Origin of the sequence: Hyphomicrobium sp. (assembly GCF_009026145.1) — a bacterium.
GTDB lineage: Bacteria > Pseudomonadota > Alphaproteobacteria > Rhizobiales > Hyphomicrobiaceae > Hyphomicrobium_A.
The window spans coordinates 1-56,340 of the sequence record NZ_WBUE01000018.1 but is presented as its reverse complement, the minus strand read 5'-3'; the positions used below and the strand labels follow the sequence as shown (position 1 = coordinate 56,340).

The 56,340-nt window shown below is 66.2% G+C and carries 51 protein-coding genes and 1 tRNA gene; 33 read left to right on the top strand and 19 right to left on the bottom strand.

Features of this window, described 5'->3' with window-relative positions; translation table 11 throughout:
• Positions 1 to 114 precede the first annotated feature (114 nt).
• The 11 genes from F9K20_RS13995 (at position 115) to F9K20_RS13945 (ending at position 12,356) form a co-directional block, all read left to right on the top strand.
• Positions 115 to 1,542 (top strand): carbohydrate porin, encoded by a 1,428-nt coding sequence (locus F9K20_RS13995; protein WP_291002874.1) that lies wholly within the window; start codon positions 115 to 117, stop codon positions 1,540 to 1,542.
• Between the two features lie 50 nt (positions 1,543 to 1,592).
• Positions 1,593 to 2,525, top strand: a complete 933-nt coding sequence (miaA, locus tag F9K20_RS13990; protein ID WP_291002871.1) for a tRNA (adenosine(37)-N6)-dimethylallyltransferase MiaA — start codon at positions 1,593 to 1,595, stop codon at positions 2,523 to 2,525.
• An 82-nt stretch (positions 2,526 to 2,607) separates the two neighbouring features.
• Entirely contained in the window at positions 2,608 to 4,374 is a 1,767-nt protein-coding gene (locus tag F9K20_RS13985) for an acetolactate synthase 3 large subunit (protein ID WP_291002868.1), read from the top strand.
• Complete coding sequence (locus F9K20_RS13980) at positions 4,374 to 4,985, top strand: hypothetical protein (RefSeq protein WP_291002865.1); 612 nt, start codon at positions 4,374 to 4,376, stop codon at positions 4,983 to 4,985. The genes F9K20_RS13985 and F9K20_RS13980 overlap by 1 nt, the downstream gene beginning before the upstream one ends.
• Positions 4,982 to 5,539, top strand: a complete 558-nt coding sequence (gene ilvN, locus F9K20_RS13975) for an acetolactate synthase small subunit (RefSeq protein WP_291002863.1) — start codon at positions 4,982 to 4,984, stop codon at positions 5,537 to 5,539. Before F9K20_RS13980 ends, ilvN begins: the two co-directional genes overlap by 4 nt.
• Before the next feature lie 116 nt (positions 5,540 to 5,655).
• A complete protein-coding gene (gene ilvC / locus F9K20_RS13970) occupies positions 5,656 to 6,675 on the top strand; it encodes a ketol-acid reductoisomerase (RefSeq protein ID WP_291002860.1) in 1,020 nt (339 codons plus the stop codon).
• Positions 6,676 to 6,755: 80 nt separating this feature from the next.
• A complete protein-coding gene (locus F9K20_RS13965) occupies positions 6,756 to 6,980 on the top strand; it encodes a hypothetical protein (protein ID WP_291002858.1) in 225 nt (74 codons plus the stop codon).
• A 491-nt stretch (positions 6,981 to 7,471) separates the two neighbouring features.
• Positions 7,472 to 8,194: an NUDIX hydrolase gene (locus F9K20_RS13960; protein ID WP_291002855.1), complete on the top strand. Its 723-nt coding sequence runs from the start codon at positions 7,472 to 7,474 to the stop codon at positions 8,192 to 8,194.
• Positions 8,195 to 8,246: 52 nt separating this feature from the next.
• On the top strand, positions 8,247 to 9,182 hold the full coding sequence (locus F9K20_RS13955) for a PhzF family phenazine biosynthesis protein (protein ID WP_291002852.1): 936 nt from the start codon (positions 8,247 to 8,249) through the stop codon (positions 9,180 to 9,182).
• Between the two features lie 407 nt (positions 9,183 to 9,589).
• The gene (locus F9K20_RS13950; protein ID WP_291002849.1) at positions 9,590 to 11,170 is read left to right on the top strand and encodes a 2-isopropylmalate synthase; all 1,581 of its coding nucleotides are present in this window, start codon (positions 9,590 to 9,592) and stop codon (positions 11,168 to 11,170) included.
• Positions 11,171 to 11,318: 148 nt separating this feature from the next.
• Complete coding sequence (locus F9K20_RS13945) at positions 11,319 to 12,356, top strand: rod shape-determining protein (protein ID WP_291002846.1); 1,038 nt, start codon at positions 11,319 to 11,321, stop codon at positions 12,354 to 12,356.
• Between the two features lie 9 nt (positions 12,357 to 12,365).
• Here F9K20_RS13945 and F9K20_RS13940 read toward each other — a convergent pair whose 3' ends face one another.
• Positions 12,366 to 12,671, bottom strand: a complete 306-nt coding sequence (locus tag F9K20_RS13940; protein WP_291002843.1) for a PilZ domain-containing protein — start codon at positions 12,669 to 12,671, stop codon at positions 12,366 to 12,368.
• Between the two features lie 351 nt (positions 12,672 to 13,022).
• Between F9K20_RS13940 and F9K20_RS13935 the strand changes: the two genes are divergently transcribed.
• The 7 genes from F9K20_RS13935 (at position 13,023) to nadE (ending at position 21,165) form a co-directional block, all read left to right on the top strand.
• A tRNA-Lys gene (locus F9K20_RS13935) sits at positions 13,023 to 13,098 on the top strand.
• A 356-nt stretch (positions 13,099 to 13,454) separates the two neighbouring features.
• Positions 13,455 to 14,456 (top strand): SH3 domain-containing protein, encoded by a 1,002-nt coding sequence (locus tag F9K20_RS13930; RefSeq protein WP_291002840.1) that lies wholly within the window; start codon positions 13,455 to 13,457, stop codon positions 14,454 to 14,456.
• Positions 14,457 to 15,093: 637 nt separating this feature from the next.
• On the top strand, positions 15,094 to 16,191 hold the full coding sequence (locus F9K20_RS13925; protein WP_291002837.1) for a hypothetical protein: 1,098 nt from the start codon (positions 15,094 to 15,096) through the stop codon (positions 16,189 to 16,191).
• 30 nt (positions 16,192 to 16,221) lie between these two features.
• Positions 16,222 to 18,240, top strand: coding sequence for an asparagine synthase (glutamine-hydrolyzing) (asnB, locus tag F9K20_RS13920; protein ID WP_291002834.1), 2,019 nt, complete (start codon positions 16,222 to 16,224; stop codon positions 18,238 to 18,240).
• A 19-nt stretch (positions 18,241 to 18,259) separates the two neighbouring features.
• Positions 18,260 to 18,538 (top strand): acyl carrier protein, encoded by a 279-nt coding sequence (locus F9K20_RS13915; RefSeq protein ID WP_291002832.1) that lies wholly within the window; start codon positions 18,260 to 18,262, stop codon positions 18,536 to 18,538.
• 46 nt (positions 18,539 to 18,584) lie between these two features.
• Positions 18,585 to 20,153 carry a class I adenylate-forming enzyme family protein gene (locus tag F9K20_RS13910; protein WP_291002828.1) on the top strand — a complete coding sequence of 523 codons (1,569 nt, stop codon included), beginning with the start codon at positions 18,585 to 18,587 and terminating at the stop codon, positions 20,151 to 20,153.
• On the top strand, positions 20,137 to 21,165 hold the full coding sequence (nadE, locus tag F9K20_RS13905; RefSeq protein ID WP_291002825.1) for an NAD(+) synthase: 1,029 nt from the start codon (positions 20,137 to 20,139) through the stop codon (positions 21,163 to 21,165). The genes F9K20_RS13910 and nadE overlap by 17 nt, the downstream gene beginning before the upstream one ends.
• Before the next feature lie 56 nt (positions 21,166 to 21,221).
• Here the strand turns inward: nadE and F9K20_RS13900 are convergent, their stop codons facing one another.
• The 5 genes from F9K20_RS13900 to F9K20_RS13880 all read right to left on the bottom strand — a co-directional run bounded on the left by F9K20_RS13900 (position 21,222) and on the right by F9K20_RS13880 (position 27,249).
• A complete protein-coding gene (locus F9K20_RS13900; RefSeq protein ID WP_291002822.1) occupies positions 21,222 to 21,647 on the bottom strand; it encodes a CBS domain-containing protein in 426 nt (141 codons plus the stop codon).
• A 116-nt stretch (positions 21,648 to 21,763) separates the two neighbouring features.
• A complete protein-coding gene (glk, locus tag F9K20_RS13895; protein WP_291002819.1) occupies positions 21,764 to 22,720 on the bottom strand; it encodes a glucokinase in 957 nt (318 codons plus the stop codon).
• Between the two features lie 63 nt (positions 22,721 to 22,783).
• On the bottom strand, positions 22,784 to 23,617 hold the full coding sequence (locus F9K20_RS13890) for a hypothetical protein (protein ID WP_291002816.1): 834 nt from the start codon (positions 23,615 to 23,617) through the stop codon (positions 22,784 to 22,786).
• A gap of 298 nt (positions 23,618 to 23,915) precedes the next feature.
• Positions 23,916 to 26,063 (bottom strand): molybdopterin oxidoreductase family protein, encoded by a 2,148-nt coding sequence (locus F9K20_RS13885; RefSeq protein WP_291002813.1) that lies wholly within the window; start codon positions 26,061 to 26,063, stop codon positions 23,916 to 23,918.
• 106 nt (positions 26,064 to 26,169) lie between these two features.
• The gene (locus F9K20_RS13880) at positions 26,170 to 27,249 is read right to left on the bottom strand and encodes a lysine-2,3-aminomutase-like protein (protein WP_291002810.1); all 1,080 of its coding nucleotides are present in this window, start codon (positions 27,247 to 27,249) and stop codon (positions 26,170 to 26,172) included.
• 198 nt (positions 27,250 to 27,447) lie between these two features.
• Here F9K20_RS13880 and F9K20_RS13875 point away from each other — a divergent pair, with 198 nt between their 5' ends.
• Entirely contained in the window at positions 27,448 to 28,212 is a 765-nt protein-coding gene (locus tag F9K20_RS13875; protein ID WP_291002807.1) for an outer membrane beta-barrel protein, read from the top strand.
• Positions 28,213 to 28,289: 77 nt separating this feature from the next.
• Here F9K20_RS13875 and F9K20_RS13870 read toward each other — a convergent pair whose 3' ends face one another.
• Positions 28,290 to 29,039 (bottom strand): SDR family NAD(P)-dependent oxidoreductase, encoded by a 750-nt coding sequence (locus F9K20_RS13870; RefSeq protein WP_291002804.1) that lies wholly within the window; start codon positions 29,037 to 29,039, stop codon positions 28,290 to 28,292.
• 120 nt (positions 29,040 to 29,159) lie between these two features.
• Positions 29,160 to 29,453 (bottom strand): helix-turn-helix domain-containing protein, encoded by a 294-nt coding sequence (locus F9K20_RS13865; protein WP_291002801.1) that lies wholly within the window; start codon positions 29,451 to 29,453, stop codon positions 29,160 to 29,162.
• Between the two features lie 208 nt (positions 29,454 to 29,661).
• Between F9K20_RS13865 and F9K20_RS13860 the strand changes: the two genes are divergently transcribed.
• A complete protein-coding gene (locus F9K20_RS13860) occupies positions 29,662 to 29,880 on the top strand; it encodes a hypothetical protein (RefSeq protein ID WP_291002798.1) in 219 nt (72 codons plus the stop codon).
• Positions 29,881 to 29,941: 61 nt separating this feature from the next.
• On the opposite strand, the gene epmA is transcribed toward F9K20_RS13860, so the two are convergent.
• Positions 29,942 to 30,985, bottom strand: a complete 1,044-nt coding sequence (gene epmA, locus F9K20_RS13855) for an EF-P lysine aminoacylase EpmA (RefSeq protein WP_291002795.1) — start codon at positions 30,983 to 30,985, stop codon at positions 29,942 to 29,944.
• A gap of 364 nt (positions 30,986 to 31,349) precedes the next feature.
• Between epmA and efp the strand changes: the two genes are divergently transcribed.
• Positions 31,350 to 31,919 carry an elongation factor P gene (efp, locus tag F9K20_RS13850; protein WP_291002792.1) on the top strand — a complete coding sequence of 190 codons (570 nt, stop codon included), beginning with the start codon at positions 31,350 to 31,352 and terminating at the stop codon, positions 31,917 to 31,919.
• Positions 31,920 to 31,925: 6 nt separating this feature from the next.
• Here efp and F9K20_RS13845 read toward each other — a convergent pair whose 3' ends face one another.
• Together F9K20_RS13845 and F9K20_RS13840 are read right to left on the bottom strand one after the other, a co-directional pair.
• Positions 31,926 to 32,408 carry a lysozyme inhibitor LprI family protein gene (locus tag F9K20_RS13845; RefSeq protein ID WP_291002790.1) on the bottom strand — a complete coding sequence of 161 codons (483 nt, stop codon included), beginning with the start codon at positions 32,406 to 32,408 and terminating at the stop codon, positions 31,926 to 31,928.
• A gap of 154 nt (positions 32,409 to 32,562) precedes the next feature.
• Positions 32,563 to 32,772: a GDCCVxC domain-containing (seleno)protein gene (locus F9K20_RS13840; RefSeq protein WP_291002787.1), complete on the bottom strand. Its 210-nt coding sequence runs from the start codon at positions 32,770 to 32,772 to the stop codon at positions 32,563 to 32,565.
• Positions 32,773 to 33,022: 250 nt separating this feature from the next.
• On the opposite strand from F9K20_RS13840, the gene F9K20_RS13835 reads away from it, so the two are divergent.
• Positions 33,023 to 33,424 (top strand): helix-turn-helix domain-containing protein, encoded by a 402-nt coding sequence (locus F9K20_RS13835; RefSeq protein WP_291002784.1) that lies wholly within the window; start codon positions 33,023 to 33,025, stop codon positions 33,422 to 33,424.
• A gap of 58 nt (positions 33,425 to 33,482) precedes the next feature.
• On the opposite strand, the gene F9K20_RS13830 is transcribed toward F9K20_RS13835, so the two are convergent.
• Complete coding sequence (locus F9K20_RS13830) at positions 33,483 to 33,974, bottom strand: hypothetical protein (protein WP_291002782.1); 492 nt, start codon at positions 33,972 to 33,974, stop codon at positions 33,483 to 33,485.
• 101 nt (positions 33,975 to 34,075) lie between these two features.
• Between F9K20_RS13830 and F9K20_RS13825 the strand changes: the two genes are divergently transcribed.
• The 4 genes from F9K20_RS13825 to F9K20_RS13810 all read left to right on the top strand — a co-directional run bounded on the left by F9K20_RS13825 (position 34,076) and on the right by F9K20_RS13810 (position 37,873).
• Entirely contained in the window at positions 34,076 to 34,378 is a 303-nt protein-coding gene (locus tag F9K20_RS13825) for a putative quinol monooxygenase (RefSeq protein ID WP_291002780.1), read from the top strand.
• A gap of 107 nt (positions 34,379 to 34,485) precedes the next feature.
• Positions 34,486 to 35,886 (top strand): malonyl-CoA decarboxylase family protein, encoded by a 1,401-nt coding sequence (locus F9K20_RS13820; RefSeq protein ID WP_291002778.1) that lies wholly within the window; start codon positions 34,486 to 34,488, stop codon positions 35,884 to 35,886.
• A gap of 137 nt (positions 35,887 to 36,023) precedes the next feature.
• A complete protein-coding gene (locus tag F9K20_RS13815; protein WP_291002774.1) occupies positions 36,024 to 37,004 on the top strand; it encodes a neutral zinc metallopeptidase in 981 nt (326 codons plus the stop codon).
• Between the two features lie 68 nt (positions 37,005 to 37,072).
• The gene (locus tag F9K20_RS13810; protein WP_291002772.1) at positions 37,073 to 37,873 is read left to right on the top strand and encodes a neutral zinc metallopeptidase; all 801 of its coding nucleotides are present in this window, start codon (positions 37,073 to 37,075) and stop codon (positions 37,871 to 37,873) included.
• Positions 37,874 to 38,107: 234 nt separating this feature from the next.
• Here F9K20_RS13810 and F9K20_RS13805 read toward each other — a convergent pair whose 3' ends face one another.
• Entirely contained in the window at positions 38,108 to 38,893 is a 786-nt protein-coding gene (locus F9K20_RS13805; RefSeq protein WP_291002769.1) for a hypothetical protein, read from the bottom strand.
• A 417-nt stretch (positions 38,894 to 39,310) separates the two neighbouring features.
• On the opposite strand from F9K20_RS13805, the gene glmU reads away from it, so the two are divergent.
• The 4 genes from glmU to F9K20_RS13785 all read left to right on the top strand — a co-directional run bounded on the left by glmU (position 39,311) and on the right by F9K20_RS13785 (position 44,840).
• Positions 39,311 to 40,669 (top strand): bifunctional UDP-N-acetylglucosamine diphosphorylase/glucosamine-1-phosphate N-acetyltransferase GlmU, encoded by a 1,359-nt coding sequence (gene glmU, locus F9K20_RS13800; protein WP_291002766.1) that lies wholly within the window; start codon positions 39,311 to 39,313, stop codon positions 40,667 to 40,669.
• 122 nt (positions 40,670 to 40,791) lie between these two features.
• Positions 40,792 to 42,612: a glutamine--fructose-6-phosphate transaminase (isomerizing) gene (gene glmS / locus F9K20_RS13795; protein ID WP_291002763.1), complete on the top strand. Its 1,821-nt coding sequence runs from the start codon at positions 40,792 to 40,794 to the stop codon at positions 42,610 to 42,612.
• Positions 42,613 to 42,714: 102 nt separating this feature from the next.
• On the top strand, positions 42,715 to 43,884 hold the full coding sequence (locus tag F9K20_RS13790) for an SPOR domain-containing protein (protein ID WP_291002760.1): 1,170 nt from the start codon (positions 42,715 to 42,717) through the stop codon (positions 43,882 to 43,884).
• A 161-nt stretch (positions 43,885 to 44,045) separates the two neighbouring features.
• Entirely contained in the window at positions 44,046 to 44,840 is a 795-nt protein-coding gene (locus tag F9K20_RS13785; protein WP_291002757.1) for a DUF502 domain-containing protein, read from the top strand.
• An 18-nt stretch (positions 44,841 to 44,858) separates the two neighbouring features.
• On the opposite strand, the gene F9K20_RS13780 is transcribed toward F9K20_RS13785, so the two are convergent.
• Genes F9K20_RS13780 through F9K20_RS13770 form a run of 3 tightly spaced genes read right to left on the bottom strand, consistent with a single transcriptional unit; the run spans position 44,859 to position 46,812 of the window.
• Complete coding sequence (locus tag F9K20_RS13780; RefSeq protein WP_291002755.1) at positions 44,859 to 45,380, bottom strand: DUF1801 domain-containing protein; 522 nt, start codon at positions 45,378 to 45,380, stop codon at positions 44,859 to 44,861.
• 43 nt (positions 45,381 to 45,423) lie between these two features.
• On the bottom strand, positions 45,424 to 46,266 hold the full coding sequence (locus tag F9K20_RS13775) for a hypothetical protein (protein ID WP_291002753.1): 843 nt from the start codon (positions 46,264 to 46,266) through the stop codon (positions 45,424 to 45,426).
• Positions 46,267 to 46,308: 42 nt separating this feature from the next.
• Positions 46,309 to 46,812, bottom strand: coding sequence for a DUF1801 domain-containing protein (locus F9K20_RS13770; protein ID WP_291002750.1), 504 nt, complete (start codon positions 46,810 to 46,812; stop codon positions 46,309 to 46,311).
• 152 nt (positions 46,813 to 46,964) lie between these two features.
• Here F9K20_RS13770 and F9K20_RS13765 point away from each other — a divergent pair, with 152 nt between their 5' ends.
• Positions 46,965 to 47,987, top strand: a complete 1,023-nt coding sequence (locus tag F9K20_RS13765; protein ID WP_291002748.1) for a ParA family protein — start codon at positions 46,965 to 46,967, stop codon at positions 47,985 to 47,987.
• A gap of 28 nt (positions 47,988 to 48,015) precedes the next feature.
• Here the strand turns inward: F9K20_RS13765 and recG are convergent, their stop codons facing one another.
• The gene (gene recG, locus F9K20_RS13760; protein WP_291002745.1) at positions 48,016 to 50,133 is read right to left on the bottom strand and encodes an ATP-dependent DNA helicase RecG; all 2,118 of its coding nucleotides are present in this window, start codon (positions 50,131 to 50,133) and stop codon (positions 48,016 to 48,018) included.
• 197 nt (positions 50,134 to 50,330) lie between these two features.
• On the opposite strand from recG, the gene F9K20_RS13755 reads away from it, so the two are divergent.
• Positions 50,331 to 50,630, top strand: a complete 300-nt coding sequence (locus F9K20_RS13755; protein WP_367115869.1) for a succinate dehydrogenase assembly factor 2 — start codon at positions 50,331 to 50,333, stop codon at positions 50,628 to 50,630.
• The gene (mfd, locus tag F9K20_RS13750; protein ID WP_291002742.1) at positions 50,627 to 54,124 is read left to right on the top strand and encodes a transcription-repair coupling factor; all 3,498 of its coding nucleotides are present in this window, start codon (positions 50,627 to 50,629) and stop codon (positions 54,122 to 54,124) included. The genes F9K20_RS13755 and mfd overlap by 4 nt, the downstream gene beginning before the upstream one ends.
• Before the next feature lie 160 nt (positions 54,125 to 54,284).
• On the opposite strand, the gene F9K20_RS13745 is transcribed toward mfd, so the two are convergent.
• A complete protein-coding gene (locus F9K20_RS13745; protein WP_291002739.1) occupies positions 54,285 to 54,635 on the bottom strand; it encodes a hypothetical protein in 351 nt (116 codons plus the stop codon).
• Between the two features lie 142 nt (positions 54,636 to 54,777).
• Positions 54,778 to 56,286 carry a class I adenylate-forming enzyme family protein gene (locus tag F9K20_RS13740; RefSeq protein WP_291002977.1) on the bottom strand — a complete coding sequence of 503 codons (1,509 nt, stop codon included), beginning with the start codon at positions 56,284 to 56,286 and terminating at the stop codon, positions 54,778 to 54,780.
• Between the last annotated feature and the right edge of the window lie 54 nt (positions 56,287 to 56,340).

Genomic DNA, 56,340 nt, shown 5'->3' with positions numbered 1-56,340 from the left:
TATGGGTTTGGGGGAAACGAATCGTGCGAATTTTCGCAGCTGTGTGCACGCCCCGGCATGCCCCGCCTGGACGGCGTCCAGGCATGTCTCGGCAATGGCGAACTGGGAGCGAGCATGGCTCGGCAGCCGCGTCGCGTGGCGGACAACTTCGGTGCGGCTGGCGGGCGGCGGCGCCGGAGCGCTTCGGCGTGCGCGCTGTTCGTGCTGGCGTGGGCTGGCGCCCAGCCGGCCATGGCGCAGACCATCGAGCAGGAAGGCGATCGTATCCCCGGGCTTCCAGAGCCCTCGATCGCCGTCAGTTTCCCGCGTGAGTTCGGTGATCCTGGCGGCATCCGCTCGGCGCTGGCCGGGCGCGGCATCACCTACGCCATCAACTACATCGGCGAGGTGCTCGGTAATCCCACGGGCGGCTTTGCGCAGGAGGCCTTCTATGACGGACGTCTCGAGGTGGCGCTCAGCGTCGACCTCGAGAAGATGATCGGCTGGGATGGCCTTACATTCTTCACCAACGGCTATCAGATCCACGGCCGCAGTATCACCGCCACCGACCTCGGCGCTCTCATGCCTGTCAGCTTCATAGAGGCATTCGCCTCGACGCGCTTGTTCGAGCTGTGGCTGGAGCAGAAGCTGCTCGGCGACCATCTTTCGCTCCGCTTCGGGCAGCTGTCCGCCGACAGCGAATTCTTGATCAGTGAAGGCGCGGGCGCCTTCCTCAACGCTTCCTGGGGCTGGCCGGCGATCGCGGGCATCAACATCCCCGACGGTGGTCCCGCCTATCCGCTCGCCGCGCCGGCCGTGCGGCTCTCCTTCAACCCAACCGACAACCTCGGATTTCTCGTCGGCGTGTTTAGTGGCGATCCGGCTGGCGATTGCGCCGCGGACCTGCCGCAGGAGTGCAACCCCAACGGGCTCGACTTTCCGCTCAACGATCCACTGCTCTTTATCGAGGCGGCGATCAAATACAACCAGGGCGAAGGCGCGCTGCCTGGAACCCTGAAGCTCGGGGGGTGGAAGCTCTACGGCAGCTTCGAGCAGACGGCGACGGGATCGGCCGGCCTGCCGATCGGTCTGCAGCCTGTCCCCGGCGTCTTGGCCGAGCACGATCATGCCCTCTACCTCGTTCTCGATCAGATGATCTATCGACTGCCGGGAGATGACGATCCCAAGGGCGTCGCCGTGTTCGGCCGCATCATCGGTGCCCCGTCGGAGGGCAACATGATCGAGCTCTATTGGGAGGCGGGCCTGACACTCGACGGCGTGTGGTCGGCGCGCCCGCACGACCTGCTGGGCATCGGCTTTGCCTATACCGGCGTCTCGGCGCAGATCATCGACTACAACAAGGAGCAGGGATTTCCGGTGATCCCGAGCTTCGAAGGCATGCTCGAGGTGAGCTACGCGGCGCAAATCATGCCGGGACTGACCCTGCAGCCGGATTTCCAATACTTCTGGAACCCGGGCGGCCACGTGGGCGACCCTGAGGACCCCACCACCGCGGTGCCGAATGCAGCGGTGTTCGGCCTGCGCTCGACGGTCAATTACTGATCCAGGCATGGGCATGGCTGTCGCGTTCGCGCTGCGCTAGGTGTCAGCGCATGAGCGATATGCGTCCCATACTCATCGCCGGTCCTACCGCCAGCGGAAAATCCGGCCTGGCGCTGCGCCTCGCCGAGCATGTCGGCGGCGTCGTCGTCAACGCCGATTCGATGCAGGTCTACCGCGAGCTGCGGGTGCTGACCGCGCGCCCGGGGCCCGAGGAGGAAGCGCGCGCACCGCACGCGCTTTACGGCTTCGTCAGTGGCCGCGAGAGCTACTCGGCCGGACGCTATGCCATGGACGTCGCCGGGGCGCTCGCGGAGGCGCAACGCGCGGGCCGGCGCCCAATCATCGTCGGCGGCACCGGCCTCTACTTCAAGACGCTGGTCGAGGGGCTCTCCCCGATACCCGGCATACCGCAGGAGGTGCGCGCGCATTGGCGCGCGGAAGCAGCCGAGAAGGGGGCCGCCCATGTGCACGCCGCTCTCGCCGCACGCGATACCGACATGGCGCAGCGCCTGGCGCCCGGCGACACGCAGCGCATCGTCCGCGCGCTGGAGGTGCTGGATGCCACGGGGCTGTCGCTCGCCGAGTGGCAGCGGATGCCGCGCCAGCCCGTACTCGATCTTGCTGCGACGGTGCCGCTCGTCGTCGATGTGGAGCGCGCGGAGCTTTGGCGCCGCATCGACGCGCGCTTTGTGCAGATGATGCAGCAGGGCGCCCTCGATGAGGTGCTGCAACTCGAGGCGCTGGGGCTCGATCCGACATTGCCGATCATGACCGCTTTGGGGGTGCGTCCGCTGCTGCGCCACCTCGCCGGCGAGCTATCGCGCGAGCAGGCGGTCGCTGCCGGGCAGGCGGAGACGCGCCAGTACGCCAAGCGGCAAGCGACGTGGGCGCGCAGCAATATGATTGCGTGGAAACGGATAAGCACGCACGAAATGGAAATGTCTGCTGGAGATTTCGTATCTTTTGTTCAATCGCTGCATTGACCCCGGGTCTGGGCGGCCTTAGCTTCCGCGCCAAGTCCGTGCCTGCCAACCGCGGCGCGGGGCTGATCTTTCGGAGTTGGCAATGGCACGTACCATGACGGGCGCCGAAATGGTGCTCGCGGCGCTGGCCGATCAAGGCGTCGAGCATATCTTCGGCTACCCCGGCGGCGCCGTGCTGCCGATTTACGATGAGCTGTTCCAGCAGGACAAGATCAAGCACATCCTGGTCCGCCAGGAAGGCGGCGCGCTGCACGCGGCCGAAGGCTACGCGCGCTCGACGGGCAAGGTGGGCGTAGCCCTCGTGACCTCCGGCCCCGGCGCGACCAACTCGGTGACCGGTCTCACCGACGCGCTGATGGACTCCATTCCCATCGTTTGCATTACCGGGCAGGTGCCGACGCACCTCATCGGCAACGACGCGTTCCAGGAGTGCGATACCGTCGGCATCACGCGCCCGTGCACCAAGCACAATTGGTTGGTGAAGAACGTCAACGATCTGGCGCGCATTCTTCATGAGGCGTTCTACATCGCCAAGGCGGGCCGTCCCGGTCCGGTGGTCATAGACATTCCGAAGGACATCCAGTTCGCCAGCGGCAACTACGTCGGCCCCTCGAACATCGCCCACAAGACCTACAAGCCGCGCGTGAAGCCCGACCAGGTCGTCGTGCGCGAGGCCGTCGACCTGATGGCGCGCGCCAAGCGCCCGGTGTTCTACACTGGCGGCGGCGTCATCAATTCAGGGCCGAAGGCGAGCCAGATCCTGCGCGAGCTTGTGCGTCTCACCGGCTTTCCCATCACCTCGACGCTGATGGGGCTCGGCGCCTATCCGGCCTCCGACAAGCAGTGGCTCGGCATGCTCGGCATGCATGGCACCTACGAGGCCAACCTCGCCATGCACGATTGCGATGTGATGATCGCCGTCGGCGCGCGCTTCGATGACCGCATCACCGGCCGCATCGACGCCTTCTCGCCGGGATCGCAGAAGATCCAGATCGATATCGATCCGTCCTCGATCAACAAGAACGTCAAGGTCGACATCCCGATCGTCGGCGACGTCGCCTATACGCTCGAGGACATGCTGCGCATCTGGAAGTCGAAGGCGCCGCAGCTTGACAAGGCGGCGCACAAATCCTGGTGGAAGCAGATCGATGGGTGGCGGGCCAAGAAGTCGCTCAGCTACAAGAAATCCCGCGACGTGATCATGCCGCAATATGCGGTGGAGCGGCTGTACGAGCTGACCAAGGACCGCGACGCCTACATCACGACCGAGGTCGGGCAGCACCAGATGTGGGCGGCGCAGTTCTACCACTTCGACGAGCCGAACCGCTGGATGACCTCCGGCGGCCTCGGCACCATGGGCTACGGCCTGCCGGCGGCGATCGGCGCCCAGCTCGCGCACCCCAAGTCGCTGGTCATCGACATTGCCGGCGACGCCTCGATCCTGATGAACATCCAGGAAGCCTCGACCGCCGTGCAGTACGACCTGCCGGTCAAGGTGTTCATCCTCAACAATCAATACATGGGCATGGTCCGCCAGTGGCAGCAGTTGCTGCACGGCAACCGCCTGTCGCACAGCTATACCGAAAGCCTGCCCGACTTCGTGAAGCTCGCCGAGGCCTACGGGTGGACCGGCATGCGCTGCGAGGACCCGGCTGAGCTCGACGATGCGATCCGGCAGATGATCGACACCAAGGGGCCGGTCATTTTCGACTGCCGCGTCGCCACGCTCGCCAACTGCTTCCCGATGATCCCGTCCGGCAAGGCGCACAACGAGATGCTGCTCGGCGAGGATGTCTCCGACGAGGAGGTCGAGCAGGCCATCGGCGAGGAAGGCAAGGTGCTGGTCTGATGTCGAGCGGCGCGCGCGAAACCTGCGGTGAGATGCCGTGCCAGCGGCGTGGCGCGCGCACTCGCGTGCTGCTCGCGCTGGCCGCGGCAAGCCTGGTCGGGATGAGCACCACCTCGCTCGTCGCCGCGCGCGACCCCGACTGGGATCAGGTTGCCAACATCAAGGAAGCGGCGACGCGGCTCGCGCAGCTGCAGAAAACGCAAGGCGCGACCAGGGCCTTCATCTTCATCGACGCCTGCTATCGGACGCATAGCCTGTCGACGGACTACACCAAGGCGTTCGAGGCCTGCATCGCGCAGGACTACCTGGAAACGCAGATCCTGTCGCTGATCTATTCGCGCATGTCGCCCGATGCCCTGAAGCGCATGGGGGCGCCGACCCCCGACATGCTGGCGGCGACCATGACCCGGCGTGTGAGCGCCGCCTTCGCCCAGTACAAAATTCCGAAGGAGCGCATCGCCGAGTTCAAGCGCAACATCGACGAGCACGGGTTTCCGCTGTTCTTCCAGACCCTGTTCCCGGACGCCAAGCTGCCGGTTCCGCGCCTCACCCCGCAGGGCAAAGAGGCGGAAAAGGCGAGCCCGGCAGAAACGAGCCCAGAAAAAAAATGACGAACATCGCCAAGCCCCTATCCAAGAGCCACTACGTGGGCCCCGGCGCGGCGCAGGCGGTCGTCGCGCGCACGCTGTCGGTCCTCGTCGACAACGAGCCGGGCGTCTTGGCACGCGTCATCGGCCTCTTCTCGGGGCGCGGCTACAACATCGACTCGCTCACCGTGACCGAGACCGAGCACGAAAAGCACCTGTCGCGCATCACCATCGTCACGCGCGGAACCCCCGACGTCATCGAGCAGATCAAGCATCAGCTCGAGCGTCTCGTGCCCGTGCACCGCGTGCGCGACCTGACGGTCGAGGGCGTGGCACTGGAGCGCGAGCTCGCCCTGATCAAGGTCGCCGGCAAGGGCGAAAAGCGCATCGAGGCGATGCGCATTGCCGAGATTTTTCGGGCCAAAGTCGTCGACACCTCGACCGAGCACTTCGTGTTCGAGGTGACCGGCAAGCCGTCAAAGCTCGAGGAATTCATAGGGATCATGACCGAGCTGGGCCTCGTCGAAGTGTCGCGCACCGGCATCGCCGCCATTGGCCGCGGCTCGGCGAGCGGTTAAAGGAGCTGCCAGAAAAACCGCCGCCGGCCCGGGATCAGCGGCCGGCCCGCCACCGCAGCCGCACCCGCGGCCCCGCTGCCTGCATATCGCTACGAGCTAGAACCACAGAGGAAGCCATGCGCGTTTATTACGATCGTGATGCCGACATTAATCTCATCAAGGCCAAGAAGGTCGCGATCGTCGGCTACGGCAGCCAAGGTCACGCGCACGCGCTGAACTTGCGCGACTCGGGCGTCAAGGAGGTGGCCATCGCCTTGCGCAAGGGCTCGGCCAGCGCGCAGAAGGCCGAGAAGGAGGGGCTCAAGGTGATGGAGGTGGCCGAGGCCGCCAAGTGGGCCGACGTCATTATGATGCTGACGCCAGACGAGCTGCAGGCAGACATCTACCGCGATCACCTCGCCGCCAACATGAAGAAGGGCGCCGCGCTGATGTTCGCGCACGGCCTCAACGTGCATTTCAACCTGATCGAGCCGCGCGCCGACCTCGACGTCGGCATGGTGGCGCCGAAGGGGCCCGGTCATACCGTGCGCGGCGAGTACCTCAAAGGCGGCGGCGTGCCGTGCCTCATCGCCGTGCACCAGGATAAGAGCGGCAACGCGCACGACCTGTTCCTGTCCTACGCCTCCGCCGTCGGCGGCGGGCGCTCCGGGATCATCGAGACGACGTTCAAGGAAGAGTGCGAGACCGATCTCTTCGGCGAGCAGGCGGTGCTCTGCGGCGGTCTCGTGGAGCTGATCCGCGCCGGCTTCGAGACGCTGGTCGAGGCGGGCTATGCGCCGGAGATGGCGTACTTCGAGTGTCTGCACGAGGTGAAGCTGATCGTCGACCTCATCTACGAAGGCGGCATCGCCAACATGAACTACTCGGTGTCGAACACGGCCGAGTTCGGCGAGTACGTCTCCGGCCCGCGCGTGATCACCGCGCAGACCAAGGAGGAGATGCGGAAAATCCTCAAGGACATACAAACCGGCGCCTTCACGTCGGAGTGGATTCGCGAATGCAAGGCCGGCCAGCCCAAATTCAAGGCGACGCGGCGCATGAACGACTCTCACCCGATCGAGGAAGTGGGCGCGCGCCTGCGCGATATGATGCCGTGGATCAAATCCAAGGCGCTGGTCGACAAGTCGCGCAACTGAGGCCCGGCTGCAACTGCAACTCTCGCCGTTTTGGCGCATACTGATGGCCCCACAAGACGGGACGATCAGGGAGTTCAGCCATGTTGCGTGTTCTCACATCCATCGCCGCTGCCGCTTTGCTCGCCGCGGCGCCGCTGGCGCTGTCGGCCGGCACGGCCGACGCCGCCAATGCGACCAAGATCTGCAAGCACAAGACGGCCAGCGGCAAGATCAAGACTTGGCGCTGCGGCAAGGATCAGCCGTGCTGCGCGGCCGAAATGATCAACTACTATACCTGTGGATCGAAGATGCTCGGCTGCCTGTAAGGCAGAAGCGGCACGCGCGACGCCAGAAAGCCCGCGCAGCCACTCTGGGGAGGTAGCGTTGGGCTACAGCCGCGCGAGCCTTCCAGGCTAGCTCTGGTGCGAGGCGACGCCTTGCCAACAGAGCGCGCAAAGAAACGGACGGCGGAGAAGCGGGGACCTCCACCGTCCGCTCCAGCGGCATCACGAGCGGTGACGCCGCCGGATTTCGAACTCGGGCGCCCGCACGTGCGGTTCGTGCGGCTTTACGGGCGCGCTATCCACACGTGACGTCATGGCTCACACAGGTGAGCGGACGCGGCCAGGCCGTCGCGTGATCGGCTATGCAAGGCGTATGCAAAGTCCCCCTCGGCACCCCCTTGCCTTCGCACTTGAAGTTCACCCCTTCATCGTGGAACCAGCATGGTTTGTTCACGGCGAAACTAAGATTTCAGACCAGAGATGGAACGTGAGGGGTTGAATTTCTCGGGCTTCTACCAGGAGCGTTGGACGCGATGACGCTGCAACCGTCGGCGATGGAGACTGACTGCGTGCGCGTCGGGCGCTGCGCTTTGCAGGTTGCCGATTGGCAGTGGCCGCTGGCCGAGAGGCGCGAGGAAATCGCCCGCGATTGGCGGCGGCGCTCGACCGAAAACCCGCAGCTGTTCGATGGCGCCGTCTACCTGATGCGCGAATACGCCCTCGACGGCGCAGGGCTGATCGGGACCTTGTTCAGGACCGACTTCAAGACCTTCCTCTATTGGCGGGCGCTGCCGGGCTCGCTCACGGAGCCCGTACGCGAAGCCTTCGGCGCCTCCCTCATTCGGTCGGCCGATGGCTACGTGCTGCTCGGGCGCCAGGGACCGGGACAACTCAACTCCGGGCGCATCTACCCGCCGGGCGGTCTGATCGATACGGCCGATGTGCGTGGCGGTACGATCGATATGGATGCCAGCATCGCGCGCGAGCTCGCCGAGGAAACGGGATTGGCGGCCGACGACTTGCAGCGCGTGCCCGGCTACCTCGTGGCGCGCGTCGGGCTGAAGGTGGCTGTCGCCATCGAATGGCGCAGCGCGCTGCCGGCGAGCGAGCTGCGCGGGCGTATCCTGGCCAACCTCAGGCGCCAGCCCGAGCCCGAGCTCGACGACATTGTTCCCATCCGCAGCCGCGCCGACATTGACGAATCGAGCATGCCGCCCCACGCGCGCGCCCTGGTGTGCACGGTACTGCCCGCTTGACCGGCCTTGATAATTGGGCAGAGTGCGCCCGCTTCAAGGGATCATGCCCCGCATGCCGCTGCCGCTGCACACGCTCGATGTCTTCACCGATCGCCGCTTCTGCGGCAACCCGCTCGCCGTCGTCGGCGAGGCGGACGCCCTCAGCACCGACCAGATGCAGGCGATTGCCCGCGAGCTGAACCTATCGGAGGCGGTCTTCGTCCTGAAGCCGCAGAACCCTGCGCATTCGGCGCGCGTGCGCATCTTCACGCCCGAGCGCGAGTTGCCGTTCGCCGGGCATCCGACTTTGGGGACGGCAATCCTGCTGGCGCAGCTGCGCACCTCGCCCGTCAACGGGGAGCGCGACGCCATCATCGTTCTCGAGCAGGCGATCGGCACCGTGCGCGTCGGCGTGCGCCTGCGGCCCGGGCAACCCCCGTTCGCCGAGTTCGACGCGCCGAAACTCCCCGAGAAAGCGGTGACGCCGCCGTCCCGCGACCGCATCGCCGACGCGCTCGGGCTGCTGCCGCGCGAGATCGGCTTTGAAAATCACACGCCGCAATGCCTGTCGGGGGGCACGACCTTCGCCTTCGTACCGGTGGCGGGTCTCGAGGCCATAGCCAAGGCGCGCATCGAGCCGGCCCAGTGGGCGAGCGTCTTCCCCGGCCATACCTTCGGCGGCGTCTATCTCTACACGCGCGAGTGTGTGCACAGCGGCGCCGCCTTCCACGCCCGCATGTTCGCCCCCCAGCTCGGCGTTCCCGAGGACCCGGCGACCGGGTCGGCGGCGGTGTGCTTTGCCAGCGTCGTGCACGATTTCGACGGGCTGCCCGACGGCGCGCACCGGCGGATGATCGAGCAGGGGCACGAGATGGGGCGCCCGAGCGCCATCGTGCTGACTCTCGTCGTCGCCGGGGGGCGGCTCGAAACGGTGCGCATCGGCGGCAGCGCCGTCCGGGTCATCGACGGCACGCTGGCGACCGAGGCCCGCCCGACCTGCTGGACTTGAGGCCGTCGGGGCCCGGCCCTGACCGGCGATGTCGCCAGCGGCAATCGCGGCGGGGTGGTGATTGGCCTCAAGCGATGACGGCACCACATGCCTTTGGCCCGCCGATAGCCGTTCGCTAACGACGTCCCCGCCCTGCCAACAGGTACACTAGCCTTAGTTGCGGTGATGTATTAAGAGATGGGTTATGCGCCAGATCTTGGTCATTGACGGCAATCGCATTTCCCGCGCGGAACCCATCCGCCGTGCGCCGTCGGCGTATCTTCTTCAGCTACTGAACCTCCTTAGCAGCCCCTGAGCCTTGATGGTTCCGGTCAACCCGGGACGAGTGCTCAGGGGATGAAAAGTTGAGCGAGCTGATGGTTCAATGCCGCTCCTCAGGAGCCGGCCCCGAGCGAAAGAAGAAGCCGATGAGCACCGATCCGCACAAGTCCGACGGACAAGTCGCCGACGCCGACCGCGTCGTCATCTTCGACACCACCTTGCGCGACGGGGAGCAATGCCCTGGCGCCACCATGACCTTCGAGGAGAAGCTCGAGGTCGCCGAGTGCCTCGATCAGATGGGCGTCGACATCATCGAGGCGGGATTTCCCATTGCCTCGGAAGGCGACTTCGAGGCCGTATCCGCCATCGCCAAGCAGGTGAAAAACGCCACCGTCGCCGGGCTCGCGCGCGCCATCTTCGCCGACATCGACCGCGCCGGCGAGGCGGTGAAGCACGCCAAGCGCGGGCGCATCCATACGTTCGTGTCGACCTCGCCCATCCACCTCGCGCACCAGATGCGCAAGACTGAGGCCGAGGTGCTGGAGATCATTACCGCCACGGTGGCGCGCGCGCGCAACCTGGTCGAGGACGTCGAATGGAGCGCGATGGACGCCACCCGCACCGGCATCGACTACCTCTGCCAGTGCGTCGATGCCGCCATCAAGGCAGGGGCCACGACAATCAACCTGCCCGACACAGTCGGTTACGCGACGCCCGACGAGTACGCCGCCATGTTCCGCATCGTGCGCGAACAGGTGCCGAACTCCGACAAGGTCAGGTTCTCGACCCATTGCCACAACGATCTGGGCTTGGCGGTGGCCAACTCGCTGGCGGCGCTGGGCGCCGGGGCGCGGCAAATCGAGTGCACCATCAATGGCATCGGCGAGCGGGCCGGAAACGCGGCGCTGGAAGAGATCGTCATGGCGATCAAGACGCGCCGCGACCGGCTCCCCTACGACACCGGCATCGATGCCACGATGCTGTCGCGCGCTTCGCGCCTGGTCTCGGCGGTGACCAACTTCCCGGTGCAGTACAACAAGGCCATCGTCGGGCGGAACGCCTTTGCACACGAGAGCGGCATCCACCAGGACGGCATCCTCAAGTACCAGCAGACATACGAGATCATGACGCCGGAATCGGTCGGCGTCGGCAAGACCTCGCTGGTCATGGGCAAGCACTCGGGCCGCAACGCCTTCCGCTCCAAGCTGAAGGAGCTCGGTTACGAGCTGGGCGAGAACGCGTTCGAGGACGCCTTCGTGCGCTTCAAGGGTCTCGCCGACCGCAAGAAGCACGTCTACGACGAGGACATCGAGGCGCTGGTGGATGAGGGCATCGCCCACATGCATGACCGCATGAAAGTGGTCTCGCTCACCGTCATCGCCGGCAACATGGGACCGCAGTCGGCGACCCTGACGCTCGACATCGAGGGCGTGCAGCATACGGTGCAGTCGACCGGCAACGGCCCGGTGGACGCCACCTTCAACGCCATCAAGCTGCTGGTGCCGCACGAAGCAAAGCTCGATCTCTACCAGGTGCACGCCGTGACCGAGGGTACCGACGCGCAGGCCGAGGTCTCCGTCCGCCTCGAGGAGGGCGGGCGCATGGTGACGGGACGCGGCGCCGATACCGATACGATGGTCGCCTCGGCGCGCGCCTACGTGTCGGCGCTCAACAAGCTGATGGTGAAGCGGCAGAAAACCGCGCGCGTGCAGCAGCAGGCGCTGTAGCCGCACGAGAGATATGGCGTCGCTGCAACCTTCGTTGCAGCGACGTCTCCACGTCCCGCGCATGGCGTGGGCGGAGGAAAAGCGCTAAATCTGCTCTGTCACGCGGCGCGGGCGTGATCGGCCGCGCCTCTGAAGATGCGAGCGGGCAATGCTACAGGGTGTGGCGAGCGCATTCTCGGACGATATTGCCATCGATCTCGGCACGGCCAACACGCTGGTGCACGTCGTCGGTCGCGGCATCATCATCGACGAGCCGTCCGCAGTCGCCGTCCGCGCGCACCGCGGCGCGCGTGAGATCCTGGCGGTCGGCCGCAAGGCCAAGGCGCTGATCGGCCGCACGCCTGAGAGCATGGAGTTGGTGCGGCCGCTGCGCGACGGCGTCATCGCCGATTTCGTCGCCACCGAGGAGATGCTGCGCCAGTTCATCAAGCGCACCAAGACCATGCTCGGCTTTCGCCGCCCGCGCATTCTCATTTGCGTGCCGGCGCAGGCAACGCCGGTGGAGCGGCGGGCGGTCTATGACACCGCCGTCTCGCTCGGAGCGCGCAAGGTGTATCTGATTGCCGAGCCAGTCGCCGCCTCGCTTGGCGCCGGGTTGCCGATCGGCGAGCCCGGCGGCGCCATGGTCCTCGACATCGGCGGCGGCACCTCGGACATCGCCGTACTGTCGAACGGCATCATCGTCTCGGCCCGCACGCTGCGCGTGGCCGGCAATGCCATGGACGATGCGATCATCCGCTACGTGCGCCGCCGCCATCAACTGCTGGTCGGCGAGGTGAACGCCGAGCGCATCAAGATCGAGGCCGGCACCGCGCTGGCGACCGCCAACGGCCGCACGGCCGAGGTGCATATCCGCGGCCGCGATTTGCGCCAGGGCAGCGGCAAGAGCATCGTGCTGCGCCCCAAGGACATTGCCGAGGCGCTCGCCGAGCCGGTCGAGGCCATCGCCGACTTCGCGCAGCGTGCGCTCGAGGATCTGCCGCCCGACATCCTCGGCGACATCGCGCGGCGCGGCATCCATTTGACCGGGGGCGGCGCGCTGCTCGACAAGCTCGACGCCGCGCTGACCCGCCGCGTCGGCGTCAAGTTCCACGTCCAGCAGAACCCTATGCACTGCGTGGTCAAAGGCTCGGCAGCGGTCCTCGCCGGCCTCGACGATCACGAGCACCTTTTGATGCGGCCGTAAGCATCGGCGTCAGGTGAACTTCAGCCGCGCATAGCGCTTGTTGGCCGGGTCGTGGATGCTGGTGGCAGGACCTTCGAAATTGACGCCGATGGCGTTCGCCTGCCGCCAGGCGATCGAGGCCGGATAGAGCAGGCCGGAGGATTTCTCGTAGAGCTGGAAGGTATCGGGCAGACCGACGGTGTTGGCGATCAGAAGGCGCGCGCCGTTCTCGGACATGTCGCGGATGGTGCAATCGAGAACGCGCAGGCCATCGGCGTAGACGATCTTGCCCTCCTTGAGGACGCGTCGGCGCGGGACCTTTCGTCGCTCGTCCATGGGTCACCGGACGGGGTGAGGGACAACGGCACGCCTCATGCCGCCAGCACGCATCTTGAATCGGTGCTCGACTCGCACCTCTGCATTTATGTAGCAGAGGCGGCGGGCGGTGCCATAGCGCGGGCGCCGCATAGGCGGGCGGATTTTGGCCCCGTCGGACGCGGTTTAGGCGCCGGCAGCGGCCCGCGGCAGCGCTCTCGTCCGGGGGCTAGCGCGCTGCTGGACAGGCGCCCCCCATGGTGCTAGAGGCTTCTGCGACGAGGGCTCGCGCGGCGGGCCCTTTTGCCGTCTTGGTCGTGCGGATGGGCACCCGCCGCAATGCGGTCATGACGGGCCGTCGATCGACGGTGCGGGTGATTAGCTCAGTTGGTAGAGCAGCTGACTCTTAATCAGCGGGTCGAAGGTTCGAGTCCTTCATCACCCACCAATCTTCTCAATGTGCTGACACGTGGAGCGGGGCGGCTGACGCCCTCGTCCGGTCCCGTGCGGGCTTGCGCAGCCGCATCCGGCTCGCCCACCACTCTTTAATGCTTAGCCGCCATCTTAGCGCCTTGAGCCGTGCGGCGCCGCAAACGCGTATTGGGTAGCGGGGCGCACGGCTCGGATTCGCTGTCGACGTGCAGCCTCAACTCGTTCCGCGTGCCGCACGGTCGGCGCACAATGCGGCTGCGAAGGGGCACGGTGGCGGATTGTTCGTGGCGAGGAGATTCCCGGCCGTTCAACCGGCTTCTTGCCACTTTCTCATACCATCAAAGGCTCCCCACGGAGCGCGTAGGAGTAGCGATGTTGCGTTTGGTCACGGTGATCGGTGTGCTCGGCGGCGCCACTGCCGCGATAGCCGAGCCGGTCCGCATGACCAGCGAGGACATCAAGCGCGCCATGCCGGGCGCGCTGCTCGAGATCGATACGCCACTGAGCATCGCCATTCCGGTCAAGGTCGGTACCGACGGCCTGATGTCCGCCGAGGCGGGCGCGCTGGGATTGACGCTCGGCGCCACCAAGGATCGCGGCCGCTGGTGGACCGAGGATGACAAGCTCTGCATGAAATGGTTCCGCTGGTTCGACGCCAAGCCGCGCTGCATGGTCCTGCACCGTGAGGGCAACCGGGTTCAGTGGGCCGAGGGAAGCGGCGAGAGCGGCACCGCCACCATCACCGAGGCGCCGTCGATCGTCGCCGCGGCTCCGCCACGCCCGGAGAAGAAAGAAAAGGACGCCGAGCCGCAGGCCACAGCCATGTCAGTGCCGGCGGATGCGGAGCGCGCGCCGCCATCGGTCGAGGCTGCACCGGAACCACAATTCGCCACCGCCGGTCTCGGTAATGTCTTCGCGCCGAAGCCGAGGGCGGCGGAGCCGTTGATGCTCGGCATGCGCGACGAGGAGAGCGAGCCAAGCATCGCCCCCACCGACGAGCAGCCACCTTCGCGCATCGAGGACGCCGCGGTCGAGAAGCCGCGGCAGACGAAGGCGGCTCCCACAGCACCGGCGCCGGCGCCGCGCAAGATCGCCCGCCGGACGCCGCCCACCGCGCCGCAGCCAGAGCCTCAGGCGGCGCTCGTCTCTTTCCGCGTGGCCGGAGTGGGAGACGGCGACACGCTCAATGTGCGCAGCGGGCCGTCCGAGTATCACCTTGCGATCGGCGCCATCCCCGCGAGTGGGCGTGGGGTGCAGATCATCGGCGCCTGCCGTGATCTTTGGTGCCCGGTCCGCCATGGGCGCCTCAAAGGCTGGGTCAACCGCTACTACCTGGCTGAAGACATCGGACAGCGCGCCTCGGCGCGGCGCTAGACAGCCTGTCGGTGATAGCACGCGCGGCCAAGTCGCCTGCCGCTGCGCAATCTATATTTTCGAGTCGAATGATCGAGAAGGACGGCTCGCCAGACGAGGAAGAGTCGGCGATGTGCCGCGTGGCGTTGATGTACGAGTTCGGATTCTGACTATCTCGCAACATCAGCCATTCGACGTTGTTCGTCCCGCTACCCGGCCCCCGCGCGTCGGCGATCCGCTTAATGTATTCCTAAGCATGCCTTCACATTCGTTGCCAAAGTCGCTCCCAAGCGCGCCGCGCCGCAAGCATTCGAGCACGCGCGCACACCCGCCGTTTTGCCAATGAAAACGGGCCATTCTGAGCATCGGCGCGGTCGGCGGCAGCAGCGGCACGGTTAATCCGCGTATTCAAATTATCAACACTCTGGCGCCCACCTTCACGGTCGTTGCTGCCGCCCGGTCGTCGCGCCGCGTCGCAGGGGCAAGAGCCGCGTGGGGTTAATGCTGGTCTGGCTTATGCATGATCCGTCTCACCGCGCTGTTTGGACCTCGACGGTGCGCCAACCAGGACGAATGGCGCTCCAAGTTGGGACGCTGCTCCAGCGTGGAGCAAGGCCGGTGAGGCTCGCGTTGAAGGTGCAGACTGTGAACGGTGGCCATGGCTGAGACTATTCGCACTTGCCGCCGTGAGGATGTGCGCGCCGTCGCGGGCATGTTTGCCCGCGTTTTCCAGGGGCGGAAGCGCCTGCGCGGCAACGGGCTGGCCAGCTACTTCGAGGAAGTCATCTTCGGCCGCGCCGCCGCAGGGTCGGACCCGCGCTCGCGCGTCTTCCTCGATGCCAAAGGCGACGTGCGCGGCTTCATCGGCATCTGGCCGCGCCGCCTGCTCATGCAGGGGCGGACGATCGAGGCCGCCATCGCCGGCTCGCTGATGGTGGATCGGCCCGAGGAGCATCCGACGGCCGGGGCACGTTTGTTGCGCGCCTTCCTTGCCGGCCCGCAGGAACTCTCGTTCAGCGAAACCGCCAACGATATCTCGCAGCGCATGTGGGAGAAGGCGGGTGGCGAGCGCCTGGCGGCCTCCAGTCTCGACTGGTTGCGTGTGCTGCGTCCGGCCGGATTCGCCATCGCCGCCGCCGGCAAGGTGTTTCGTCCGGCATCGCTGTTGCGCCCGGCGGCTTCCGGCTTTGATCACCTGATCGAGGCGCGGGGGCGCAATCCTATGGCAGCTCCCGTTGAGACCACGGGCTTTCGCGATGCCGAGGCCACGAGTGCCGAGCTGGCCGAGATCATTCCCGCGCTGAGCGGCAGCTACGTGCTGCATCCCGACTGGCAGTCGCCCGACCTGTCGTTTCTGCTCGCGCACGCTGAGACCAAGGAGCGGTACGGCGAGCTGCACCGGCGCGTCGTCTACGCGCGCGGCCGCGGCCCGGTCGGCTGCTATCTGTATTATGCGCGCCGTGGCGAGGTGGCCCGCGTGCTGCAGGTGCTGGCGCTGCCCGAGGCAGTTGGCGTCACCCTCGACAATCTATTCCGTCACGCCGCATCGCTCGGCTGCGTCGGAGTAAGGGGCCGCGCCGACGCCGCCCTCCTCGATGCGCTGATCGCGCGTCGCTGCGTCCTCTTTCATGGGGCCGCCATGGTCATGCACGCGCGCGACAAGGCGCTGCTCAACGAGGTGCGTGGTTCGCGCGCGTTGCTCACCGGTCTTGCCGGCGAATCCTGGACGCGCCTCATCGGCGGAGAGTTTGCGTAAACGGGGCGCCTGGCGCTCGGGAGTTCGGTCATGTGCGGGATTGCGGGCTACTATCGAATAGGCGTGGCGCCGGAGCAGCGCCGCGGCCTGCTGGCGCGCATGATCGGCAGGCTGGCGCACCGCGGTCCCGACGGCAACGGCAGCTACCTCGACGGAGACGTCGGGCTGGCACATGCCCGCCTGAGCATCATCGACGTCGAAGGCGGGCGCCAGCCGATGTGCAACGAGGACGGCAGCGTTTGGATCACCTTCAACGGCGAGATCTTCAATTACGTCGAGTTGCGGGCCGAGCTCATTGCCCGCGGGCATGTCTTCAAGACCACCTCCGACACGGAAGTCATCGTCCACCTCTACGAGGAGCGCGGCCCAGAATGCGTCGAGGCGCTCAACGGCGACTTCGCGTTCGCCATCTGGGATAGCCGCCAGCAGCGTCTGGTGCTGGCGCGCGACCGCGTCGGCGTACGCCCGCTCTACTACGCGGTGCGCGAGGGTGCGCTCGCCTTCGCCTCCGAGGTCAAGGCGCTGCTCGAGGTTCCGGGCATCAGCGCTGCGCTCGATCCGATCGCTCTCGATCAGATGTTCACGTTCTGGTTTCCCTTAGCGCCGCGCACTCCGTTCAAGGACATCGCCGAGCTGCCGCCGGCACATGTGCTCGTCGCCACCCGCGAGGGCATATCGACGAAACGCTACTGGCGCTTCGAATACCCCGACGCGGGCGAAGACCGCCCGGTTACGCCGGCCGAGGAAGCACGCCTGACGGAGGAGGTGCGCGCCCTGCTGCTCGACGCGGTGCGCATCAGGCTGCGGGCCGACGTGCCGATCGGCGCCTACTTGAGCGGGGGGCTCGATTCCTCGATCACGACGGCCGCCATCCGCAGCTTCGTGCCCGACCAGCTGCGCTCGTTCTCGGTGGCGTTCGAGAGCGCCGAGTTCGACGAGAGCCTCTACCAGGAGGAGATGGTCGCAGCGCTCGAGCTCAGGCACTCGGTGACCCTGTGCCGCGACGCCGACATCGCCGGCGTGCTGCCGGAGCTGATCCGCCACACCGAGCGCCCGATCATGCGCACCGCGCCGGCCCCGATGCTCATGCTGTCGCGGCTGGTGCGCGACAGCGGGTTCAAGGTGGTGATGACGGGCGAGGGGGCGGACGAGGTGTTCGCCGGCTACGACGTGTTCAAGGAAGCGAAGGTGCGCCGCTTCTGCGCCGCGCAACCATCGTCCAAGCTGCGCCCCTTGCTGCTGCGCAAGCTCTACCCGTACATGCCGCGCCTGCAGAGCCAGTCGCAGCGCTACCTCGAGGCGTTCTTCGGCGGCCAGCAGGGCACGCTCGATGATCCGCTCTATTCGCACCTGCCGCGCTTCCGCACCAGCGCCGGCGCCAAGGGCTTCTTCTCCTCCGACCTGCGGGCCGAGATCGGCAGCTACGATGCCCTCGCCGAGATGCGCGACCAGTTGCCGGCCGAATTCGCGCGCTGGCACCCGCTGTCGCAGTCACAGTACCTTGAAAGCGCGTACCTGCTGCCGGGCTATATCCTCTCCTCGCAGGGTGACCGCGTCGGCATGGCGAACGCGGTCGAGGGCCGCTTCCCGTTCCTCGACCATCGGCTGATCGAGCTCGCCGCGCGCATCCCGCCGCGGCTCAAGCTGAAGGGCCTCGTCGAGAAGCACATCCTGCGCCAGAGCGTCAAAGACCTCTTGCCCGATGTCATCGCCAAGCGGCCGAAGCAGCCCTACCGGGCGCCGGAGAGCCGCGCCTTCCTGCGCTCGCGGGTGGGCGCCGCCGTGCTCGATCACATGTCGCGCGCCAACGTCAGCGACGCCGGCTACTTCGATGCCGGTCTCGTCGCGCGCCTGGTCGAGAAGTGCGACAAGCTCGCTTCGACCGGGTTCCGCGACAACCTCGCCTTCGTCGGCATCCTGTCGACCCAGGTTTGGCACGACGCTTTCGTCGCCGGTGCACCGGGAAACCATGGCATAGCGATTGCTTCCCCATCCCAAGATTGGCGCAGCCAAGCAGGCGCCGCATCGGCCACGCCGGCCGGTCCTTAACGCAGTGAGCGAGTACGTCATGGCTAACGACTTGAAACGATCGATCCGCGAATTCATCGAGATGAGCTTCCTCTTCCGCGAAGGCCGCGTGCGGCTGGGGGACGAGGAGTCGTTGCTGGCCGCCGGGCTCATCGACTCGACCGGCATTCTCGAGCTGGTCTCCTACCTCGAGAGCCAGTTCGGCATCGTCGTGGAGGACGAGGAGATCGTGCCGGAAAACCTCGATTCGGTGAGCCGCATTGCCGACTACGTGGCCGGCAAGCAGGAAGCCGAGCAGGTAACCGCCATTGCGGTGTGAGCCATTCACCGAGGTTAGGTGCCTGCCGTCATGAGGAGCCCCGCCAATGCGCTTTGAAATGTTCCTGCGCCAGAGCGCCGAGCGCTTCCCCGACAAGACGGCGCTGACCGCCTCGGGCAGGCGCCTCACCTACAGCCAGCTCGATGCCATTTCCGACGAGCTGGCCCAGGGCCTCATCGAGCGCGGCGTCGGTCGCGGCGATCGTGTCGTCCTATTCCTGGACAACAGCGCCGAGGCGGTTGTCTCGATATTCGCCGTTCTGAAGGCGGGTGCGGTGTTCAGCCCGGTTAACCCTACGACCAAGGCCGACAAGCTCGCCTACATTCTCAACAACTGCCGCGCCCGTGCGCTCATCACGCAACAGAAGATCGCCGGCGTGGCCGCCGATGCCGTTCTCGCCTCTCCGTCGGTTGCGCTGACCATCGTCGCCGACGGCGAGGTAGCGCCCGACCGCGACGGCTTTGCGCACTGGAACGACGTGCTCACCGCCCCGTCGTTCTCGCTGCTCAAGGGCGCTTCCGGCATCGACATCGATCTCGCGATGCTCATCTACACCTCGGGATCCACAGGCTTCCCGAAGGGCGTGATGATGACGCATCAAAACGTCGTCGCCGCTTCGACCTCGATCACTACCTACCTCGAGAACACCGCCGACGACATCATCCTCAACGTGCTCCCCGTGGCCTTCGACTACGGCCTCTATCAGGTGCTGATGGCGGTGCAGGTCGGGGCCACGCTGGTGCTCGAAAAGTCGTTCGCCTTCCCGCAGGTGATCCTCAATCGCGCCGCCGAGGAGAAGGTTACGGGTCTGCCGCTGGTGCCGACCATGGCCGCCATCCTCATCGCACAACGCAACCTCGCGCCCGGCGCGTTGCCGCATCTGCGCTACATCACCAACACCGCCGCCGCGCTGCCGCCCGCGCACATCGAGCGGCTGCAAGCGCTGTTCCCGCACGTGGCGCTCTACTCCATGTATGGCCTCACCGAATGCAAGCGCTGCACCTGGCTGCCGCCGCATGAGCTGAAGAACCGCATTTCGTCGGTGGGCATCGCCATCCCCGGCACCGAGGCCTATGTCGTCGACGACGATGGCAACAGGGTGGGGCCGGGCATCATCGGCGAGCTCGTCATTCGCGGCGCGCACGTGATGAAGGGCTATTGGGAGAACCCCGAGGCCACGGCCCGCGCGCTGCGTCCCGGGCCGCACGCGTGGGAGCGCGTGCTGCATACGGGCGATCTGTTCCGTACCGACGAGGAAGGCTTCCTGTACTTCGTCGGCCGCAAGGACGACATCATCAAATCGCGCGGCGAGAAGGTCGCTCCCAAGGAGGTCGAGAACGTCATCTACGCCTTGCCGGGCGTCGCCGAGGTGGCGGTCATAGGCGTGCCGGACGCGATCCTCGGCAGTGCCATCAAAGCCGTCATTGCCCGCGAGCCGGATGCCGCTCTCACCGAGGTGGATGTGGTGCGCCACTGCGCGCGGTTCCTGGAAGACTACATGCTGCCCAAATTCGTCGAGTTCCGCCCGTCGCTGCCGAAGACGGAGTCGGGAAAGATCAGCCGCCGCCTCGTTGCCGAAAGCCAAACCGGAAAGTCGCATGACGCTACGTTCTGACGATACGGCGCCGGCCGGTCACGCGGGCCAATTCACGGCCGAGGCCCTGCATCTCGACGCGCCCGCTGCCGTGCGTGCCATCACGCAGGGCATCGGCGAGCAGGTCCTACGCCGGCTGCGCCGCCGCGGCGCGGTGATCGGCCTTTCCGGGGGCGTGGATTCCAGCGTCACCGCCGCCCTGTGCGCGGCCGCGCTCGGGCCGGGCAACGTTATGGCCGTGCTGATGCCGGAGAAGGATTCCGATCCGGAGAGCCTGCGTCTCGGGCGGCTCGTGGCCGCGACATACGGCATCCGCCACGTGGTGGAGGACATAGCGCCGACGCTAGCGGCCGCCGGTTGCTACCTGCGCCGCGACGGGGCCATCCGCGAGCTTTTCCCAGACTACGGACCCGACTGGAGCTGCAAGGTCGTGCTGTCGAACGCCTTGCACGGCAACCGCTACAGCCTCACCAAGCTCGTCGTGCAGACGCCGTCCGGCGAGCGCAAAGAGGCGCGCATGCCGATCCACGTCTATCAGGCGGTCGTCGCGGCGACGAACATGAAGCAGCGCACACGCAAGCAGCTCGAGTACTATCACGCCGACCGCCTGAACTACGCCGTGGCCGGCACGCCGAACCGGCTGGAGTACGATCAGGGCTTCTTCGTCAAGAACGGCGACGGCGCCGCCGACTTCAAGCCCATCGCGCACCTCTACAAGTCGCAGGTCTATCAGCTCGCCGAGGAGCTGGGCGTGCCGGCCGAAATCCGCCAGCGTCCGCCGACCACCGACACCTGGTCGATGGCACAGACGCAGGAGGAGTTCTATTTCGCGCTTCCCTACGGGCAGATGGACCTATGCCTTTACGGCCTGGAGCACGGCATAGCGGCGGCCGAGGTGGGACGTGCAGCGGGGCTGACCGAGGAGCAGGTAGCGCTCGTGTGGCAGGACATCGAGGCCAAGCGCAAAGCGACGCGCTACCTGCACGAGCCGCCCCTGCTGATTGGCGACGAAGGCTCGAGCACGGCCGCCTGACGCTCACAGCGCCGCGGCCGAGCGCTTCGCTCGTGCCGCGGTGAGATCGACAAGTTTCACTCGTGGTGCGCCGAGCAGGCTGCCATCAGCTCCCCGGCGAGCTTTGCCGGAGCGGCGTGCGAGATGTCGCCGAAGCTGAGTATCCCGACCATACGCTTGTCGTCGTTGATGACCGGCAGGCGGCGGATCTGCTTGCTCTCCATGATGCCGAGCGCCTCGTCGATGCTGTCGTGGTCCCGGCAGTAGACGATGCCCTTGGTCATCACGTCGCGCGCCGTCAGCTTGTTGAGGTCGCCGCCGTTGGCGACGCCGCGGCAGATGATGTCACGGTCGGTAACCATGCCGATGAGCCGATCGTTCTCACCGACGGGAATGGAACCGATATCGAGCTCGCGCATCTTCTTGGCCAGCTCGGTGACGGGTGTCTGCGGACCGACCCACTCTGCACCCTTGTGCATTGCAGTCTTGACCGTGGATTTCATGGCCACCTCCATTGTTACGGTTTGCCAGATCCCCGTTCAGCCGTCGTCCTGTCCGTTTAGTTGGCGGCGGCACAAGCTGCCGTCAACGCCTCAAAGATCAAATGTGGTGGTGTTTTCTAATCGGTGTCGAGCATTTGGGCGGCGCCGAGCAGGGCCGCGTCCGGTCGTATGACGACGAAAGTGGGGATGGCCGACAGGTAGGTGCGGAAGCGCCCCTTGTCCTCGAAGCGGGCGCGGAACTGCGACTGGGCGAATGCTGCCCCGAGCTTCGGCACGATGCCGCCGGCGATGTAGATGCCGCCCCGGGCACCGAGCGTTAGCGCGAGGTTTCCTGCAACCGTACCGAGCATGGCGCAGAACATGGCGACGGCTCTCTTCGCGCACGCATCCTCGGCGGCCGTTGCCGGGTCGGTGATCTGTGCCGCGGTCAAGCCGGGAGACGGTCTGCCGCCGATCTCGCACAGTGCATTGTAAAGATTGACCAGCCCCGGCCCCGACAGCACGCGCTCGGCCGAGACGTGATCGAAGCGCCTGCGCAAGAGCGCCAGCACCTCGCCCTCCGCGTCGTCGGCCGCCGCCATGGTGACGTGACCGCCCTCGCCGGGAACTGGCATGTAGCTCGTCCCTGTCCACACGACGGTGCTGACGCCGAGACCCGAGCCGGGGCCGATGACACCCATCGGCGTTTCTGCGACCGGCTCGCCGCCGCCGACTTTGACGCGGTCGCTTGCCGCGAGGCGCGGCACGGCGAGCGCGTTGGCGTGGAAGTCGTTGATGACGCGCAACCGCCGCACGCCGAGGCTCTCGGCAAGCTGCGTTATGGAGAAGGTCCAGGGATTGTTGGTGAAGCTGACGCGGTCCCCGTCCGGCGCGGTGGCTACCGCCAATATCGCGTGCGCTGGTCGGCCGGCATTCGCCTGCGCCAGGTAGGCTTCGATCGCGGCTCCGATCCCGCTGTAATCCTCGCACAGGAGATTGGCGTGGCGCGACAGGGCGCCGTCGGGGGCGATGAGCGCAAAGCGCGCATTCGTCGCGCCGATGTCGCCGACCAGACCGAAATCCGTTGCGCTCATGGGCCCTCGCGTTGAAGCGAGGCGCACGCTGCCGCGTGGGCGGGTGCCGGTCAAGCGCAAGTGCTAGACAGCGCAGTGGTAGCTGCCTAAGCCGAACACGGGAGGCTGTCCGGCGAGCGCGGATCCAGACGGGCAGATGCACTGGCCATTCGCCGGGCTCGCGACCTGGTATGAACCTCCACCGACAAGTGTGCACTGCGGCTGTCTCTGTGCCGTCCGGGTCACGAGCTTGGGAAATACTGGCAAGTAGATGTCCGGGTCGTCGCGGCGGTGGCGGTCGATGAGCGATTTGTCAGGATCGCCGCTCAGGTACACTTTGAGGCCACCGGTAATGCTGGTGTAATCCTCGTCGCCGAAGTCGCCGCGCGCGAACAGCGACAGCGGCACCTCGTGGCCGCGCATAAGGTATTCCGCACCCGCCGAGCCGAAGCTCGTCTCGTTGAGGTAGCGGTAGCCGCCATAGACCTTGAAATCGTCAGTGATGTAGTAGGCGAGGTCGCTCTGCGCGAAGAAGTGCTTATCGTCGGGCGTCAGCACCTCGAGATCGCCGATGGTGCTGGGCACATCGACGCTCTCATAGCCGGCGAGTCCATCGAGCGTGAAGCGGCCGAGGTAGAGCTCCGCTTCACCAGCGATGCGCCAGATGTCGACGGAGTCCCACGTATGGTAGCTTCCATAGACGCCGAACAGGTGGCTTGACGGATCGCGCGTGAAGAGATGCAGCCCGCCACCGCCCATCGTCTCACCATCGATGGTGCCGAGCGCGCCGTCGGCCTGCAGGCCGAAGGCGTGGCCGAGGGGAAGCGCAAAGCTGCCGAGCGCGATGCCGGCCCCGTCATCATCGAAGCTGCCGCCTTCGACGCTCAGCTTGCCGTTGGGACCCGAAACCGCGGGCAACTCGCCGGCGCTTGCGATGACGCTAATCCCAAGCGCTGCGAAACAGGCAGCGCATAGAAGTCCGCGAAAGGCAATCATTTGCTGGCCTATGGGTTGCGTGAGTGAAGGCTCGCGAGCCGAAAGACGCGACCGCCACAGGTACGGGATGGAAAAACACTGTTAACAAACGTCGGTAGATTCGGCTGTGAGCACAACTGTGGGCTGCAAAAGAATCGCTCTGCGTGTCTTTCGTGCGCCTAGACGCGAAAACGCACCGTGGGATTGCCACGGTGCGTCTTCGTCTCCGCGGAGGCGCCAATCAGTTGACGCGCGTGACCTCGACCAGGTTGTCGGAGAACGTCGGCGCGCGGCCGATGTTCGACCAGGCATCGGAGGAGATGGAGTTCACCGATCCGTCCGAGCGATTGAGCTGGCGCCAGTAGCCGAGCGTGGCGACGACGATGCCGGGATTGACGTCGTCGGTCACGCGCGCCACGCCCTGGAAGTCGCCGCGGTCGTTCTGCACGCGCACCGGATCGCCCTCGCGGATGTTGCGCTTGGCCGCATCGACGGGCGAGATCATCACGAACTGCTCGCCTTGCACTCTGATCTTGTGCGGCTCGTTGGCGTAGCACGAGTTGAGGAAGGCGTGGCTCTTGGGCGAGATGATGTTGAGCGGGTAGCGCTTGGCCAGCTCGGGATTCGTTTCCGGCGATTCGCGCACCGGCTGATACCCAGGCAGCGGATCGAGCGGCGTGCCGTCCTGCTCGCCCTCGTACATGGCGCGGAACGGCGGGGCGACGAAGTTCTTGGCGTCGTTCAAGAGCAGCTCGACTTTGCCCGACGGCGTTGGGAACTTGCCCTCCGCGTGCGGCGTGCGCGTGTCGACTGGCCCGACATCGATCCGGTAATAGCCGTGCTCCTTGAAGTGGCCCATGTCGATGCCGCCCATCTTCGGGTCGGCCCAGTTGATGTAGGCTTCGCACAGCTCAGCATCGGTCATTTTGAAGACCGGGTCGTCGAAGCCCATCTCCTTCGCCAGAAGCCGCCACATCTCGCTCGTCGGCTTGCACTCGCCGGGCGGGTCGACGGCCTTCTGATTGTAGGTGAAGTAGAAGTGGCCCCACGACCACATCATGTCCTCGGCTTCCGCCGCCATGGCCGAGGGCAGGATTATGTCCGCGTACTTGGCCGTGTCATTGATGAAGTGCTCGGCGACGACGGTGAACAGATCCTCGCGCTTCAAGCCTTCGACGATCTTGTTGGTCTCCGGCGACTGGCTGACCGGATTGGTGCAGAACACGAACAGGCTCTTGATCGGCGGGTCGAGCTGCATCTCGCCGGTGAGCGCCTGGCCGAGGCGCAGGTTGTTGACCACGCGCGTGCCCGGCGTGATGAAGTCGGGGCGCGCCGCCTTCACCCAGTCGACGGGGAAGTCCCACAGCGGCAGCTGCAGCATGCCGCCGCCGACGTGGCGCCACGAGCCGGCGAGCGCCGGGATGGCATAGACAGCGCGCGCCGCCTGGGCGCCGCCCGCCGAGCGCTCGATGGCGACGCCGATGCGGATGGCGGAGGGCTGCGCGGTGGCGAACTCGCGCGCGAACTTGACGACGTCCGCCGCCTTCACGCCGGTGACCTGCTCGACGTACGCGGGCGTGAACTGCTTGGCGCGCTCTTTCAGCTCGGGGAAGCCAACCACGTACTTGTCGACATAGTCCTGGTCGACCAGGCCCTGTGCGATCATCGCGTTGATGAAGCCCATGGCGAGGGCCCCGTCGGTGCCGGGGCGCGGGCAGATGTGCCAGTCGCCGGCCTTCGCCGTGCGCGACTTATAGGCGTCGACGACCACGACCTTGGCGCCGCGCTTCTGCGCCTCGAGCACGAACGGCCAGTGGTGCAGGTTGGTCGAGATCGAGTTGCACGCCCAGATGACAATGTACCTGCAGTGCACGAAGCTCTCGGGGTCGACGCCGCCGGTCGGGCCATAGGTCAACAGCCAGGCCGACGACGAGCCCGACGTGCAATACGTCTTCTCGTTCACCGTCGAGCCGAGCCGATTGAAGAACGGGTCGCCCGAGTTGATGCCCTGCACCAGGCCCATGTTGCCGAGATAGCTTTGCGGCATGATGGCCTCAGCGCCGTATTCGGCGATGATCTCGCGCCACCGCCGGCCGATCTCGCTGATCGCCTCGTCCCAGGTGATGCGCTCGAAGTTGTTGCCGCCGTTCGGTCCCGAGCCCTTGGGGCCGACACGGCGGAGGGGGTACAGCAGCCGGTTGGGGTTGGCGTGGTGATCGTGGAAGTCCTTGAGCTTCACGCACAGGGTGCCGCGCGTGATCGGATGCTCCTTGTTACCCTTGACGTTGACGAGCTTGCCGCCCTCCACCTCGTAGACCATGGCGCACGTGTCGGGACAGTCGTGCGGACAGGCGCCGAAGAAGGTCTCGCGCTTGGCCTGCTCGTTCATATTGTGTCTCCCCTTGGTCGCGGCCCCGAAGCATTCTTGGCGGGCTTCGCTTGTCGCCGGTGCGGCAGTCTGACCCAGCTCAGTTTTGCGCGCAAGCCAAGTCCGTTTACGGAGCGAGCACGGCGGGCGCGGCGCATACGTCCTCGTAGGCGTGCATGCGCGCGGCACGATCCTCGATCGCGTACGCGCCGCCATCCACCTTGTGCAGGTAGTCGGGCCCGATCGGCACCTTGCCGTGCGCGCCGGGGATGTCGAGGACGTACGTCGGCAGCGCCAGACCCGACAGGCGAGCGCGCAGTGCCTGCATCAGGGCCTGCCCCTCGGCAATGGTCGTGCGCAGGTGCGCCGTGCCGGGAGCGAGATCGCCGTGGTGCAGGTAATAGGGCTTGACGCGCATCTCGACGAAGCGGCGCATCAGGGCCTCCAATGTGTCGGCGTCGTCATTGATCCCTTTGAGCAGGACGCTCTGGCTGACCATGGCAATGCCGCCGTCGATCAGCCGCTTGCAGGCGTCGCGTGCCGCATCCGTGAGCTCGCGCGGATGATTGGCGTGCAGCGCCACGTACACGGTTTTTGATGCCGAGCTCAGCGCCTCGACGAGCTGCGTGGTGATGCGCTCGGGGGCGACCGAGGGCACGCGCGAATGCCAGCGCAAGATCTTGACGTGGGCGATATCGCCGAGCGCCGCCGTCACCTCGGCGATGCGGCGCGGCGAGAGGATGAGCGGGTCGCCGCCGGTGAGGATCACCTCCCAGATCGCCGGGCGCGCGCGCACGTAGTCGAGCGCCGCGGCAAGCTCCGCCTCGGAGAGGGCTGCGCTCTTTCCGGGGCCGACCATCTCGCGGCGGAAGCAGAAGCGGCAATAGACGGGGCATACGCTGGCGAGCTTCAGGAGCACGCGGTCGGGATAGCGGTGGACGATGCCCGGCACCGGGCTCTTGAGATTGTCACCGATCGGATCGGGGTCCTCGGCGGGATGCCGGGCGAGCTCGCGCACATCGGGCACGAACTGGCGGGCGATGGGATCGGCGGGGTCGGATGCGTCGATCAGCTCGGCCATCGCCGGCGTGATGGCAATGGCGTAGCGCGCGCCCACCGCAGCAATTTCCCCCGCGCGCGCGTCCGCAACGAGGCCGGCATCGGCGAGATCGCTCGGTGTCGTCAAGGTTCTGCGGAATGCGGTCATCGCGGCTTCCGGTCAAGCATCGAACGCGTGGCCGAGCATAGCGTGCCGCCCGTACCACAGTGGCAAGAGTTCCACGCGCGTCTTGTTGATTGTGGGGACATGATTGGACAACTCCGCCACGAGCCGCCCGATTTGGCGTACGGATGGCGCCTTCCAGTGCATGCGTCCCCTTAGTCCGTGGATTGTGAGGAGGCGTTTATGCGTCGTCATTTGCTTGCCGTGTTTGTTGCGTGCGTTTCCATCGCCGGAGCAGCCGAGCGGGCCTTGAGCGACGGCGATCCCTACGACTATGCCGCACCCATTACTCCGACCGCTCCATCTTGGACTGGCTTCTATCTAGGTGCGCATCTGGGTGGAGCCTGGGGCAGCTCCACGGCGACCGACAGCTCCGGGGCGACGCTCAACGACTATTGGAGCTCCGCCCCGAGCGGCGTCGTCGCGGGCGCCACGCTCGGCTACAACTGGCAGCTGGGGCCGATGCTCTACGGCATCGAGGGCGATCTGGGATATCTAGGGCTTGCGGGCAGCGCAACTACGGCCTTCGTCCCGCTGGGCTATGAAGCATCGACCAGCACCGACCACGACTTCTATATGACCCTGCGCGGGCGGCTCGGTGTCTTAATGAACGGCTGGATGCTGTACGTTACGGGCGGGTACCTCGGCTCGGACACGACGGTGTCAGTTCTGGAGAGTTGCGACGATATTACGTGCGACGCCTCGATCGCCAGCGCTTCGAGCTCGTCATTTCGCAACGGGTGGACGATTGGCGGCGGGTTTGAGGCGGCGATTGAGCAAGGCTGGACCGCCAAGGTCGAGTATCTCTACTATGACCTGGGGAGCATCAGCGTCACGACCCCCGCGAGCACGCTCGGAGGGCCGAACACTTGGACTGTCGACACCGACGGTCAACTTGTACGCGCTGGAATGAACTACCGCTTCAACAGCTTCAAGTTCGGACAGTAGGCACTGGGCATGGCACAGCGGCCAGCCCAACGGCTGGCCGCCGATCAATTTGTCGAATTCGTGCGGGCGGTTGTCGGTCAGCGGTAGCCGCCGGACACCGCAATACGCTCGCCGGTGATCCAGCGTGAATCGTCGGAGGCGAGGAACACGGCGACCTTGCCGATATCCTCCGGCTGTCCGACGCGCCGCAGCGGCGTGTTGGCAACCGTGTGCTTCTCGAAATCGCTGCCGATGGCACCGAAGCTGTGCGTTCCTTCCGTCTCGACGAGGCCGGGATTGAGAGAGGTGACGCGCACGTTGCGCGCACCCAGCTCGAGCGCCAGCACGCGCGTGATCGTGTCGAGCGCGGCTTTGGTGCCGGAGTACACGGCTGAGGTGGGCACGGGGCTGAAGGCCGCGACCGAGCTCACGTTGATCACCGAGCCGCCCTCGGGCGGGAAGTGCTTGAGCGCTTCCTGCGTCGCTAGAATTGGCCCCAAGACGTTGATGTTGAACTGGCGGTGAAACGTGGCCTCGCTGATCTCCTCGATGGGCGCGAACTCATAGACGCCGGCATTGTTGACCAGCACGTCGAGCTTGCCAAAGGCCTCGTGCGTCGCGTCGAACAGCGATTTGACGTCGGCTGCCTTGGCGACGTCGCCGCCGACCGCTATGGCCTTGCCACCCTTGGCGGCGATCTCGGCAACGACCTTCTCCGCCCCGTCGCGGCTCGACGCGTAGTTGACGACGACCGAGGCCCCCTCGGCCGCCAAGGCCTTGGCGATGCCGGCGCCGATTCCCTTGGAAGCTCCCGTAACAACGGCGACTTTGCCTGCAAGCTTGCCCATGACACCCGTCCTTTCCGGTTCGACAATTAGACAATCATCGTACTATGATGCCCATCTAAGTATCGATCTGGGGTGGTTCAAGGAGGCGGCGGAACGGCGTCCGCTGCGGCAAACTTGCGCTTAGATCTTGGCTAGGCGGGACAGGTAGGCGCGCAGCACGTCGCGATTGAGCGTCATGCTCATGCACTTGCCGGAACGCGTGACGTCGATGAGCCCGGCCGTCTCCAGCTCCTTGAGATGGTGCGAAAGCGTCGCCGCGCTCACCTCGTGCTGATCGAGCAGGGCGGCGCAAGGGAGCGCCTCGGCGGCGCCGCCGATCTGCTCGAGGATCTGATAGCGGCGCGGCTCGGCCAGCGCGCGCGCGATCTGCGCGAACTGTTTCTCGGAGAGGCGCGTGGCACGGGCGTTAGCCATGCGGGAAATATGGCGGTTCGCGCTGCGTTGTCCAGAACGCGGCTGCGTCATGTGGCGGTTGTGCGTAGCGAGGATCCCCAGAAAAAATGCGCGTCGTGGCCCGGTCTTGTGTCGGCCCGGCGAGCCATTAGATATTTTCGAGCAGCCAGCGCTGGGCGTCCAGCGGCCGGCTGCGTTCGATCCCGGGACCCGGGACAAGGAGGCACACATGACCACCTGCGCTTGTGGCAATTGCCAATTTTACGACAATCACAGCAAAGCCGCTGCGAAGCACCATAAGGAAAAGAACGCCGGCCTGTGCCGGTTCAATCCTCCGCTCCCGCAGTCCGAGAACGGCGCCCACGGCGTATGGCCGGTCGTCGCCAGCAAGGACTGGTGCGGTCACTTCGCGGCGACCGTCGAACGCTTCATGTCGGCGGCGGCATAGCCGTCGTTGATGGAGTTTCGCAATGAATGCGCTGGCCTCCCGGGCCGGCGAGCGGGGGTTTTCAGCGCTCAGACATTGGCGTCCACAGCACCTGGTCGATGCGCGTCGCGCCTGTGGCCAGCATGACGAGGCGGTCGAAGCCAAGCGCGCAACCTGAAGCGGGCGGCATAGCCGCCAGCGCGGCGATGAAATCCTCATCGATCGGATAGCGCTCGCCATAGCGCGCTTCTTTCTTGTCCATCTCGGCTTCGAGGCGGCGGCGCTGCAACTCGGGATCGGTCAGCTCGCCGAAGCCGTTGGCAAGCTCGACGCCGCAGCAATAGAGCTCGAAGCGCTCGGCGAGGCGTGGGTCGCCTGTGCACGGCCGTGCCAGCGGCGCTTCGCTCGCCGGATACTCGGTGAGCAGGGTTGGGCGCCCGTTGCCGAGCTTGGGCTCGACCAGCGCCGTCAGCAGCTTGGAAAATATGTCGGCCCAGGTATCGTCGTCTCGCGGCGTGATGCCGGCGCTTTCCGCCGCGGCGGCGAGCGCATCGCGGTCATTGGCGTCGGCGCCGATGCGGGCGAGAAGGTCGACGCCGGCATAGCGCGCGAAGGCCGCGGCGACGGTCAGGCGCTCCGGCACAGCGCGGGGATTAGAGGTGACGCCGCGCCAGGATACGAAGCGGTTGTCGGCCGTCTCGGCGGCAAGCTTCAGTAGCGCCGCGCAGTCATCCATCATCGCTTCGTATGGCGCCTCGGCGCGATACCACTCGAGCATGGTGAACTCGGGGGCGTGCAGCGCGCCGCGCTCACGGTTGCGGAACACGGGTGCGAAGGTGAAAACGTTGCGCTCGCCGGCGGCGAGCAGCTTCTTGCAGGCGAGCTCGGGCGAGGTGTGAAGGTAGAGGGTGCGCCGCGAGAGGTCGGGCGCCACCAGCTCGGTGCGGAAAGCGTGCAGATGCGCCTCGTTGCCGGGCGAGATCTGCAGGCAGCCGGTCTCGACCTCGACAAAGCCCTGCGCTTCGAACCAGGCGCGGATGGCCGCCTTGATACGCGCGCGGGTCAGCAAGAGCGGGCGCCGGTCGGCGTGCGTCGCGGGGGTCCACCAGGGGCGGTCTGTGCTCATGGCGCTTCTCTAGCTGATCCTACTGGCCGGCACACTCCGTCATCCCGGCGCAGGCCGGGATCTACGCCAGCTTCAACGATCTCTCATGGTGAAGATCGAAAGTAATGCCTCAATCGTGGCGCCGATTCCGCGCAATACCGGCCAGCGGGATGCTCTGTGGAGACTTGCGTGGATCCCGGCCTGCGCCGGGATGACGTTCTAGAGTCCGCGGCCCGCGCTCACTGACCGGGAAAGCCAGAAAAGCTCACCCCTGGCCGGGATGACAGCCCAGCCGGGAAAGGGTATGAGAGCGCCCGAGCTTCCCCCTATCGGCCGTCAACGAGCGCGCCTAGCGCCGGCGCCGGCCCCTGCAATGGAGAACTAAGTGGCTAAGGTCATCGCCTCATCGGTGCGCAAGGGCAATGTGCTCGATCTCGACGGCAAGCTCGCCGTCGTCATCCACGCCGAGAATATCCACCCCGGCAAGGGCACGCCCGTCACGCACCTTGAGATGCGCCGCATCGCCGATGGCGTGAAGGTGACGGAGCGCTACCGGACCACCGACCAGGTCGAGCGCGCCTACCTCGACGAGAAGGACTACAACTATCTCTTCGAGGACGACCACGGCTATACGTTCATGCACCCGGAGACCTACGACCAGATCATCGTGTCGAAGGACGTCGTCGGCGACCAGGCGCAGTGGTTGCAGGAAGGCATGACCTGCTCGGTGTCGATGCACGAGGGCGTACCGATCGCCATCGAGCTGCCGGCGCGCGTCACGCTGGAGATCGTCGAGGCCGACCCGGTGGTCAAAGGGCAGACGGCCTCTTCCTCCTATAAGCCGGCGAAGCTCTCCAACGGCGCGCGCATCATGGTGCCGCCGCACATCGGCGCCGGCACGCGCGTCGTCATCATGACGGCGGACGGCTCTTACGTCGAGCGCGCCAAGGACTGAGCTCCGCTACTGATCCGGCTGCACCATCTCCAGCCAGGAGCGCACTTGCATCATCCGATTGGCCGTGTGTGCCAGCACGCAGTTGGCGGCGATCGGCTGTGCCATGGTGCCGCCCTCGAAGATCTCGTAGGGCACCGCGCAGTCTGCATCGCGCGACGTGATCCAGATGCGTTGCGCCTTGCACACGTCCTCGGCCGCTTTGGCGGATAGCATCTTCATCAGCCGGCCGTACTCGTCGTTGAGCAGGTTGTCCCAGATCTTCGTTTCCCGGTTGATGCAATCGACCATGCCCACGGTCGACTGCGCATCGGGCGTCTCGAGGCAGGGGTCGGAGACGCGGCCGATGCAGACGTGCGCGTCGCGGCCGGCCTCGTATTCGGACTTGAGGCAAGCGCCAATAGTCGCGGCGTCGTCGGCACGCGCGGGCAATGGGCACGTCATCGCCAGAGCCAGCGAGCACGCGAGCGTGACACAGAAGCAGCGCGGCATACGAGTCGTCCCTCGGGTTGCAGACGGTCTCGCGTATCTAGTCGCCTTGCGCCATTTCCCGCCAGGACTTTATGAGGATCGCATGGTCGGCCCTGTGATCGCACACACATTATGTCGCGATCGGCAGCGCCATTGTGCACCTTCGAAGATCGCGTCACAGCTCTGCACGCTCTTGACGTTCTTGCTGTACGGGAGGGCAGGGCACCGAGCCGTAGGAGCAGTAGACGCAGCACTCGCCTTTCTTCGGTGTCAACCGCGCCCCGCAATGCCTGCAGTCGTATACGTATTGGCACGCGTCCGTGGGCATGATCTCGACCGAGGCACGACCGCAGGCTGGACAGGTGATGGTCGACCTCAGCTCCACCGCATAGGCCTGGCGAGCTTTAGGGACCGCGCGTGGGTTACGGGCAAAGCGGGCACACCGCGTAGGCCGTTGCGCCGAGCGCCAGCAGCATCGCAGCAGCGATCGTAAGCTTCGCAAGCATCCGCGTATCTCCTCGTCTCATGGCCAGGTTTCAACAACGAGCCCTGGAAGGCGGCCCAAGAGAAGCCTACAATCTGTAGCTACTACAGATGCAAGCGCGGAATTTTCCAGCATGGATGCGAGGCCCACGATGAAGCCATTGCTGATCGGACGCGTTGCCGAGCGGACCGGTGTCAATATCGAGACCATCCGCTATTACGAGCGCATCGGCCTGCTGGCGCATCCGCCACGTACCGAGGGTCGGCATCGCACGTACGACGAGGGCGATGTGCGCCGGCTCGGTTTCATTCGGCGCGGCCGCGAGCTCGGGTTCTCGCTCGAGGACGTCCGTACTCTACTCAAGCTTGCCGATCGCGGAGGTATGGCTTGTGCAGAGACAAAGGACATGACGGCACGGCATCTCGGAGACGTCCGCGGCAAGATCAGAAGCCTCAAGAGGCTCGAGCGGGCACTCACCAAGATGACCGATGCGTGCCAGCCGGGCTCCCAACTCTCGTGCCCGGTCCTCGATGCCCTCGGCGCCGGCGCCTGATCCTGGAAGGGGCGCTTTCTCCGTGGCACAGCGATCGTGAATCGAATGCGCTGCCTCTTCAAGCCGCGAGCGACTTGCGCACCTCGAAGATCTCCATGATGCGCGCACCGCGGTGCGGGCCATCGACGACGAAGGTCCAGCGCCCCTCGGTGTAGGTGTCGCACATCTTGACCCCCTTCACGAGGATCCAGTGCCCTTCCTTGCCCTTGTGCACGGCGAGGATGTAGTGCGCCCACACGTTGCGCGGCTTCTGCATCCATGCCCACAGCGTCGGTCGCTCCTTGCGCGGCTTGGCCATGTAGGTCTCTTTCAGCGACATCTCGTAGCCGAACTGGGCCAGCGCGGCGGCCACCTCGTCGGCGCCGGTCCCCTTCACGACCGTCTTGCGCGCAGAGTTGCGCTCGGCGCGGATGATCTCCTCGATCTTCGAGATCGGATAGCCGGTGATGGCGGAGAGCACGTAGGGGCCGCAGAAGGCCGTCCGGCCGGTGTCGTTATTGGCCTCCGAGAGGCTCGACGTCATGCGGTCGCAGCTTGCCAGGCTTTCCATGGACGCCTCGAGGTTGGTTAATGAAATGTCATACTAAGAGGTTTACGAATGGTTAACGGGCGCCCCGGCGCCGGGGGGCGAGCCTGTGAAGGGAGGGCTGCATGTATGTCGTGGTCGTGTTTCTGGAGGCGGAAGCCGGCCGGCAGGAGGAGTTGAGCGAAGCGCTGCGCGCACATGCTAAGACCTGTCTCGACCGCGAGCCCGGATGTCAGAGATACGACATCTCGGTCGACCCGCTCGAGGGCGCCGCCTACCTGCTCTACCAGATCTACACGGACGAGGCGGCGTACCGCGCGCATCGCGAGCTGCCCCACTACGCCGACTTCCGGCTGCTCACCGATCCGTGGACCAAATCGCGGCGTGTGCTCACCTATCGGGCAATGGCGCTGAACGGCACCGCTTGAGCCGCACGACGGCCACCACCACCTGCCAAAGTGTGCCGCTGTGCTGCAGTCCTCTCGCGGAGCGGCCGCGCTATCCTCATCGTCGGCCCAGGCGGAAGGACCACGCTTTGAACGTTTCGTTTCTCCAGGAGCTGCTGAGCTCGGTCGCCGAGCAGGGACGCTCGCTCTTGCCCAAGTCGCTGTTCGGCATCGATGCGGGTGAGGATGTCGAGGAGCTCGCCGGCGCACTCGTTTCCGGTCGCGGCGAGGCCTCCGGCGTCGCCATCGCTCGCGAGCTTCTCGATCGCTACGCGCGGCTCGACGCCGAGGAGCGGCTGCGCTTCTTTGGCTTCCTGGCGACGGACATGCAACCCGACGCCGCGCGCGTCGCCGAGGCGGCGCAGGCGCACCTCGATGCACCATCGGCCGCCTCGCTCGCCACGCTACAGAAGGCGCTGGAGAGCCCGCGCATCGAGTTCTTCCGCCGCCTGCATCTTGCTCCCGGCGCCACGCCCGAGATCGTCGCCATGCGCCGTGATCTCTTGCGCATCCCCGCCGACAAGGCCGATCTCGCTGCCGTCGACGCCGATCTGCGGCGCCTGTTCTACGTGTGGTTCAACCGCGGCTTCCTCGTCCTGCGCCGCATCGACTGGAACACCCCGGCGGCCATCCTCGACAAGATCATCCGCTACGAGGCCGTGCACGAGATCCAGGGCTGGGACGATCTGCGCCGCCGCCTCGATCCGGCCGACCGCCGCTGCTTCGCCTTCTTCCATCCCTCGCTCGTCGATGACCCGCTGGTGTTCGTCGAGGTTGCCCTGATGCGCGACATGCCGGAGGCCATCGGGCAGGTGCTCGAGGAGCCGCACGCGGAGACGATGGGCAAACCGCCGACTACGGCAGTCTTCTATTCGATCTCCAACTGCCAAGAAGGGCTCAAGGGCATCACCTTCGGCAACTTCCTGTTGAAGCAAGTGGTCGAGGAGCTGGCGCGCGAAAAGCCGAGCCTGAAGAATTTCGTTACCCTGTCGCCTGTGCCGCAGTTCGCCGCCTGGCTGCAGCGCGCCGCGGCCGAAAAGGAAGACGAGACGATGGCTGGCGAGGCGCGCGCGCTGCTTGCTGCCATGCGGCGCACGGGCTGGCCGGAGGAAGCCAGCGACGTCGAGCTCGCCGATATCGAAGCTGCGCTGCTGCCCCTTGCCGCCCACTATTTCCTCAACGCCAAAGGTGCCGACGGCCGCCCGGTCGATCCCGTCGCCCGCTTTCACCTTGGCAACGGTGCCCGGCTCGAGCGCATCAACTTTCTCGCCGACACCTCCGAAAAGAGCCTGCGCGAAGGCTGCGGGTTGATGGTCAATTACCGCTACGACCCGCGGGAAATCGAACGCAACCACGAGGACTATGCCAACAACGGCGTGGTTGCCTGCTCGCGCGCGGTGCGCAGCCTGCTGAAAGGCAAGTCGAAGGCGCGGGTCGTCGCCTCCGAGGCACCGCCGGCCCTTCCCGCGCCAGCGAAGGCCGATAGCTGAGCGGGCCGGCCGGTGGCACAACGTCGGCTGGCACTTGTCACCCCTCGGCCTCCCCGGGCACAATATGCTCCGCGGTGACGCCGACGGACGTCGCCCATGCCTCGGTTTGAGCTCCGTTGAAACATCGGAGATGCGCCATGCGCTACGGTGATCAGGATCGCGAGAGCCAAAACGTCGAGGATCGGCGCAGCGAGCGCGGACCGATGTTTCGCTTCCCGGGTCGATTTCCCGGTGGTGCAGAAGGCACGCGCATTCAGATTCCGCTCGGCGGCGGCGGCATCAGCCTCAGCACCTTGCTGATCATCGGCGTCATCATGCTGTTGCTCGGCATCAACCCGCTCGACTTGTTGAGCGAGGGGCAATACCCGCAGGTGCCGCAAATGCCGCAGTCCGAGGTGCCGAAGGCGCCCGGGCGGCAGGCGAGCCGCGGCCCGGAAATTCCCGGGCTGCCGGGCGGCACCAGCGTGCGCACCGAGGACGACATGAAGCGGTTCGTCTCGCAAGTGCTGGCCGACACCGAGGACGTATGGACGCAAGTGTTCGCGGGATTCGGCAAACGCTACCCCGAGCCAGCGATGGTGCTGTTCACCGGCGCGACGCGCACCGCCTGCGGCACCGGCGTGGCACAGATGGGGCCGTTCTATTGCCCGCTCGACCGCAAGATCTACATCGACCTGTCATTTTACGACTTGTTGAAGCGCCGCTTCGAGGCGCCCGGTGACTTCGCGCAGGCCTATGTCATCGCGCACGAGGTCGGCCACCACGTGCAGAAGCTGCTCGGCATCGCCGACAAGGTGCAGGAGCTGAAGATGCAGTCGGATGAGACCGACGCCAACGCACTGCAGGTGCGCATGGAGCTGCAGGCCGACTGCCTTGCCGGCGTGTGGGCGAACCTCAACGATCAAGTGAAGAACCGCCTGCAGCCGGGTGACGTGGAGGAAGGGCTCAACGCGGCGAGCCAGATCGGGGACGACATGATCCAGCGCCGCACGCAGGGGCAGGTGGTGCCCGATGCCTTCACCCACGGCAGCTCCGCACAGCGCGTGCGCTGGTTCAAGAGAGGGCTCGAGGGCGGGGAGGTCGCCCAGTGCGATACCTTCAATACGAGCAGTCTTTGAGGGACGGATAAGGGGTGCGCAACCGTTGCTGGCTTAATGGAGTTTATGCTGCCGAAAGGCTTTGCGTCATGGAAGGACGGAAGTGGATCTTTTTCGCGCTCGCAGCAGCCCTGTCAGGGGTTGGCGCCATTTCCGTTATCACAATGCAAAGTCAGCTCGCCGGTGCGCAGCCATCCGAAGCGATTGAAATTCCTGCCGGTTCCCACCCCAGCGAGACAGGATCGCCGCCTCCCGAGCTGCGGCTGCGCGCCATCGTCGCTCGCGCGGTGGATGATTCCGTCGCCACCTGGAGCCGCCTGATGGGGCAGCGCGCCATCGAGGTGGCGGCCGTCAACGTGCGCTTCGTGTCGCGTCTCGCCCCCGACAATTGCTACGGCCTCTACACCGGCGACGGGCCGGCCTACTGCAGCGGGAACCGCACCGTATTCGTCGGAACGGACGCAGCCAACCGACTGATGAGCAAGTTCGGTCGGCAGGCCGAGGCGGGGATCTCCTTCCTCATCGGCCATGAGATCGGCCACCACATCCAGAACCTCAACGGGCGCTTCCACGTGCTGAGCCAGGCGATTTACTCCGCACCCGACGACGCACATCAGCACGTCCGCCGCTTCGAGCTGCAGGCCGATTGCCTGGCCGGCGTGTGGATCCATGACAGCCCGGCATGGGCGACCTCGAACCAGTTCCGTGCCGATCTGCTTGCCGTGCTCTCCGACATCGGCGACGACGCCCTTCTCGCCGGCCAGCCGCCGGCGACCGTGCGGCGCGCCGGTCTGCATGGAACCACCGAGCAGCGCACGCGCTGGTTCCTGCGTGGCGCGCAGACCGGCGACGTAGAGGCTTGCGACACGTTCGGCGTGAAGGAGCCTTAGCAGTCTGACACGAGCTGAGGGAGGCTTTGCTTGCGGTGAGCACCGCGCGAGCTGAGGACCGCGCCTAAGGCGCGGGGCCCCTTGGGCCCTTGCCGCTTCGCGGCCAAGAAGACCTCGACACATCTTCGCCCGCGAAGCGGGCCAGCGCGCAAGGCGCGCCGCGCCCTAGGCGCGGCTGTCACCCTGCAAAACGACAGCCGCACGCTAAGCTTGCTTCCGCTTGTGTCGCGCAGCTTAGAAGGCGTTGCCGCGGAACTGGCTGACCTCGCACGGGATGCCGTTGTCGGTCATCGTCTTGCACACCGCCTTGGCGTCGGCGATGGTCTCGAGCGGGCCGGCGACAAGTCCATAGGTGCGCTCGTCCGCCTTACCGCTCACCACGTAGCGGGGCTGCAGCGACTTCACGGTTGCGGCGTGGCGGTCATTGAGGATGGTCCAGCTCAAGCGCAGCGAGTCGAGCGATGGCCCCGTCGCGAGCAGCACCCCGACCGGCGTCGGCTTGGGCGGCGCCGCCGCCTTCTTGTGCTCGATGCTGCCGGTCTCGATCGCCGTCGGTGTGGCCGGCTTCGCCGCCGTTGCGGCAGCAGCGTTTGCCGTCGCCTCGGGAGCCTTGGCGACGACCTGCTTCTTCGCCGCCGGCTGCGCGGGGGCTGCGGCGGCCACCTTCTCGCTCGCCTGCACGGCAGCACGCTCCAGCGTCTCGACCTTCTCGAGCAGGATGCGGTCGCGCTCTGCCGCCTCCTGCATGCCGACCTTCACGTTGGCGACATCCATCTTCATCTCGCCGAGCCCCTGCTTCAAGGGATCGATATCGGCGAGGGCGCGCTCGACGGTGCGCTGCGTCTCGACCAGCGCTGCCTGCGTGTCGTTCGGCTTGGCACGCCACATCGCGACGAGATCCGGCCGCGCGCCGATAAAGACGAGATAGGCCGTGGCGATGATGGCGGCCAGCAGGTAGAGCCACACGTAAGGTGTAAACGTGCGGCGCCTCGCCGGGCCGATAGACGAGTGGGCGGACATTCTGCTGCTTCCACGGGTTTTGACGCGGCACAGGGCCTGAGCATTGGGCAGGCTGGACGGGCTCGTTGCGATCCCGGCGCGCCTGCCTCGGAATCATGCAGCGGAGAGTCCGTGAGTCGCCCCGAACGGGCAACGTGGCCACCGGAGCGTGCAGTGCGGTGCCTGTGGACGGCGCGGGCGGCCCTGCCATCGCATTGAAAATGCGGGGCCGATTCCGTGTACTGTGCCTGTGCCGCCACATGCTCGACAGTGGGGAAAGCAACAGGTGCAGACACACTGCAGCCGCCTTGTTGGGCGGTGCCACCCGCCGCTATAGACTTGTCGGGTGATCTCAGTCCCCCCGTCGTGTGCGTCCGGTCGGTTGTCGCCGCCGCTACTGAACACGTCATCGTCAATCAAAGCAAAGACGAGAGCTTGATGAGCCGCCCACCATTGCTCGTTGTCGTGCTTGCTGCCGGCCAAGGCACGCGCATGAAGTCGGCGCTGCCGAAGGTGCTGCACAAGGTCGGCGGCCGCTCCATGCTCGGGCACGTGCTCGCGGTCGCGCAGCAGACGAAGGCCGACAAGCTTGCCGTCGTCGTCGGACCCGGAATGGAGGCGGTACGCGCCGAGGCCTTGGTCCACGCCCCACACGCCCGCGTGTTCGTGCAAGCGGAGCAGCGCGGTACGGCCGATGCCGTGCTCGCGGCGTGCGAGGCGCTCGCCGGGCATTCCGGCGACGTGCTCGTGCTCTACGCCGATACCCCGCTCCTGCTCGCCTCTACGCTCGAGGACATGCGCGCGGCGCTGGATGATGGAGCCGGCATCGCCGTTCTAGGCTTCACGGCCACCGATCCGGCCGGCTATGGCCGCCTGCTGACCGACAACAGCAAATGGGTGAGGGCCATCCGCGAGGACAAGGACGCCAGCGAGGACGAGCGGCGCGTGCGCCTGTGCAACTCCGGCGTCATGGCTTTCCGTCTCGGCGACATCCTCGGTGTGCTATCCCGCATCGGCAACAAGAACGCGAAGAACGAGTTCTATCTGACCGATGCGGTCGAGGTCGCCGGCGCCGGCGGAGCGCGCGCGGCCGTCGTGACGTGCAGCGAGGACGAGGTGCTGGGGGTCAACTCGCGCGAGCAGCTCGCCGCCGCCGAGGCGATCTTCCAGAGACGCGCGCGCCTCGCCGCTATGCGCGAGGGCGCCACGCTGATCGCGCCGGAAACGGTATGGCTGTCGTACGACACCAAGATCGGCCGCGACGTCGTCATCGAGCCGAACGTGTTCTTCGGTCCCGGCGTCACCGTCGAGGACGGCGCCGAGATCAAGGCCAATTGCCATTTCGAGCACGCGCGCATCGGCAGGAACGCGCGCATCGGCCCGTTTGCGCGCCTGCGTCCGGGCGCCGTGCTCGGCACCGATGTGCACGTCGGCAACTTCGTCGAGGTGAAGAACGTGACGTTGGGGGCCGGCGCCAAGGCCAACCACCTATCCTATCTCGGCGACGGCTCGGTGGGTGCCGGCGCCAACATCGGGGCGGGCACGATCTTCTGCAACTACGATGGGTTCGCCAAGCACCGCACCGAGGTGGGCGAGGGGGCGTTCGTCGGCTCCAACACCTCGCTCGTGGCACCGGTGAAGATCGGCGACGGCGCCTACATCGGCTCGGGGAGCGTCATCACCAAGAACGTCGCCGCCGACGCGCTGGCGCTCGAACGCTCCAGCCAGGAGGAGCGCCCGGGGTGGGCGGCCAAGTTCCGCGCCATGATGGCGAAACGGAAGGCAAAAGCTGGTTAGGAATTGAGCCGGCAACTCGGTGCCGCGAGGCCGGAAAGTCGCAGCAACACACTGTGATTTGAGCGACATATTAAGCAGCCGCTAGCAGTATGATAGCGGCAAGCTTCAAGGATTCGGATCGGATGTGTGGCATCGTCGGAATTATCGGGCAAAAGGCCGTCGCCACTGACCTCGTCGACGCCCTGCGTCGGCTGGAGTACCGCGGCTACGACTCGGCCGGCATCGCCACCGTGGAGAACGGGCATCTCGAGCGCCGCCGCGCCGAGGGTAAGCTGCGCAACCTCGAGGGGCGGCTGCTGCAGGAGCCGCTTCTGGGCCGCACCGGCATCGGCCACACGCGCTGGGCAACGCACGGCCGTCCCACCGAGCGCAACGCGCACCCGCACATGAACGGGCAGGTCTCGGTCGTGCACAACGGCATCATCGAGAACTTCCGCGAGCTCAAGGCCGAGCTCAGTGCCAAGGGGTACGTGTTCGAGAGCGACACCGACACCGAGGCGATCGTGCACGTCGTCGCCGACGAGCTGGCGAAGGGCCTCGGCCCCGAGGAGGCGGTGCGCCAGGCGCTGGGGCGCCTGCAGGGCGCCTTCGCGCTCGCCATCATCTTTGCCGGCCACGACGATCTGATGATCGCTGCACGCCAGGGCAGCCCGCTCGCCATCGGTCACGGCTCGGGCGAGATGTACCTCGGCTCGGATGCCATCGCCCTCGCCCCCTTCACCGACGCCATCACCTACCTCGATGAGGGCGACTGGGCGGTGCTGCGCCGTTCCGGCGTGGAGATCTTCGACCGCAGCGGCAAGCGCGTCGAGCGGCCGCTCATCAAGTCGGTGGCCTCCTCGCTGCTCGTCGACAAGGGCAACCATCGCCACTTCATGGCGAAAGAGATCCACGAGCAGCCGGAGGTGATCAGCCACACGCTCGCCAACTACATCGACATGGCGGAAGCCACTGTCACCATCCCCGATCTCGGCGTCGATGCGGCGAGCCTGCCGCGCGCGACCATCTCGGCCTGCGGCACCGCCTACTACGCCGGCCTCGTCGGCAAGTACTGGATCGAGCGCTACGCCCGCCTTCCGGTCGAGATCGACGTCGCTTCCGAGATGCGCTACCGCGAGCCGCCGCTCAGCGAAGGCGGCCTGGCGCTGTTCGTCTCCCAATCCGGCGAGACCGCCGACACGCTGGCGGTGCTGCGCCACGCCAAGGCGGAAGGCCAGCGCATCGCCGCGGTCGTCAACGTGCACACCTCCTCGATCGCGCGTGAATCCGATGTCGTGCTGCCGACGCTCGCCGGCCCCGAGATCGGCGTCGCCTCGACCAAGGCCTTCACCTGCCAGCTCTCGGTTCTCGCCTGCCTGGCGCTCGGCCTCGGGCGGGCTCGCGGCCTGCTGAGCCGTGAGGAAGAGCGCAAGCTCGTGCAGGCGCTCATCGAGGTGCCGCGGCACATCTCGACCATTCTGCGCAACGAGGAGCAGTACGAGGCCATCGCCCACATGCTGTCGAAGGCGCGCGACGTGCTCTACCTCGGCCGCGGTACGAGCTATCCGTTGGCGCTCGAAGGCGCGCTGAAGCTGAAGGAGATCTCCTACATCCACGCCGAAGGCTATGCCGCCGGCGAGCTGAAGCATGGCCCCATCGCGCTCATCGACGAGAACGTGCCGGTGATCGTCGTCGCCCCGCAGGATGAGCTGTTCGAGAAGACGGTCTCCAACATGCAGGAGGTCGCCACGCGGGGCGGCCAGATCATCCTCATCTCGGATGCGCCGCCGGAGGCGGTCGGCTGCAAGGTTGCCGCCCATATCGCCATGCCGACGGCGTCGGAATTCGCCAATCCCCTGCTTTACGCCGTGCCGGTGCAACTCCTCGCCTACCATACGGCCGTGATGATGGGGACTGACGTCGATCAGCCGCGCAATCTCGCCAAGTCGGTGACGGTCGAATAGGGGAAAAGCGGCGCCCGCGCGGCCCCGGATTTGCCTCTATATTGGGCTTGGCTTACGGTTCCGCCTGGACGGGGCGGTGGGAGCAGGAGTTCTGGTCAGACGATGGGGGACGTTCTGCGCAATCTGATGTTCGCAGCGGCAGCGGCGGCACTCGCCTTGCCCGCCGCCGCGTTCGACGGCCCCACGCAACAGTCCGGCCCCAAGAAATCGACCGCTGCGCCGAAAGAGCAGCAGGGCTCGCCGCCCGCGGCCGCGGCGGCCGACGAGAAGAGCAAGAGCGCAGCGCTCGTGCAGCAGGCCTTCGACGGCGGCATCAAAGCCTACGGGGTCGGCAAGTACGAGGAAGCGCTGCGCGCCTTCGAGGCCGCGATACGCGGTGGCCTGCCGAGCAGCCAGATGCCGCGTCTGCTCTATTACCGCGGGCTCACGTTTCGCAAGCTCGGCAAGCCCGGCTTTGCCGTGTCGGATCTGACCAGCGCGCTTTGGCTCAAGGGCGGATTGTCGGAGGCGGAGCGCGCCGATGCGATCAAGGCACGCGCCCTCGCCTATAACGAATCTGGCGTCAGCGACGTACCGCCGGTGCCGCAGTCGGCCTATGCCGAGGCGCCGGCGATGCCCGGGCAGAGCAACGATCCGCCGGGTTGGCAGACGGCGATGTCGGGTGGGGGCGGGGCGCCCGCGCCTGCGGCTCCGGTCTCGAATGCGGCCGCCGCGCCGACGCCGCCATCGAGCTCCGGCGGCATTGGCGGCTTTTTTTCCAGCTTGTTCGGCGGCGGCTCATCGAGCCAGCCCAAGGCGGAGGAGCCTCCCGCGACCACGGCATCGATCGCCGGCAACGCGCCGCCGCCCGAGTCGACGAGTGCGGGTTGGGGCGGCACGACGGAGGTCGTTGCCAACGCCGCTCCGGCGCCGAAACGCGCTGCCGAGATCGCCTCGCCCTTCGTCACGCAGGTTGCCTCCGTCGCCGAGCCGCCGCGCAATCCCGCCCCCGGCCCTGAACCCGAGTCGCGAACAGCGCCGTCGGGCAAGTTTCGCCTGCAGGTTGCCGCTGTCCGCTCGCGCTCGGAAGCCGAAGCGCTGGCAGGTCTTTTGGTCGGACGCCATGGCGACCAGCTCGGCGGGCGCCAGCCCGTGGTCGATGAATCCGTCATCGGCAGCATGGGCACTTTCTACCGCGTGCGCCTTGGTCCCTACGCCAGCGCCAACGAGCCCGAGCAATTGTGCGGCGCGCTGCGGGCCGACGGCTTCGACTGCCTGGTTGTCACCCAATAGCGTCAAGGCACCGGCATTGCCGAAGCGTTAGGCGGTAGGGCCTATGCTGCGCCCTTACGCCGGCGGGCAATCCGTGGGAAAGTCCGGCAACCTCGGCCGAGGACGACATCCACCCGGCGCGAGGCGCGTACTCGTTGGCCACAGATCCGTCCGGATTTTCGATGAGCCCAGCCGATCCCCGCAGAGGTCCGCACGAAGCGTCGGCCGAATTGCGCGCCGGCCTGCGCAAGCTCGTGCGCGAGGACCCCTCGGGCGGCGGTTGGCACCTCGGTGCGCGACTGCGCAACTACTTCCTCACCGGCCTCGTCATCGTCGGGCCGGTGACCATCACCATCTACTTCGCGTGGTGGTTCATCAACGTCACCGACGCGTGGATCAAGCCGTTCGTGCCCACGGCGTATCTGCCGGACACCTACCTGCCGTTTCCCATCCCGGGCTTCGGGCTCGTCGTGGGTATCATCGCGCTGACGCTGATCGGCGCGCTCGCCGCCAACTTGCTGGGGCGCACGCTCATCTCCTTCGGCGAGCAGATGCTCGGCGGCATGCCGATCGTGCGCAACGTCTACAGCGCGCTGAAGCAGATCTTCGAATCCGTGGTCAGCGCCACCGGGCCCAATCAGGCCTTCCAGAAAGTCGGGCTGATCGAGTTTCCCTCCAAGGGCCTGTGGTCGATCGTGTTCGTCACCGGCGAGACGACGGGCGAGGTGGGCGCCGTGATGCCGGGCGGGGAGGAGGATCTACTCACCGTGTTCATGCCGACGGGCATCGTGCCGCCCACCGGTTTCGTCTGCTTCCTGCCGCGGCGTAACGTGGTGTTCCTCGACATGAACATCGAGGACGCGGCGAAGGTGATCATCTCCGCCGGCATGGTGACGCCGGAGAGCCAAGCCAAGCTGCGCGACCTCGCCGAGCAGGCGCGGCGCAAGCCGAAGATCACCGGTGGCCCGGCCCCATAGCCTGCACCCCGGCCGGTTTCACGATGCTTTTCGAGCGCGCTTTGGTGTCTTTCGGGAGCGGCCAGTCCGAGACCGTATTGGTCGAACGGCAGCGCGCTTTCCCGTGTTGAGGGCCACGGCGGCGCGAACGAGCGCCTTCAACGCCTTGGCATCGATCTTGTCGCCCTCGCGGATATCGATGGCGCGCCGCACGTTGCCTTCGAGGCTGGCGTTGAAGAGGCCTGCAGGGTCGTCCAGCGCGGCGCCCTTGGCGAAAGTGAGCTTCACGACACCCTTATAGGTCTCGCCGGTGCAGATGATGCCGGCGTGCTCCCACACCGGAACGCCCATGGGGTTCGACGGCTTTCGCCATTTCACCTCTTCGATGACCTCGGGGTCGGCCTCTTGGATGAGCGCGCGCAGCCGCGCCAGCGTCTCGCCCCGCCAATCGCTCAGCGCCGCGATCCTCGCATCGATGAGCTGCGAGGGAGAGTCCGCTGCCTTTCCCTCCTTCGAGCCACTCTTGCTCTTCTTCATGGTGGTTGCCGTCGCTTTCTTCATGGTCGTATGCGGTCCGCGCCACTTCGAGCACGGCCTTGCGCTTTTATGCTGGGGAGGTGTTCGCGCTCTCCGGCTTAATGCCGTTGGCTGCAAGGAAATCGACGAACGCCGTGAGGGTGGAAGGGATCGCCCAGCCCGCAAAGAAATGGAAGACCTCTTCCAAATCTTCCGTGCGGGCCTCAATGCGTTCGCCTGGTTTGTAGGTGGTTTCGCGCTGTTCGACGCGAAGCGCAATTGTGGTCTCTTCCGTGGTTCGTTCGCCGATCATGGCCGCTAGCGGCGTCTCTTTTCCTGTTTCGTTGCCAATGCCGATGAAGGTGAACTTGGGCCAACGCAAAACAAATTTGCCGCTCGCGTCGCAGCGCTTAGGAAGCACGACTCCGAAATCGTGAGTCAGCGCGTTCCGTGCCTCGTATAGCTGGTCAATGGTGGCACTGTGCGTCGGATCAATCCCAAATCGCTCATGCAGCGATTTGTGTTTACCGGGGATGCCTTCATGTCGAAACTTGTTGTGTAGCTTTTCTGGGTCATCCTTTTCGACGAGCTTACCGAGCGACCTATAGACGACAAGCGCGTGAAGGTGGATTTTGTCGAGAAAGAGCGCATGATGCTCTAGGAGATCGCATAAGCAACAATCTTGAATCCATCGAGCGAACTCTGCCTTGAAGTAGTTCACGCGCTCTGCAGGAAGCGCTTCCGGGAAGAACTGGATGGGGAATCGCCGCTCGCCGCTGCTCGAGGGAATTTTGCTTAGCTCATAGTCCAAAAAGTCTTCGCGGTGTGCGGCATTGAGGCCGAGCCCCATGAAGATGACGGCGCGGCGCACGCCGACGTGCGCGAAGTCTTTCAGTTTGTCGAAGTCGATGTGATGCGTTTGCTTTGTCATGGTCCAGTTCTCTCTCCACGCACGCACCTCGCTGCCTCCCGCTCACATGCGTTCGCCGGGCAATTGGCTGGCTTGCTTCACCCAGGCGACGAACTGGGCTTCGTCGAGCCCGCCCTCGTAGATGTCGAGATAGCGCACTTGCCTGTGCTTCGACGCGCCGAGTGGAGCAGGACGCAGCGACGCGCCGCGGAAGAAAGTCACCTTCACGTACTTGGTGAAGCAATGGAAGGCGAGGAACCAGCCCTGGTCCTGGTCCGCAACGCCGTAGAAGGGCGAGTTCCATTTCACCGCCTTGCGCACGCCGGGGACGGTCGCCACGATGAGGGCATCGAGGCGGCGCCCGACCTCGCGCTTCCAGCCCGGCATGGCGGTGATGTAGGCCGCAACCGGGGCGTCGCCGTAGCCCTTGGCGATCTGCGGGTTGCCGCCTGCGAGCAGGACCGGCTTCGCGGCCTTGCCGAGTTTCGACTTCGCCTTTGCCGCGACCGGTTTGGCGGCTGCCTTTCTTGCGATCCTTGCCGACGTCTTGGACGCCTTGCCGGCCATTGTCTCACTCCGAACTCCTCACGCGGCGCGGAACAGGCGCACCGCCTCGTCGCACACAAAGACGTCGCAACTGCGCAACGCGCGAGTAGGTACTTGACATTACGATGTCGCCGGGCTACATTTATGATGTAGATATTGTACGGAGCCCAGCGATGAAGGTTCTTGGATTTTGGAATAATAAGGGTGGAACGGGAAAAACGAGCTTAGCGTTTCAGGCCATCTGCGCTTTTGCTGTTCATGACCCGAAACGACGCATCCTCGTGTTTGACGTCTGCCCTCAGGCAAATTTAAGCGAGCTATTCCTCGGCGGACAGGAGAACGAAGGTGGCAAGAACCTTTTGAGTCTCCACGGAGATACATTTCGCCGATCATTGGGAGGTTACTTCCAAGATCGCCTTCCCAAGCCCTACGACTCCGGCTCCATTGACCCGATCGGTTTCATTTCGACGCCGTCGCAATTCAATTCAAAGATTCCCGACAATATTCGTTTGCTCGCCGGTGATCCACTTCTCGAACTGCAATCAAACGCGATTTCAACGCTGGCGAATACACAGATTCCCGGTACGGATAGTTGGTCAAAGGTGGCTAGTTGGCTAAGAGATTTCGTAGATGCCTGCGACAACAACTTCGACTACTGCTTCGTTGACATGAACCCTAGTTTTTCAATGTACACGCAAATTGCGCTTGCGGCGTGTCATAGGCTCGTGCTGCCCGTTACGGCTGACGACTCATCGCGGAGGGGGATCCAGAATGCCCTAAGCCTAATATACGGAATGAAGCTCCCCTCTGAAATCTACGCAAAACACAACTTTCATACACGCATGAAAAGCGCAGGAATACCATCGCCGAAAATTCATCTAGTGGCAAAGAACAGACTAACCCAATACGTTAGGACCGCTAAAGGGTACGCAGCGGTATTGGACGGTATCCAATCCGACTTGAAGGCCGTCCATAAGACGAATCCTGAGTACTTCACATTCAAGCGTATCGAGGATGGCATGTTTGAAATCCGCGATTTCCAGACGGCTGGAGTTGTCGCATTTGCGCGCGGCACGCCTTTTTCAACGATGAAATCTGGAACCCTGAGTGTTGCGACACAGCGAGTTCAAGTTAATCGAGACCAGCTCGAGGTAAATCAGGACATAATTGACACGCTCGCGAAGAAGCTGTGGTAGGAGGCGACGGTAGGAGTTGAGGGCGCGATTACGCGGCGCGGAACAGGCGCACGGCCTCGTCGCACTCGAAGATGTAGAGCAGCGTGCGCAGCGCCTGCCCGCGCGGGCTCGACAGCATCGGATCGGCGGTAAGGATCATGCGCGCGTCATCGCGCGCCGCCGTCAGTAGGGCCTCGAAGCCCGGCACCTCGGCGACGCGGAAGCCCGGCATGCCGCTCTGGCGCGCACCCAATACCTCGCCGCCGCCGCGCAGCTCCAGGTCCTTCTCGGCAATGAGGAAGCCGTCCTCGGTGGCTTCCATCATCTCGAGGCGCTGGCGCGCCGTCTCGCCGAGCGGGGCTTTGTAGAGCAGCATGCAGAAGCTCTCTCGCGTTCCGCGCCCGACGCGCCCGCGCAATTGGTGCAGCTGCGCGAGGCCGAAGCGCTCGGCGTGCTCGATGACCATGATGTTGGCATTCGGCACGTTGACGCCCACCTCGATCACCGTCGTCGCGACGAGGATCTTGAGCTGCCCCAAGGCGAACGCCTCCATGGCGGCGTCCTTGGCCTTGTCCGGCATGCCGCCGTGCAACAGCCCGACGCTCTCCTTGCCGAAGAGCTGGATGAGATGCGCGTGCCGCTCCTCTGCGGCGGCCAGCTCCGACGCCTCCGAGCTTTCGATCAGCGGGCACACCCAGTAGACCTGCGCCCCCTCGGCGAGCTGCGCGCGCAGGCGCTCGATCAGCCGCTCCATGGCGTCGGTGGGGATGGCCTTGGTCACCACCGGCTTGCGGCCGGGCGGCTTCTCGGTGAGGCGTGAGACATCCAGGTCGCCGTAGTGCGTCATGACGAGGGTGCGCGGGATCGGCGTCGCCGTCATGACGAGGACGTCGGTGCCGGTGCCGTTGCCCTTCGACTGCAGCGACAGCCGCTGGTGCACGCCGAAGCGGTGCTGCTCGTCGATGACGGCGAAGGCGAGGTCGCGGAAGACGACGTCGGCCTGGAACAGCGCGTGCGTGCCGATGATGATGTCGATGTCGCCGCTCGCCAGCCGCTCCAGGATGTCCTTGCGGGCGCGCCCCTTCTCGCGCCCGGTCAGCAGTGCGATGCGTAAATCCGCCTTGTCGGCGAGCGGCGCGATGGTTTCGAGGTGCTGGCGCGCCAGCACTTCGGTGGGCGCCATCAGCGCCGCCTGCGCGCCGGCTTCGACGGCGATGGCCATGGCGAGCAGCGCCACGACCGTTTTGCCCGAGCCGACGTCGCCCTGCAGCAGCCGCAGCATGCGGCGCGGCGCCGCCATGTCGGCCTCGATCTCGCGCATGGCCTCGCGCTGGGCGTTGGTCAGGGCAAAGGGGAGGGCGTCGGCGAGGCGCGCGCGCACGCGTCCGTCGCCCTTCACGCTGCGCCCCGGGCGGCTCTTGAAGTTCTGCCGCACCAGCGCCAGCGCCAGCTGCCCGGCGAGCAGCTCGTCGTAGGCGAGCCGCTGCCAGGGTGCTCCGGCCGGGGAGACGTCGCTCGCATCCGCCGGCTTGTGCAACCGCTGCAACGCGTCGCCGAACGTCGGCCATCCGCGCGATTTGATCCAGGTCGCCTCCTGCCACTCGGGGACGGGGCGCAGTCGCTCCAGCGCCTGCCGCGTCGCCTTCTGCACGATCTTGCCCGATAGCCCGGCGGTGAGTGGGTAGACCGGCTCCAGCATCGGCAGTTCGCCGCGCGCTTCCGGCGGCACGATGTAGTCGGGATGCGACATCTGCAGCTTGTCGGAATAAAGCTCGATGCGGCCCGAGACGTAGCGTTCCTCGCCGACTGGCAGTTGCCGCTCGATGAACTTGCGCTCGGCGTGGAAGAACACGAGGTCGAGCTTGCCCGTGTCGTCCTCCACCTGCACCTTGTAGGGCGCCCGGGTGTTGCCGCGCGGGGGTGCCTTGTGCTTGAGGACGCGCACCTTCAGCGTTGCTATGCTGCCTGGGACTGCCTCGGCGATGGCCGGCTCGGCCCGGCGGTCGATGACGCCGGTCGGCAGATGCCACAGAAGGTCGAGCACGCGCGGCTCGGTGATGCCGGCGGGCAGGTTGACGCACTTCTTCATCAACACGAGCAGCCGCGGCCCGATGCCGGACAGGGACTGCAGCGAGGCGAAGAGGGGCGTCAGCTCGATGGGCCGCATGGGCTACCTGAGGCCTCGACAGATCGGCGGGACGGCGCGGGGAAAGCGTCGCGTCGCGCCCAAGGGACGCCCGTCCCGTCTGCCCTTTGCGCGATGAGAAACGGGCGCTATATCAACGTCCCGGCCCCGGCAAGTTGGCGGTGCGCCCGCGTGGCGTCAAGTCTCGGCGCGGGGTTATCCAAGAGAGCGGACCATCAATGTGTGACGACCTGGAGATGCGCCGTCGGCGGGCGGCCTATCGTGCGTGCCACCGGGGCACCAAGGAGATGGACATCATTCTGGGCCGTTATGCGGAGGCGCATCTTGCGCGAATGTCGGACGCTGAGCTGGGGGCGTTCGAGCGCTTGCTGGCGCTGCCCGATCCGCTGCTCAACCAATGGTTCGCGCAAGGTTCAAACGCAGTTGATATGGGCGAGTTTGCAGAGTTGGTCGCGGCGCTGCGCGCCCATCACGGATTAGGGGCGGCGGCGCCCGACGCAGGTTTGGAGACGAAATGACGGCTCGCGTGAGGGAGGACGATCACACGGCGCGCATCATTTCCGGCGTGCCGGAGGCGCTCGACGCGCTCGTGCTCGCCCAGCTGGTGGGTGAAGCCGCCGCCGAGAAGGCGCCGGGCACGCTTTTGCACGTGGCGCGCGACGACCGCCGGCTCGAAGCCCTGGAGCAGGGGCTGTCGTTCTTCGCGCCGCAGGTGCGCGTCATAGCCTTCCCCGCCTGGGATACGGTGCCCTACGACCGCATCGGGCCGCACTCCGACATCGTCGCCCGCCGCATGGCGACGCTGGCCAAGCTGGCGCTGGCCACGCGCAAGCATCCGACCGTCGTGCTGACGACCGTCAACGCCGTCCTGCAGCGCGTGCCGGCGCGCAGCTTCATGAAGCGCACGCTCAAGGCGCTGGCGCCCGGTCAGCGCGTCGACATGGCGCGCCTCACGCATCGTCTGGCGCTGATGGGCTACACGCGATCCGGCACCGTCATGGAGCCGGGGGAGTACGCGGTGCGCGGCGGCATCCTCGATCTCTTCCCCCCGGGGCGCGCGAGCCCGGTGCGGCTCGACTTCTTCGGCGACACGCTGGAGACGATCAAGGCGTTCGACGTCGAGACGCAGCGCACCACCAAGCCGGTGCAGAAGCTGGCGCTTATGCCGGTGAGCGAGGTCGCTTTCGGCGAGGAAGCCGAGAAGCTGTTCCGCGCCCGCTACGTGGAGCTGTTCGGCGGCGCCACTGGCGACGATCCGCTGTACGAGGCGGTCAGCGCCGGACACCGCTATCCCGGCCAGGAGCACTGGCTGCCGCTGTTCCACGACCACCTCGAGACACTGTTCGATTATCTCCCCGGCGTGCCGGTGAGCTTCGATCATCGCGCCGACGAGTCGGCCGAAAGTCGCTTCGACCAGATCGCCGAGCACTACGATGCACGCATGGAGGCGCTGGAGGAGCAGAAGTTCGGCGGGCCCCCTTATAAGCCGGTGCCGCCGGAGCGCATGTTCCTCGGCCGCGCTGCCTTCGCCGCTGCGGTAGCGGAGCGGCGCTCCTATCGCCTGACGCCGTTCGAGGAATTGGAAGCGCCGAACGTGCGCTCCTGGCGCGGCCGTGGGGGGCGCAGCTTCGCCGCTGAGCGCCAGCAGGGCGACGTCAACGTGTTCGATGCCGTCGTCGGGCACATCCGCCGCATCCAGGGGGAGAACCGCCGCGTCATCGTCACTGCGTGGACGCCCGGTGCGCGCGAGCGGCTCGCGACACTGCTCGCCGACCACGGCCTCAAGGACGTGAAGCGCGTCGAGTCCTACGCCGAGGCGCTGGCGCTTCCGGGAGGCGTGACGGGCATCGGCGTGCTCGGCATGGAGCAGGGTTTCGAGACGCCGGAGCTGGTCGTCATCGGCGAGCAGGACATCCTCGGCGACCGCCTCGTGCGCCCGCGCCGCAAGCAGCGCTCGGCCGTCGACGTCCTGACCGAGGCCACGAGCCTCTCCGTCGGTGACCTCGTCGTGCACGCCGACCACGGCATCGGCCGCTTCGCCGGCCTCAAGACGATCACCGTGCTGGGGGCGCCGCACGACTGCCTCGAATTGCATTATGCCGGCGGCGACAAGCTTTTCCTCCCGGTCGAGAACATCGAGCTCCTGTCGCGCTACGGAGCGGACGAGTCCGACGCGCAGCTCGACAAGCTCGGCGGCGTCGCCTGGCAGTCGCGCAAGGCGCGGCTCAAGAAGCGGCTACGCGAGATCGCCTCCGAGCTGATCAAGATCGCGGCTCTGCGCCAATTGAAGGAGGCACCCTCGGTCGCCGCGCCGGAAGGCGCCTACCACGAGTTCGTCGCCCGCTTCCCCTACGAGGAGACCGAGGACCAGGACACGAGCATCGAATCCGTGCTCGGCGATCTCTCCGCCGGCCGGCCAATGGATCGCCTCGTATGCGGCGACGTCGGCTTCGGCAAGACGGAGGTGGCGCTGCGCGCGGCGTACGTCGCCGCCATGAACGGCCTGCAGGTCGCCGTCGTGGTGCCGACGACCTTGCTCGCGCGCCAGCACTTCAAGACCTTCACCGATCGCTTCAAGGGCTTGCCGGTGCGCATCGCACAGGCCTCGCGCCTCGTCGGCGCCAAGGGGCTGGCCGAGGTGAAGGAAGGGCTCAAGAGCGGCGCCATCGACATCGTCATCGGCACCCACGCGTTGCTCGGCAAGACGATCGAGTTCAAGCGCCTCGGCCTCTTGATCATCGACGAGGAGCAGCACTTCGGCGTCGGCCACAAGGAGCGCCTGAAGAAGCTGAAAGAGGACGTGCACGTCCTCACGCTGTCGGCGACGCCCATCCCGCGCACGCTGCAACTGGCGCTCACCGGCGTGCGCGAGCTGTCGCTGATCACGACCCCGCCCGTCGACCGCCTCGCCGTGCGCACCTACATCTCGCCGTTCGATCCGATGATCATCCGCGACGCGCTGCGCCGCGAGCGCTACCGCGGCGGGCAGAGCTTCTACGTCGCCCCGCGCATCGCCGATCTCGACGAGATCGCCGACTTCCTGCGCGAGGCCGTGCCGGAGCTGACCTTCGCGCGCGCCACCGGGCAGCTCGCCCCCGGCGAGCTGGAAGACATCATGACCGCCTTCTACGACGGCAAGTACGACATCTTGTTGTCGACGGCGATCGTGGAATCCGGCCTCGACCTGCCAAACGCCAACACGCTCATCGTGCACCGCGCCGATATGTTCGGCCTTGCGCAGCTCTACCAGCTGCGCGGCCGCGTCGGCCGCTCCAAGGCGCGCGCCTATGCGTATTTCACCATTCCGGTCGGCAAGGCGCTCACCGAGGGTGCCGACAAGCGGCTGAAAGTTCTGCAGTCGCTCGACACGCTCGGCGCCGGCTTCTCGCTCGCCTCGCACGATCTCGACATCCGCGGCGCCGGCAACCTGCTCGGCGAGGAGCAGTCTGGCCACATCCGCGAGGTCGGCTTCGAGCTCTATCAGTCGATGCTGGAGGAGGCTGTCGCCTCGATGAAGGGCGGCGACCTCGAAGGGGTGGCGGAGCAGTGGAGCCCGACCATCTCGCTCGGCACCGCGGTGCTCATCCCGGAGACCTACGTCGCCGACCTGCAACTGCGCCTCGGGCTCTACCGCCGCCTGTCGACCCTGGAGACGCGCGAGGAGATCGATGGCTTCGCCGCCGAGCTGCTCGACCGCTTCGGGCCGCTGCCCGAGGAGGTCGAGCACCTCTTGGACGTCATGGAGATCAAGGGGCTATGCCGGCAGGCGGGCGTGGCGCAGGTCGACGCCGGCCCGCGCGGCGCCGTCGTCGGCTTGCACAAGAACGAGTTCGCCAATCCCGAGGGGCTCGTCGCCTTCGTGCAGGCTTCGCGCGGCCACCTCAAGGTGCAGCCCGACCAGAAGCTCGTCTATCGCGCCGAATGGGATCTGCCGGCCGAGCGCTTGCAGGGCGTGCGCGCCTTCATCGGCCAGCTCGCCGCCGTCGCCGCCAAGGCCAAGAAGGCGGCGTGAGAAACCTCTGTCATCCCGAAAGCGGCGAGTGCCAGCAAGCCGCTATCCGAGATCCAGCGTAAGGTGTGGCGAAGCCTCGTATGAGGAGCTACGCGCTTCTTAGCTGGGTCCCGGCTCGCGCTCGGCTGATCCTCGCTTGGCCGGGATGACAGCGCCGCGATCAGCTCAGCTTGCGCTTGAAGAAGGCGCGCGAGGGCGTGGGGCGACGGCCGGTGCGCGCCTCGGGCTCGGTGGGCTCGATCAGCTTGACGGCCTGCCAGAAGATGATCGGGAAGATGACGATGAGGAACAGCCCGATGCCCATCAGGTCCTTCATGTCGGTGCGGAAGCCGCGATAGAGGACGAGCAGCCCCGACCCGATGCCGGCGGCGGAGAGCAGCGTGATCATGATCGCCTGCAGGTGGTGCGAGACGACGTACCAGAGCCCGACGACGGCCAGCACCGCGGTGATGCCCATCGCCGTCAAGACGCCAGGATGCGCGCCCAGGTATTGGATCAGCTCGTCAAGCATGCTTTGCCTCCACTCAATGCTGTACGTCGGCAGCCCCGGAAAAACTCCGGACGCCAGCACTGCTGCCATTACCACTCTATTTTGCTGCGCGCGCAAAGTGCGCGATTAAAAAAGCCCGGCCGCGGCGCCGCTGCCACAGCCGCTAGCCTGTGGACAAACCGTCCGGGAGGCGCAGCGCGGAGCGCATGATCTTGCCATTGGCGGTGCGCGGCAGCGCCTCGACGAAGACGATGGCGCGCGGGCGCTTGTAGGCTGCGAGCCGCTCGGCGGCGAAGCGCTCGATGTCGCTGGCGTCGATTTGTGCGCCGGCGCACGGCACGATGAATGCGGCGATGACGCTGACGTCGGCGCGCACGCGGACCTCGGCGCACGCGACCTCGGCGACTGAAGGGTGTTCGGCGAGCGCTGCCTCCACCTCCAGCGGCGACACGCGATAGCCGAGCGCCTTCATCAGGTCGTTGGCACGGCCGCGGTGGAACACGTAGCCCTCGGGGTCGATGGCGGCGAGATCGCCGCCGACGAACCACTCGCCGCGATAGACGAGGGCCTCCTCGGCCGGGCGCCGCCAGTAGCCGAGCATCAGTCCCGGGTCGGAGCGGTGCACGGCGAGCAGACCTTCCTCGCCGGCCGGCAACGGGTCCGATCCGCCTTCGAGCGCCAGCACGGCCAAGCGTCGGCCCGGTTGCGCCTTGCCGACGGCCCCGGGCCTGCGGGGCACGCCCGGCCCCGACGACACGTAGGTCGAGATCTCGCTCATGCCGAGCGCCTCGTAGAGCGGGCGCCCGGTGCGTGCCTCCCAGTCCTCGAACAGTCCGGGCGGCGGCGCTTCCCCGGCCATCAGCCCGTGGCGCAGCACGCCGAGATCGCCGCGCGAGGCATTGGCGTACTTCAGCATCTGCCGGTAGACGCCCGGCACGCCGGCGAACAGCGTCGCGCCCGTCTGCGCGATGAGGCGCGGCCACACGGCGGGATCCTTCTCGCCGGTATAGATGACGGCCGTCGCACCATTGGCCCACGGATCGGTGAGGCCGGTGCCGAGCGTGAAGGTCCAGTTGAAGGCCCCGGCGTGCAGCATGCGGTCATTAGGTCCGATGCCGTACCAGCCTTGATACATTGGCCGACGCCCGAACGCCGAGCGCTGGGCGTGCAGCACGCCCTTGGGCGAAGCGGTGGTCCCCGACGTGTAGATGAGAAAGGCCGGATCATCGGCCGCGGTGTCGGCGTAAGCGGCGCGCGGGCCGGAGCGCAGCATGCGCGCGATGTCGTCGGCGTCGAAGACGCGCACGCCGGCGGGTCGCTCGCCCATGGAGAGATCGCCGCCGAGCGCGATCGCCTCGGCACCGCTGTCGGCGAGCAGAAAGCGCACCTCGCGCGCGGTGAGCTGCGCCGACGTCGGCAGCGGAACGAAGCCGCCGGCGATGGCGCCGAAGAACAGAAGCGCATAGGCGCTGGTGTTCTCCAGGCGAATGAGAATGCGCGCGCCGGGCGTCAGACCGGCCGCCTCGAGGCCCCCGGCGATGCGCAGCACCGCGTCCTCGAGCGCGGCGAACGTCCACGTCTCGGAGGGCGCTGCATCGGCCTCGGACATGACCAGCAACGCGGGATGCTGAGGGCGCATCGCGGCCGCACGGCCGATGGCGTAGGCCGCCATGTTGAACTTGGCGCCAATGCACTCCCCTCCCCCCGGTGGGGAGGGGTTAGGGGT

Bases quoted from the DNA above. Each gene is read 5' to 3' on its own strand.
- F9K20_RS13995 (WP_291002874.1), top strand. From the start codon at position 115: ATGGCTCGGCAGCCGCGTCGCGTGGCGGACAACTTCGGTGCGGCTGGC.
- miaA (WP_291002871.1), top strand. From the start codon at position 1,593: ATGAGCGATATGCGTCCCATACTCATCGCCGGTCCTACCGCCAGCGGA.
- F9K20_RS13985 (WP_291002868.1), top strand. From the start codon at position 2,608: ATGGCACGTACCATGACGGGCGCCGAAATGGTGCTCGCGGCGCTGGCC.
- F9K20_RS13980 (WP_291002865.1), top strand. From the start codon at position 4,374: ATGTCGAGCGGCGCGCGCGAAACCTGCGGTGAGATGCCGTGCCAGCGG.
- ilvN (WP_291002863.1), top strand. From the start codon at position 4,982: ATGACGAACATCGCCAAGCCCCTATCCAAGAGCCACTACGTGGGCCCC.
- ilvC (WP_291002860.1), top strand. From the start codon at position 5,656: ATGCGCGTTTATTACGATCGTGATGCCGACATTAATCTCATCAAGGCC.
- F9K20_RS13965 (WP_291002858.1), top strand. From the start codon at position 6,756: ATGTTGCGTGTTCTCACATCCATCGCCGCTGCCGCTTTGCTCGCCGCG.
- F9K20_RS13960 (WP_291002855.1), top strand. From the start codon at position 7,472: ATGACGCTGCAACCGTCGGCGATGGAGACTGACTGCGTGCGCGTCGGG.
- F9K20_RS13955 (WP_291002852.1), top strand. From the start codon at position 8,247: ATGCCGCTGCCGCTGCACACGCTCGATGTCTTCACCGATCGCCGCTTC.
- F9K20_RS13950 (WP_291002849.1), top strand. From the start codon at position 9,590: ATGAGCACCGATCCGCACAAGTCCGACGGACAAGTCGCCGACGCCGAC.
- F9K20_RS13945 (WP_291002846.1), top strand. From the start codon at position 11,319: ATGCTACAGGGTGTGGCGAGCGCATTCTCGGACGATATTGCCATCGAT.
- F9K20_RS13940 (WP_291002843.1), bottom strand. From the start codon at position 12,671: ATGGACGAGCGACGAAAGGTCCCGCGCCGACGCGTCCTCAAGGAGGGC.
- F9K20_RS13930 (WP_291002840.1), top strand. From the start codon at position 13,455: ATGTTGCGTTTGGTCACGGTGATCGGTGTGCTCGGCGGCGCCACTGCC.
- F9K20_RS13925 (WP_291002837.1), top strand. From the start codon at position 15,094: ATGGCTGAGACTATTCGCACTTGCCGCCGTGAGGATGTGCGCGCCGTC.
- asnB (WP_291002834.1), top strand. From the start codon at position 16,222: ATGTGCGGGATTGCGGGCTACTATCGAATAGGCGTGGCGCCGGAGCAG.
- F9K20_RS13915 (WP_291002832.1), top strand. From the start codon at position 18,260: ATGGCTAACGACTTGAAACGATCGATCCGCGAATTCATCGAGATGAGC.
- F9K20_RS13910 (WP_291002828.1), top strand. From the start codon at position 18,585: ATGCGCTTTGAAATGTTCCTGCGCCAGAGCGCCGAGCGCTTCCCCGAC.
- nadE (WP_291002825.1), top strand. From the start codon at position 20,137: ATGACGCTACGTTCTGACGATACGGCGCCGGCCGGTCACGCGGGCCAA.
- F9K20_RS13900 (WP_291002822.1), bottom strand. From the start codon at position 21,647: ATGAAATCCACGGTCAAGACTGCAATGCACAAGGGTGCAGAGTGGGTC.
- glk (WP_291002819.1), bottom strand. From the start codon at position 22,720: ATGAGCGCAACGGATTTCGGTCTGGTCGGCGACATCGGCGCGACGAAT.
- F9K20_RS13885 (WP_291002813.1), bottom strand. From the start codon at position 26,063: ATGAACGAGCAGGCCAAGCGCGAGACCTTCTTCGGCGCCTGTCCGCAC.
- F9K20_RS13880 (WP_291002810.1), bottom strand. From the start codon at position 27,249: ATGACCGCATTCCGCAGAACCTTGACGACACCGAGCGATCTCGCCGAT.
- F9K20_RS13875 (WP_291002807.1), top strand. From the start codon at position 27,448: ATGCGTCGTCATTTGCTTGCCGTGTTTGTTGCGTGCGTTTCCATCGCC.
- F9K20_RS13870 (WP_291002804.1), bottom strand. From the start codon at position 29,039: ATGGGCAAGCTTGCAGGCAAAGTCGCCGTTGTTACGGGAGCTTCCAAG.
- F9K20_RS13865 (WP_291002801.1), bottom strand. From the start codon at position 29,453: ATGGCTAACGCCCGTGCCACGCGCCTCTCCGAGAAACAGTTCGCGCAG.
- F9K20_RS13860 (WP_291002798.1), top strand. From the start codon at position 29,662: ATGACCACCTGCGCTTGTGGCAATTGCCAATTTTACGACAATCACAGC.
- epmA (WP_291002795.1), bottom strand. From the start codon at position 30,985: ATGAGCACAGACCGCCCCTGGTGGACCCCCGCGACGCACGCCGACCGG.
- F9K20_RS13845 (WP_291002790.1), bottom strand. From the start codon at position 32,408: ATGCCGCGCTGCTTCTGTGTCACGCTCGCGTGCTCGCTGGCTCTGGCG.
- F9K20_RS13835 (WP_291002784.1), top strand. From the start codon at position 33,023: ATGAAGCCATTGCTGATCGGACGCGTTGCCGAGCGGACCGGTGTCAAT.
- F9K20_RS13830 (WP_291002782.1), bottom strand. From the start codon at position 33,974: ATGGAAAGCCTGGCAAGCTGCGACCGCATGACGTCGAGCCTCTCGGAG.
- F9K20_RS13825 (WP_291002780.1), top strand. From the start codon at position 34,076: ATGTATGTCGTGGTCGTGTTTCTGGAGGCGGAAGCCGGCCGGCAGGAG.
- F9K20_RS13815 (WP_291002774.1), top strand. From the start codon at position 36,024: ATGCGCTACGGTGATCAGGATCGCGAGAGCCAAAACGTCGAGGATCGG.
- F9K20_RS13810 (WP_291002772.1), top strand. From the start codon at position 37,073: ATGGAAGGACGGAAGTGGATCTTTTTCGCGCTCGCAGCAGCCCTGTCA.
- F9K20_RS13805 (WP_291002769.1), bottom strand. From the start codon at position 38,893: ATGTCCGCCCACTCGTCTATCGGCCCGGCGAGGCGCCGCACGTTTACA.
- glmU (WP_291002766.1), top strand. From the start codon at position 39,311: ATGAGCCGCCCACCATTGCTCGTTGTCGTGCTTGCTGCCGGCCAAGGC.
- glmS (WP_291002763.1), top strand. From the start codon at position 40,792: ATGTGTGGCATCGTCGGAATTATCGGGCAAAAGGCCGTCGCCACTGAC.
- F9K20_RS13790 (WP_291002760.1), top strand. From the start codon at position 42,715: ATGGGGGACGTTCTGCGCAATCTGATGTTCGCAGCGGCAGCGGCGGCA.
- F9K20_RS13785 (WP_291002757.1), top strand. From the start codon at position 44,046: ATGAGCCCAGCCGATCCCCGCAGAGGTCCGCACGAAGCGTCGGCCGAA.
- F9K20_RS13780 (WP_291002755.1), bottom strand. From the start codon at position 45,380: ATGAAGAAAGCGACGGCAACCACCATGAAGAAGAGCAAGAGTGGCTCG.
- F9K20_RS13775 (WP_291002753.1), bottom strand. From the start codon at position 46,266: ATGACAAAGCAAACGCATCACATCGACTTCGACAAACTGAAAGACTTC.
- F9K20_RS13770 (WP_291002750.1), bottom strand. From the start codon at position 46,812: ATGGCCGGCAAGGCGTCCAAGACGTCGGCAAGGATCGCAAGAAAGGCA.
- F9K20_RS13765 (WP_291002748.1), top strand. From the start codon at position 46,965: ATGAAGGTTCTTGGATTTTGGAATAATAAGGGTGGAACGGGAAAAACG.
- recG (WP_291002745.1), bottom strand. From the start codon at position 50,133: ATGCGGCCCATCGAGCTGACGCCCCTCTTCGCCTCGCTGCAGTCCCTG.
- F9K20_RS13755 (WP_367115869.1), top strand. From the start codon at position 50,331: ATGTGTGACGACCTGGAGATGCGCCGTCGGCGGGCGGCCTATCGTGCG.
- mfd (WP_291002742.1), top strand. From the start codon at position 50,627: ATGACGGCTCGCGTGAGGGAGGACGATCACACGGCGCGCATCATTTCC.
- F9K20_RS13745 (WP_291002739.1), bottom strand. From the start codon at position 54,635: ATGCTTGACGAGCTGATCCAATACCTGGGCGCGCATCCTGGCGTCTTG.
- F9K20_RS13740 (WP_291002977.1), bottom strand. From the start codon at position 56,286: ATGGCGGCCTACGCCATCGGCCGTGCGGCCGCGATGCGCCCTCAGCAT.